This is a genomic window from Aeromonas sp. DSM 116730 (assembly GCF_046581335.1).
In the GTDB taxonomy this organism is placed as follows: domain Bacteria; phylum Pseudomonadota; class Gammaproteobacteria; order Enterobacterales; family Aeromonadaceae; genus Aeromonas; species Aeromonas rivipollensis.
This window is the reverse complement of sequence record NZ_CP144265.1, coordinates 4,106,805-4,160,000: the sequence shown is the minus strand read 5'-3', so window position 1 is coordinate 4,160,000 and position 53,196 is coordinate 4,106,805. Positions and strand designations below refer to the sequence as shown.

The window sequence follows — 53,196 nt, the reverse complement described above, 5'->3', positions numbered from 1 at the left end:
AGTGGGAGCCCTTCGGGGTGACTGCGTACCTTTTGTATAATGGGTCAGCGACTTACATTTTGTAGCGAGGTTAACCGTATAGGGGAGCCGTAGGGAAACCGAGTCTTAACTGGGCGTCTAGTTGCAAGGTGTAGACCCGAAACCGGGTGATCTAGCCATGGGCAGGTTGAAGGTTGAGTAACATCAACTGGAGGACCGAACCCACTAACGTTGCAAAGTTAGGGGATGACCTGTGGCTGGGGGTGAAAGGCCAATCAAACTCGGAGATAGCTGGTTCTCCCCGAAAGCTATTTAGGTAGCGCCTCGGACGAATACTACTGGGGGTAGAGCACTGTTTGGACTAGGGGGTCATCCCGACTTACCAACTCCATGCAAACTCCGAATACCAGTAAGTAATATCCGGGAGACACACGGCGGGTGCTAACGTCCGTCGTGAAGAGGGAAACAACCCAGACCGCCGGCTAAGGTCCCAAAGTTCTGGTTAAGTGGGAAACGATGTGGGAAGGCTCAGACAGCTAGGATGTTGGCTTAGAAGCAGCCATCATTTAAAGAAAGCGTAATAGCTCACTAGTCGAGTCGGCCTGCGCGGAAGATGTAACGGGGCTCAAACCAGGCACCGAAGCCGCGGATTCACACTTATGTGTGAGTGGTAGGGGAGCGTTCTGTAAGTCTGCGAAGGTGTATCGAGAGGTATGCTGGAGATATCAGAAGTGCGAATGCTGACGTAAGTAACGATAAAGGGGGTGAAAAGCCTCCTCGCCGGAAGACCAAGGGTTCCTGTCCAACGTTAATCGGGGCAGGGTGAGTCGACCCCTAAGGTGAGGCCGAAAGGCGTAATCGATGGGAAGCAGGTTAATATTCCTGCACGACTTGTAATTGCGATGGGGGGACGGAGAAGGCTAGGTGGGCCAGGCGACGGTTGTCCTGGTGAAAGTGCGTAGGTGGTGTTTCTAGGCAAATCCGGAGACACAACACTGAGACACGAGACGAAGCCACTACGGTGGTGAAGCCATTGATGCCCTGCTTCCAGGAAAAGCCTCTAAGCTTCAGATTACAAGTCATCGTACCCCAAACCGACACAGGTGGTCGGGTAGAGAATACCAAGGCGCTTGAGAGAACTCGGGTGAAGGAACTAGGCAAAATAGAACCGTAACTTCGGGAGAAGGTTCGCTCTTGACAGTGAAGTCCCTTGCGGATGGAGCAGTTGGGAGTCGCAGTGACCAGATGGCTGGGACTGTTTATCAAAAACACAGCACTCTGCAAACACGAAAGTGGACGTATAGGGTGTGACACCTGCCCGGTGCCGGAAGGTTAATTGATGGGGTTAGCGCAAGCGAAGCTCTTGATCGAAGCCCCGGTAAACGGCGGCCGTAACTATAACGGTCCTAAGGTAGCGAAATTCCTTGTCGGGTAAGTTCCGACCTGCACGAATGGTGTAACCATGGCCATGCTGTCTCCACCCGAGACTCAGTGAAATCGAATTCGCCGTGAAGATGCGGTGTACCCGCGGCTAGACGGAAAGACCCCGTGAACCTTTACTACAGCTTGGCACTGAACATTGAACCTACATGTGTAGGATAGGTGGGAGGCTTTGAAGGCGTGACGCCAGTTGCGCTGGAGCCGTCCTTGAAATACCACCCTTGTATGTTTGATGTTCTAACGCAGGGCCCTGAATCGGGCTCGCGGACAGTGCCTGGTGGGTAGTTTGACTGGGGCGGTCTCCTCCCAAAGAGTAACGGAGGAGCACGAAGGTTGGCTAATCCTGGTCGGACATCAGGAGGTTAGTGCAATGGCATAAGCCAGCTTAACTGCGAGACGGACAGGTCGAGCAGGTACGAAAGTAGGTCATAGTGATCCGGTGGTTCTGAATGGAAGGGCCATCGCTCAACGGATAAAAGGTACTCCGGGGATAACAGGCTGATACCGCCCAAGAGTTCATATCGACGGCGGTGTTTGGCACCTCGATGTCGGCTCATCACATCCTGGGGCTGAAGTCGGTCCCAAGGGTATGGCTGTTCGCCATTTAAAGTGGTACGCGAGCTGGGTTCAGAACGTCGTGAGACAGTTCGGTCCCTATCTGCCGTGGGCGTTGGATGATTGAAGGGAGTTGCTCCTAGTACGAGAGGACCGGAGTGAACGAACCTCTGGTGTTCGGGTTGTCACGCCAGTGGCACTGCCCGGTAGCTAAGTTCGGAATCGATAACCGCTGAAAGCATCTAAGCGGGAAGCGAGCCCTGAGATGAGTCATCCCTGACCCCTTGAGGGTCCTAAAGGGCCGTTGGAGACCACAACGTTGATAGGTGGGGTGTGTAAGCGCGGCGACGTGTTGAGCTAACCCATACTAATTACCCGTGAGGCTTAACCATACAACACCCAAGAAGTGTTCTGGGCCTTGTAGCAAGTGAACGAACTACTACCTAATTCAGTGATAATGACAAAGCAAACTAGCTAAGTCGTTATTCACGTCAGCTTTCCGAGATTGAAGTTTTTTGCCTGGCGGCCATAGCGCCGTGGAACCACCTGATCCCATGCCGAACTCAGAAGTGAAACGCGGTAGCGCCGATGGTAGTGTGGCATTCGCCATGCGAGAGTAGGACACTGCCAGGCACCCAATTAAACAGTTGTGCACATATTGCATGACTGGCCGAGAGGATGACACCTCGTTGAAACGGCAGACAATTTAGCAAAATGCTAACCAGACAGCGGAGCGGTAGTTCAGTCGGTTAGAATACCGGCCTGTCACGCCGGGGGTCGCGGGTTCGAGTCCCGTCCGCTCCGCCACTAATTTGAAAGGCCTTCCCGATTGGGAAGGCCTTTTTGCTTTTGGATTTTCGTGAACGGGATTAAGGAAACAAGGGACCACAGACAGGGCTGCGACTTGCCACTGGCAACTCGGTCCCTGCCTGTGGTTCCTTGTGCTTGAGCCGGACTGTGTCCGCCTCCCCGTCCGCTCCGCCACTAATTTGAAAGGCCTTCCCTCAAGGGAAGGCCTTTTTGCTTTTGGATATTCAGCATCTGAGTCCAAGAAGCCCAATCTGTCGATTGGGCTTCTTTCGTTGTGCTTTGTCATTGTGCCAAGAGACTCCCCTAGTAGTAGATGCATAGCCAGACGGTGGTCTCGGTAGGATGAGTCCACTCCACCCTGTGCTGAAGGTGCGCCGGGATGTTGATGTAGTCCCCGGGTCCAAGGTGAACGCGCTCCTGGAGCCCGGTATCCGGTGTGATGAAGACCAGAATGGCCTCGCCTTGTATCACTGCTACCCACTCGTGTTCATCCTGATCGAACCATTCTCCCGTGGGGGTCTGTTGTCCCTGGGAGAGGATACGCTCGATGCGAAAGTGATTGGTGCTGACCAAGTCGGTGAACAGCTCATTGGGTAGGGGGGAGGGGATCTGGCCAAGCAGGTTGCCTGTGTGCATGAGCTTGTCTCCGGCTGATGGGGGCTAGCTAAGAGTGTAGAAGCTGAAGGGGAGCTTCCCATGTGGAAATTGAGGCCTCCAATGAGGCTTTAAATGGAAAAGTTCGGGAAAATGGTGGCTGATCCGCTGCAATCTCGCCAAATTCTTGCTATTTTGCGCGCCATTACGCAAACGATTTCCTTCACACATTCAGGATGAGTTATGGCAACGCAAGAAATGACGGCCCGCACCGGCAATAGCGGGTTTCTGGACTCCTATTTCTCCATCACCCAGCGTGGCAGCACAGTCCGCCAGGAGTTGCTGGCCGGACTGACCACCTTCCTGGCCATGGTCTACAGCATCATAGTGGTGCCGAACATGCTGGGTGCCGCCGGTTTTGAGCAGGGCCCCGTCTTCGTGGCGACCTGCTTGATCGCCGCCTTCGGCTCCCTGCTGATGGGGCTCTGGGCCAAGCTGCCGATGGCCATAGGTTGCGCCATCTCCCTCACCGCCTTTACCGCCTTCAGTCTGGTACTGGGCCAGGGACTGAGCATTCCGGTCGCGCTGGGCGCCATCTTCCTGATGGGTGTGCTGTTTACCCTGATCAGCGTCACCGGCGTGCGCCAGTGGATCCTGGATAACCTCCCCTCCGGCATCGCCCACGGCACCGGCATAGGTATAGGTCTGTTCCTGCTGCTGATCGCCACCAACGGCGTCGGCATGGTGATCAAGAACGAAGGGGCCGGTCTGCCGGTTCAGCTGGGTGAAGTGACCTCCTTTCCTGTCATCATGACGGTGCTGGGTCTGGCCGCCATCTTCGGTCTGGAGCGTCGCAAGGTGCCGGGCGGCATCCTGATGGTGATCATCGCCATCTCCATTCTCGGCCTTATCTTCGACCCGAAAGTGACCTGGCAGGGCTTCTTCGCCATGCCGAGCCTGACCGGCGAGAAAGGTTCGCTGGTAGGCAGCATGGATCTGCTGGGCGCCCTCAATCCGGTGGTGATCCCGACCGTGCTGGCGCTGGTGATGACAGCCGTGTTTGACGCGACCGGCACCATACGTGCCGTGGCCGGTCAGGCGGGCCTCATCAATGAGCGTGGCCACATCATCAGCGGCGGCAAGGCCCTGACTGCCGACTCCGTCAGCAGCATGGTGGCTGGCGTGGTGGGTGGTGCTCCGGCTGCCGTCTACATCGAATCCGCCGCAGGTACCGCAGCCGGTGGCAAAACCGGTCTGACCGCTGCACTGGTTGGCGTGCTCTTCCTGCTGATGATCTTCCTCTCCCCGCTGAGCTATCTGGTACCGGCTTACGCCACAGCACCGGCCCTGATGTACGTCGGTCTGCTGATGCTGGGCAACGTCACCAAGCTGGACTTCAGCGATTCGGTCGATGCTCTCGCCGGCATGCTGTGCGCCGTCTTCATAGTGCTGACCTGCAACATAGTCACCGGCATCATGCTGGGCTTCGTGGCGCTGGTCGTGGGTCGTCTGTTTGCTGCCGAGTGGAAGAAACTCAACGTCGGCACCGTTATCATCGCCGTGGCGCTGGTGATCTTCTATGCCGGTGGCTGGGCCATCTAAGGCTTCCGGTGATAGCTAAGGGCCCTGCGGGGCCCTTTTTCATGGCTGTGAGGCCGTTAACAGTTTCCCGCCCGTTTGCCTCGTGCCGTTTCAGATTGAAACGCCAATGCCCCTTCTCCTGTTTCAAATCCGAACCGAACAGGCCGTCATTTTTCTCCCGATTTATCCCGTTAGACTGGCTTCATCAACCATCTGCCTACCCGTGCGGTGGCAAGCCAAGGAGTGAGCCATGAAGAAGCTGATCAATGCCGTCGATGCCGTGGTCCGTGAACAACTGATGGGGATGGCTGCTGCCCACCCCGAGCTCAAGGTACGTATCGAACCCCATTACATCACCCGCGCCGACTCCCCCGTGATGGGCAAGGTGGCGCTGGTCTCCGGCGGTGGCAGCGGCCACGAGCCGATGCACGGCGGTCTGGTGGGCAAGGGGATGCTGGATGGCGCCTGCCCCGGCGAGATTTTTACCTCGCCGACCCCGGATCAGATGTACGAGTGCGGTCAGGCCGTCGATGGCGGCGCTGGCGTGCTGTTTCTGGTGAAGAACTACACCGGCGACGTGCTCAACTTCGAGACCGCAGTCGAGCTGCTGCACGGCGACGGGGTCAAGGTCGGTTTCTCGCTGATCGATGACGACGTGGCGGTGAAAGACAGCCTCTACACCGCCGGTCGCCGTGGCGTTGCTACCACAGTGCTGTGCGAGAAACTGGTGGGGGCCGCCGCCGAAGCGGGCTATGACCTGACCCGCTGCGAAGCGCTGGCTCGCCGCATCAACAACCAGAGCCGCACCATAGGTGTCGCCATGCACGCCTGCACCGTCCCTGCCGCGGGCAAGCCCTCCTTCACCCTAGCGGATAATGAGATGGAGTTCGGTGTGGGCATCCACGGCGAGCCGGGCATAGCGCGCCGCCCCTTCACCGACCTCAATACCCTGGTGGATGACATGTTCGAAGAGCTTGCTGACAACACCCCCTATGGCCGCACCCTGCGCCACTGGGACAGAGCCTCCGGCAGCTGGCAGGAAGAGCACACCTTTATCGAGCCGCTGAATGCGGGCGATCGGGTCATCGCGCTGGTCAACAGCCTGGGTGGCACCCCCATCTCCGAGCTCTATGGCGTCTATGGCCGCCTCGCCACCCTGTGCGAAGAGGCGGGCATCCATCTGGTGCGCAACCTGATTGGCCCCTATTGCACCTCCCTCGACATGACAGGCATCTCCATCACCTTGTTCAAGGTGGATGATGAGCTGATGACCCTGTGGGATGCCCCCGTTCACACCCCAGCCTTGCGTCGCGGCTGCTAAGGAGCCTTTATTCTCATGCTAAGCAAACATCAGATCGTCAACTGGCTGCTCGACTGCGAGCACATCTTTGCCGAGCAGCGTGACTACCTCACGGCGCTGGATACCGACATCGGTGACGGCGACCACGGCCTCAACATGCAGCGCGGCTTCACCAAGGTGGCCGAGAAGCTGCCCGCTGTGGCGGACAAGGACATAGGTCAGGTGCTGAAAACCACCGGCATGACCCTACTCTCCTCGGTCGGCGGCGCCAGCGGCCCCCTCTACGGCACCTTCTTTATCCGGGCGGCGGCCAGTACCGACGCCTGTCAGAGCCTCAGCCTCAGCCAGCTTGGCAAGATGCTGAGCGACGGGGTCGAGGGGATCGTCTCTCGCGGCCGCGCCGAGCCGGGGGACAAGACAATGTGCGACGCCTGGTGGCCGGCTCTGGCCGCCCTGCAACAGGCACAGCAGCAAGATCTCTCCCTCAACGATGCGCTGGACAAGGCGGTGGCCGCCGCCGCGGCCGGTACCGAGGCCACCATACAGATGCAGGCCCGCAAGGGGCGCGCCAGCTATCTCGGCGAGCGCAGCATAGGCCATCAGGATGCCGGGGCCACCTCGACCCTGCTGCTGCTGACCGCCCTGCGTGACAGAGCGAGGTTGTGACATGATAGGAATCGTCGTTGTCTCTCACAGCGCCATGCTGGCGGCCGGCTTGAAAGCACTGGCCGACCAGCTCGGCAGCCCGGCCAGATTGCTGCTGGCGGCCGGGGTCGATGACCCCGACCACCCCATAGGCACGGATGCCATCGCGGTGATGAGTGCGATTGAAGAAGCAGATGACGGCAGCGGTGTGCTGGTGCTGATGGACTTGGGCAGTGCCCTGCTCAGCGCCGAGACCGCCCTCGAACTGCTGCCTCCTGAGCTGAGCGCGAGGGTACGACTCTGCCCCGCCCCGCTGGTCGAGGGCACCCTGGCCGCCGTGGTGGCGGCAGGTTCCGGTCTGACGCTGGATGAGGTGGCCGCCGAAGCGCTCGGCGCGCTGGGCCCGAAACAGGCGATGCTACCCGCCCGCCCGGTGCAGGCCGCCACTGAGACAGCCCCCGTTGCCGATGACGGCTGGCTGCGCTGCGAGGTAGTGGTGGATAACCCCCACGGCCTGCATGTGCGCCCCGCCGCCCGACTGGTGGCCGCCCTCAAGCCCTTTGCCGCTGAACTCAAGCTGCAAAAGGGGGATAAAGAGGCCAACCCCCGCAGCCTGACCCGGCTCACCATGCTCAACGTGCGCCAGGGCGACAGACTCACCCTGCTGGCGCGTGGGGAGGATGCCGATGCGGCTTTGAGCTGCTTCCAGCAGCTGGCAGCGGAACGTTTCGGCGACTGAGGCTCATATTGCTTTATCAAGGCCCCGCCAGTGCGGGGCCTTGTCGTTTTTTCTGCAAGGGCGTTTCTGTGCGTGACAGTTATCCGTGATAGTCGGCGGGACCCAGACCGATGAGCTTGAGCCGCCGCCAGAGGGTGGTGCGGCTGATGCCCAGTTGCCGGGCCATCAGGCTGACCTGTCCCTTGCAGGCGTGGGCGCTGCGCAAGATGGCTTGGCGCTCCAACTCCGCCAGGGTGAGCAGCGGCTGCCCCACCACCTCGTCCGCCACTAGCTGATGGCCGTGACGAATGGCGGCGGGCAGCGCCTCCGGCGGGATCTGCCCCTGACTGGCGTGGAGTAGCGCATGCTCGACGGCGCTGCGCAGCTCTCCCAGATTGCCGGGCCAGGGGTAGGCGAGCAGACAGTCGAGGGCCGCCGGGCTGAACTGGCGTACCGGCTCGCGCCCCTGCGCCCCTAGCTGCTGACTGATAAGGCCGGGCAGATCGGCAGTGCGCTCCCGTAGCCCCGGCAGCCAGAGCTCGCAAGCTTGCAAGGCATAGAGCAGCTGGCGGCCGAACTGCCCCTCCTGCACCCGCTGCTCCAGCGGGGCGCTACTGGTCGCTATGATCCGCACCTTGAGCGGCAGCACGCGGGCCGAGTCGAAGCGCTGGATGCGGCCTGTCTTGAGCAATTGCAGCAGCGCCGCCTGCATGGGAGCAGAGAGGCACTCCACCTGCTCCAGCACTAGCGTGCCGCCGTGGGCCAGCTCGAACTTGCCCGCCCGCTCCTGCCCCACCTCGTCGGAGCCCATCAGCTCCAGCGCCATCCGCTCGCTCGGCAGCGCCTGACAGTTGAGGGTAATGAGGGGCCCGCCTGCCCGTTCGCTGCCAAAGTGGATGGCCTCCGCCAGCTGGGCCTTGCCTACCTCCTCTTCGCCGCGCAGCAGGATTGGCCCCTGACTCTGGGCCGCCTGCCGGGCGTAGCGCAGCAGCTTGCGCATGGCGCTCGATTCCCCCACCAGCGCCGACAGCTCGGGTACCGTCTGGCGCAGCTGGTGGATGGCCCGCAGCCGGTCGACCGGGTGCAGCAGGGCGATAAAGCTGACTCCCTCCGGCCCCGGCAGCGGCTTGAGGCTTATCAGGGCATTGATGAACTCCCCGGAATGCACCCCGAGCCGCTCCAGGGTCACCTCCACATGACTCAGTGGCGTCTGCCCCTTGATGGCCAGCTGCAACCGCTGGGGCAGCAGCAGGTGCTGCTCCAGGGGCTGACCGAGACAGATCGCCGGATCGAGCCGCAGTCGGTTGGCCGCCAGCGCGTTGAGGTAGCGCAGCCTGCCTTGCGGATCCCAGGCCAGCACGCCGTCATCCATGCCGTCGAGCAGGGCGTAAAGCTCGCTCAGATGGTGCTGGGACTCCTGCATCAGGGTCTCCATCTGCAGCAGATGGGCCAGCTCGCGACCGGCGCTGACGGTGAGCGCCAGATCCCCGACCGTTGCATCTTCCACCTTGCAGACCAGGGCCATGATGGCGACCTGACGGCCGTTGCTGTTGTAGACCGGGCTGGCGCAGCTGTGCCAGGGATGCAGGGTCTGGTTGAAATGCTGGGGGCCGCTGATGCAGAGCGGCACTCCCTCCAGCGCCGCCAGATTGATGGCATTGGTGCCGATGCGCCCCTCGCTAAAAAAAGCGCCGGGGCCAAACCCCAGCGCTGCCAGCTCGCGCAGGGTGTCAGGGTGGCCGGTGCGGGCCAGTAGGCAGCCGCTCTCGTCGGTGAGCAGCAGGGCGCAGGGACGCCCTTCCATGAATTCGTAGAGATCCTCGAGGGCCATCTCGCCTGTGGTGAGCAAGTCCCGCTTGCGCTGGCGCAGGCTCTGCAAGGTCTGCCCCTTGGCACTGTGGGGCGGGTGCCAGAGGGTGGCGCTGGTCTGATGGGCGCAGCGCAGCCAGGAGGCCTGAAGATAGTCAGGCCAGGGCTGAGGTGGCAGACGGTCAGATGGCATTGTCACTGTCCTATCCGGCAAGCGCGTAGCCAGAAGGCATATAGATGTTCTGGCCAGGGCTGGGGTGGCAGACGGTCAGATGGCATTGTCACTGTCCTATCCGGCAAGCGTGCAGCCAGAGGGCATGCCCATAGTCAGGCAAGGGCTGGGGCGGCTGAAGGTGCAGGGTCACATGCAATATCCGGCATAGAGAGAGGACGACCATTTAACCATGCCCGTTCGCCAGATTCAGTGACCTGCCTCAGAGGGCGACAATGGCATCTCGATCCCCGCCCGTCGTCTCCTCGGCAAACTGTTGGCCGAGCCAGTGGCAGAAGGCGCGGCACTCCGGCATCCCTTCGCTCTCCTGGTGGATAAGCAGGCTCCACTGGGGCCCCTTGACCCTGCAAGCGGAGAGCGGCAGCAACTGCCCCAGCTCCCTGGCCGGTTGGGAGAGCCGTTCGCTCACCAGCGCCACCCCGAGCCCGGCGCTTGCCGCCTCCAGCAGCAGGCCGGGATCGGAGAAGTTGAGCCCCCGGGTCTGCAGTTGCAGATCCTCCCCCCCTTTCAACGTCCAGTGGTGCCAGTCCAGCTCTCGCTCCCCATGGAGGGTAGTGCGCTGTGCCGCCGGTTGAGCCAGCACGGCAGGCGCGGCCACCGGCAGCAACCTGTCCGCCAGCAGTGGCTGATGGCGACACTCGGCCTGCGGCGCGAGATCCCAGCGCAGGGCGAGATCTATGGTCTGTTCGGCCAGATCGGGCTCTTCGTCGCTGGTGAAGAGCCAGAGATCGATGTCGGGGTGCTGGCGATGAAACGCCCCCAGTCGGGGCAGCAGCCAGTGGCGGGCGATGGCGGTGCTGGTGTTGAGCACCAGCTGGTTCGGCTTGCGGTACTGCTCGAGGCGCTGGATCCCCACCGCCAGTTGCAGCAGCACGCTCTGGGTGGTCTCCAGCAGATCCTGTCCCGCATCGGTCAGGGCGACCGAGCGCCCCTGCCGGTGAAACAGCGGCTGGCCGAGCAGCTCCTCCAGGGAGCGGATCTGCTGGCTGATGGCGGACTGGGTGAGGTGCAGCTCCTGCGCCGCCTGATGAAAACTGCCGAGGCGAGCCGCCGCCTCGAAGCCCCGCAGCACGTTGAGCGGGGGCCAGTGTTTGAACATCATTGATTAGCTCCACTTATCACTTGCACTGAAAATCGATCGTTTGTTCGCGATGCCAAGCGGGAATAGTCTATTCCCATCGTCAGCAACCTTAATAGTACCTAATCAGAGAGGGAATATGCGGGAACAGGGAATAGTGGCAAAGGGCTGGTTTATGCCCGCCGAATGGTGCCAGCACGCCGCGACCTGGATGGTCTGGCCCCACAACAAGGCGCTGTGGGAATCCGGCTGGGGCGTCACCCTTGCCGAGGTGCAGCAGGACTTCGCCCGGGTGGTCAACGCCATTGTCCGGTTCGAGCCGGTCAGGCTGGTGGTCGACCCTTCCGCGCTGGCCGAGGCCCGCGCCCTCTGTGACGACAGGGTGACCCTGGTCCCGCTCCCGGTGGATGACAGCTGGTGCCGCGACTCAGGCCCCACCTTCATCTGCCACCCCGAACTGGGCAGCGCCGGGGTGAGCTGGCGCTTCAACGCCTGGGGCGGCAAGTCGGTCCATCAGCTGGACGAAGGGTTGGCTCGCCGCATCCTCAACAGCCTCGAACTCGATACCATCGGCAGCTTTCTGGCCAACGAGGGGGGCGCCATCCATGTGGACGGCGAAGGCACTCTGATCACCACTGAGTCCGTGCTGCTCAACAGCAACCGCAACCCGGGCATCAGCAAGGGCGAGATCGAGCAGATCTTCGGTCGCCTGCTCGGTATCGAGAAGACCATCTGGCTGCCGGGGGATCCCGACCACGTCACCGGCGACATGACGGACGGCCATGTGGACGGGGTCTGCGCCTTCAGTCGCCCCGGCCAGCTGCTGGTGGATGCCACCCGGGATGCCACCTCGACCTACGGCCTTGTGGTGCGGGAGAACCGCCGCGCCCTGACGCTGGCCACGGATGCCAGGGGGCGCGCCTTCGAGCTGCAGGATCTGTACGACGCGAGCGAGGCCATAGACACGGAGGCCGAGGTGTTCTGCGCCTCCTACACCAACTTCTACCTCGCCAACGGCGCCGTCATCATGCCCGCCTACGGGGTGGCGAGCGACCGGGAGGCGGCGGCTGTGCTGCAAGGTGCCTTCCCGCAAAGGGCTGTGGTGCCGGTCTCGATCAACCGGCTGGCACACGGCGGCGGCGGCATCCACTGCATCACCCAGCAGCAGCCCGCCTGGCCGCTGCGGGGCTGAACGTTGCACGGCGGCGGCCAATCACAGGGGAGTAACCACATCATGATCAGGAAGACACTCGGGTGGATGGGCTGTCTGGCCCTGCTGCTGAGCCTTGCGGCCGAGGCCGGGGAGGCCGATGCGGCAACAGGGGAGGAGAAGGTGCTGCGGCTCTACAACTGGGCCGACTACTTCGCCCCCGATACCCTCAGCGCCTTTACCAAAGAGACAGGGATCCGGGTCATCTATGACGTCATGGACAGCAGCGAGACCCTGGAGGCCAAGCTGATGGCCGGTCGCAGCGGTTATGACCTCATCTTTCCCGGCGATACGGTGGCGGAGCGGCTGATGCGGGCGGGCAGCCTGCAACCGCTGGATCAGGGCAAGCTAGAGCACCTGGCGGACATAGAGCCAGGCTTGCGGCGGCTGCAGCAGGCCTATCCCCATTCACGGGATGCGGTGGTGCCCTACACCTGGGGCACCATAGGGCTCACCTATAACGCAGCCATGATCCGGCAGCGGATGGCGGATGCCCCGGTGGGCAGTCTCGACCTGCTGTTCAAGCCCGAACTGGCGGCAAAATTTGCCGACTGCGGCATCTCCATCATCGACTCCCCCGATGAGGTGCTGGCTGTGGTGCTGCACTATCTGGGGCGGGATCCCCACAGCGGCAAGGCCGAGGATCTGGATGCCGCGCTGGCGCTGCTCAAGGGGATCAAGCCCCATATCCGCAAGTTCCAGTCCCAGCCGGTGACCCAGCTGGTCAACGGCGACCTCTGCCTGTCGCTGGGTTACAGCGGCGACATGACGCAAGCCAGGCGCGCCGCCGCCGAGGCGGGCAAGCGCAGCGACTTTGAATACCGGCTGCCGAAGGAGGGGAGCACTATCTGGATGGATACCATGGCGATCCCGGTGGATGCCCCCCATCCTGACTATGCCTACGCCTTCATCAATTTCGTGATGCGCCCGGCCAACATGGCCGCCATCACCAACAGCACCGGCTATCCCACCGCCAGTGCCAAGGCGAGATCCATGGTGGATGCCACCATGACAGCCAACCCGGATATCTATCTGGATGAGGCCAGCTACGGACGCCTCATCCCGGGCCAGGATCTTGCACAATCCCAGATGCGTGCCCGCATGCGAGCCTGGACCCGCTTCAAGAGCAGTTTCTGAATCCAAGGAGTAAAAGAGATGTCATCCCGACGCCAAGTATTGAAACAGCTGGTCGCCATGGGGGCGCTGGCTGGACTGAGCGCCCTGCCGCGGGCTCAGGCCGCCACCCCGGAGGCCAAGGCGAGGGCCGTCGGCCGCTACCATATGCCGGACGAGGCCGGGCCCCAGGCCAGGGTCTGGGTCGCCTTCGGTGCCAGCCGTGACATCTGGGGCCGCAACTACCAGGAGGTGCAGGCCACCATAGGACGGCTGGTGCAGGCCATGGCGCCCCATACCGAGGTGAACGTGCTCTGCCGCGAAGAAGAAGAGGCGCTGGCCCGCCAGCTCTGTGGCAAGGGGAGCACCCGCTTCATCCACGCCGAGCTGGATGACATCTGGCTGCGGGATACCGGCGGCGTCTTCGTTCGCAATGGCGAGGGGGAGCTGGGGCTGGTGGACTTCAACTTCAACGGCTGGGGGGACAAGCAGGAGCACGAACAGGATGGGGGTGTGGCCGAGTGGGTCAGCACCCAGGCAGATGCCCATTATCTGCAGAGCCGGCTGACTGGCGAAGGCGGGGGCATAGAGGTGGATGGCAAGGGCACCGCCATCCTGACCGAGAGCTGCTGGCTCAACGGCAACCGCAATCCGGGCCTCACCAAGGCGCAAGTGGAGGCGGAGCTCAAGGTCAACCTGGGACTGCGCAAAATCATCTGGCTGCCGGGCATCAAGGGTCGTGACATCACCGATGCCCACGTCGACTTCTACGCCCGCTTCGTGCGCCCCGGGGTGGTGGTGATCAACATGGACAACGACCCCGATTCTTATGACTACAAGGTGACCCGCCAGCATCTGGCCATCTTGCAGCAGGCGACGGACGCCGATGGCAACAAGCTGGAACTGCATCAGCTGCCGCCTCCCCTGGGTGGGCGGGACAATAAATTCAGCCGTAGCCCGGACTTTGCCGCCGGTTACATCAACTACCTGCCGATCAACGGGGCCGTCATAGTCCCCGAGTTCGGCGACAAGGCGGCCGACCGCTATTGCCAGGATCTGCTGGCCCGCCTCTACCCGGGGCGCAAGGTGGTGGCGGTCAACATAGACCCGGTGGCGGCGGGGGGCGGCGGCATTCATTGCATCACCCTGCATCAACCGGCCTGATATCCCGCGCTGGCCGCTTCTGCCGGTGTGACCTAAGACAAGGGGCGCCTCGGCGCCCCATGTCCTTGTTGCCGTTCTATGGCGTCTCGCTCAGATCCCCGTCATGCCAATTTCGTCGAGCTGAACGTGGGCGGGTTGGCGCAGGGTGTAGAGCACAGCCTCGGCCAGATCCTCCACCTGCAACCAGCCGGGCTTGCGATCCCCCGGGCAGGACGGGGGCGGCACCTGGACCAGTCCGGGGCAGAGGGTATGAACCCGGATGCCCTGATGCTGCACATCCTCCCGCAGTGCCTTGGCGAACCCCAGGACGGCAAATTTGGCGGCGCAGTAGACGCTGGCCCTGGCATAGCCGTGTCTGGCGGCCTGGGAGGCGATGTTGATGACGGTGCCATGGCGGCTCGCCAGCATGTCCGGCAGGCAGGCCTGGGTCAGCAGGAAGGTGCCCTTGGCGCAGGTGTCCATGACTCTGTCCCACTCCGACTCCGGCAGATCCTGCACCAGGTGGTCGCTGCCGACCCCGCTGTTGTTGATGAGCAGATCGATGGGGCCTAGCCGCTCCCGAGCCTCGGCGTGGCGGGTGCGCACCTGGTCGCCGTCGCACACATCCAGCGCCAGCGCCATCACCCTGACGCCGTATGTCGCCTCCAGTCTGGCCGCTTCCTGCTCCAGCAGCCCCAGGCGGCGGGAAGCCAGGATCAGCTCCACCCCCTGGCTGGCCAGGGCCTCGGCGATGGCCAGCCCTATGCCGCTGGCCCCACCGCTGATCAGGGCCCGTTTTGCTCTCAGTTCGTTCATCTTGTCTCCTCCTCCAATGGAGCAGGCATTGTGGCGGCAGGGGCCCGGGGAGCCTAGGGGAGGGAGGGGGCGGATTCGAACCCTGGTTCGTGTTTTGGCGAGACGATTCGAACTTTGGTTCTATGTGAGCCGCGACCGGGCCCAGGCTGTGCAAAAAAAAGACGCCGCCCAGTGGGCGGCGTCTTGCTTCTCTTGCTGGCGGGTCACTCCGCCGGGGGCGACGCGGGCGCCTCCAGGACGGGCGTTTGCTCCCCCTCTTTTATCCAGGCATCCAGCAGGGTGTAGCCCACCGCCAGCACCACTGGGCCTATAAAGAGCCCTATGATGCCTAGCGCCAGCAGGCCGCCGATGACGCCGACCAAGATCAGGATCAGCGGCAGATCGGCCCCGCGCTTGATGAGGAAGGGGCGCAGGAAGTTGTCCATGGTACCCGCCAGCAGGGACCAGACCAGCAGGAAGGTGCCCCAGGTGGTATCCCCGCTCCAGTAGAGGTAACCCACGCTGGCCAGCAGCACCGGGAAGGGGCCTATCTGGGCGACGATCAGCAGGAACATCAGCACCACCAGGATCATGACGTAGGGAATGCCGGCAATCAGCAGACCTATCCCGGCCACCGAGGATTGTACCAGGGCGGTCACCACCACCCCCATGGCGACGGCGCGGATGGCCTGGGAGGCGAGCACGACGGCGTTGTCACCACGCTGGCCCGCCAGGCGGTGGGCGAAGCGGCGAATGCCGTCGGCGGCCTTCTCCCCCGAGTGATAGAGCAGGCCGCAGATGGCCACCGTCAGCAGGAAGTGGACGAACAGCAGGCCGAGGTTGCCCGCCTGGGAGGCGAGCCAGCGGGCTGTCTGGCCGAAATAGGGGGCCAGCTTGGTGAACAGCACCTGGCCGCCGCTCGCCAGTATCTGCTGCCAGAACTCAAACAGCTTGTCGCCGACCAGAGGCACCTGTTGCAGCCAGAGCAGCGCGGGGGGCGGGGAGTGGCTGATGCGGGTGCCCAGCTCGATCAGCATGGGGGCCTTCTCCGCCACGTTGGCCAGCGCCATGAACAGGGGGATGACGAACATCAGCAGCAGGATGCAGCTCATCAGCAGGGCCGCCAGGGCGCGCTTGCCCCACAGCAGGCGCTGGGCCATCTGCATCAGCGGCCAGGTGGCTATGGTGATCATGGTGGCCCAGACCAGGGCGGGCAGGAAGGGGCGCAGCACCATGAAGCACGAGATGATGAGCAGGCTGAGAAACAGCAGGCCCAGGGTGATCTTGGCCAAATCCACTTTTTTCATATGCATTGCATTCCCTTTAACGAGGGGTGGGGCGTCGGGATCCGGCGCCAGTATTGATAAAAGACAGCAGCCACCAGAGCGCGGCACTCAGCCAGAACCCCAGGCAGCCATAGAGTAACCCTTTTCCCGCCAGGATCAGCAGCGAGCTGTCGGTCAGCAGAGGGAGCACAAACAGCGCCCCTGCGATGAGCAGGCCGCCCGCCAGGGCCAGCAGTGTGGCATGGAGGGCGGGAGCTGGGTGTCGTTCGAGTTGTAGCAGATTACCCGATACCAGCCCCAGGGTGAACATGGCGAGCCCTGCCAGGGCGCTGGATTGGGTCAGCCAGCCCGCCAGGGCGCTGGCCAGCAACAGCAGAACCCAGGGGGCTTGGCGCTGCGCCAGTGCCGCCAGGGGGGAGCGCAGCGCCAGCAGCAGAGCACCGAGACCCAGGCCGGCCGCCACGTCCGAGATAAAGTGCACGCCGAGCCAGACGCGGGCCAGCCCGGCCAGGGCCGCCAGCAGCAGGGCCAGCCCCATGCCCTGCCAGGCTTTGAGGGTGGGCAGGGCGCCGAGCAGCAGGCCCCAGAACAGCAGGGTCGAGGCGGTGTGGCCGCTCGGCATGCCAAAGCCCTGGGCGCTCCGCTGCCCTAGCATGGGGTCGAGGTGGAAGGGCCTGGGCCAGGCTATCCCCTCTTTGAGCAGCTGTACCAAGAGGGTGAGCAGCACCATGGCAAACAGCAGGTTGCGCAGCTTTGGCCAGCCCAGCAGGGGGAGCAAGAAGGGGAGCAGGGCCAGCTGGAAGGCCGCCGAGCCCAGCAGGTTGCCGACCTCGAGCCAGCTTGCGTTTGGCCCAAGCCACTGCTGCAGACGTTGGATCAGCGGCAGTTCGGCCCTGTGCAGGGCGCTGCCTTCGGGACTGAAGTCCGACACCCACTGCACCTCGCTCTCGGGGACCTGGGCCAGCCTGGGAGTGATCCAGTCGAGTTGCGTCGGGAAGCGACGCTGATCATGGGGCAGGCGGGCGGCATCGATCAGCCTGGCATTGAGGATCTCGCCGCCGAGGTTGGGGGCCTGAAGCAGGGAGACAAAACCCGAGCCGCGCTGGGCCCGGATGGGGGTCAGTGCCTGGCAGGCGAATACGGTGGCGCGCTGCCAGCGCCCCAGCTCCCCGGTGATCCGGCCATGGAGCCCAGTTTCCTCGAACAGCTCCCGCAGGGCCGCCTGGGCGGGCGTCTCGCCCCCGTCTATGTAGCCGCCACTCAGGCTGTAGCGATCGGAGATCCTGTCCTGGACCAGCAACAGCTCCTGCTGATGGCGGATCACGCAGGCGGCCGCCCCGGGGGGCGCCTCGGCGGCGAACAGGGAAGATGACAGGGAGCCGAGCAGCAGAAGCAGTAAAAGAGCGGGTCTGAGCATGATGGCGCGACTAAGGGAATAGATGGGGACAAGGGTCACAGAAATCAGATACTTGGGCAATGACTTCCGGTGGATGGCCGGCGCCGGCAGGGGGCGTCTCGGCCCAATCTGGGGCGCAAGGATTGCCGTCGGCGCGGGCAGTCCCTAGTATTGGCGGCTATTGTTCTTCTCATTCAACACATCTTGGGGCCTTTCATGCGACAGTTCGGTTTCTTCCTGGGGATTGCCATCGGCGTCATCCTGATACTGTTTGGCAGCATCGTCATCTTCCAGGCCTTGCCTGCCGCACTGGACGTGCTGGAGATGCCGAGCCGCATTCCGTTCGTGCGCGAGGTCTACACCTGGCTGATGACCAGTGCCAATGGCCTCACCAGCCAGCTGGAGCAGAACTTCCTGGAAGCCTTCCAGACGGTGCTCAAGCTGATCCTGCTCATCACCTTCATGTGGGTCTGCGTCAAGCTGGTCAACATGGGGGTGCTGATCATCCGGGCTGGCGTTGACCTCATTCGCACCGCCATCGAGCACAGCGAAGACAAGGTGGTCAAGCCCACCGAGCAGGACCGCCACCTGTAAGGCTCCCCTGCCCATTCGCAGATAAACGACAGGCCATCCTAGGATGGCCTGTTTGCATGGTGAACGGGTTAGCCCTCTTAGTTGAGCAGCTTCTCCAGCTCGGCTTCGGCATCCGCTCTGGCCTGATCGCTCTGCTTCATCCCCTGGGTTTCCACCTTGTCGGCCTGCGCCTGCACGGTGCCGGTCGCTCCGCTTACCACCTTGCTCACCTGTTGCTGCGTCTTGGCTGCGGCGCTGACGGCCTTGTCCGCCTGTTGCTGCGTACTGGCTGAGGCCTGCTTGGCGGTGTCGCTGACGGCTTTGCCCGCCTGTTGCTGCGCGCTGGCTGCGACCTGCGTGGCGGTGTCGCTGACGGCTTTGCTCGCCTGTTGCTGCGCGCTGGCTGCGGCCTGCTTGGCGGTGTCGCTGACGGCTTTGCCCGCCTGTTGCTGCGCACTGGTTGCCGCCTGCGTGGCGGTATCGCTGACGGCTTGCTGGGCGGAGCGGCTCACGGCCTGGTTGGCTTGTCGCAGAAGATCGGTGGCATCGCTCACCGTCTGGGTGGCTGAGTCACTCACGGCCTTGCTGGCTTGTTGCGGCGCCTTGGCGGTGGCACTGCCGACCACTTGTTTGGCTGAATCGCTGATTGCCTTGCTGGCCTGCTGCTGTGCCGAGGTGGTGGCACTGCCGACCACTTGTTTGGCTGAATCGCTGATTGCCTTGCTGGCCTGTTGCTGTGCCGAGGCAGTGGCGCTGCCGATCACCTGGCTGGTGGAGTCGGCCAGGGCCTGGGTCGCGCTCTGTTGCAGGTTGCCCATCACATTGCCAAGCAGGGAACCGCTGGTTCCCGTCATCACCTTGCCGGCGTCGGTGAGGGCGGTGGCGGTCGGGTTGCCGGCCTGCCACTCCTGCATGGCACTCGGCCAGGCCGGGGTCGCCGCCGTCATATTCTCGCCGAAGACTTGGGTCGCGCCGTCTCCCTTCTGCAACATGACGGAGAGCTGGTTGGTGTCGGCGTTCCACACCATGCCGGCCTGTTTGGCCACATCCGGCACAGGGGCGTAACGGGAGACCACGTAAAACAGCGGCCCCTCCTGCTGCAACTCGTTGGCCGTCTTGAGCAGCTGCATGGTGCTGTCGTAGTTGGGCCCCAGCATGGCGGTCATCCTGTCCTTGATCAGCGGCTGCTCGAACAGGTTGGCCTCGTTCGGATCGAAACCGACCAGGGGTTTGAGCAGGGCCCACATCAGCTGGCTGGTGGGGCTCATCATCAGCAAGGGGGCCACGCAGGCGGACAACATCAGACTCAGGCAGGCGGCCTTGAGCAACGGCATGATACGCATCGACAACATATCCAAGTAATTATTTGATTAATAAGGTTATATGCTGTCTTTTCCCAACAGCATGACCCGAACTGGCCCGGCTCTTCACACATGGGGAGCGGCGGGCGCTGGCAGGCTATCATATTGCTTCCGGAATGCCAGATGAGCCGACACTTATTGGTCAAGTCGGCGACGCTGGTGGTCGCTTTAGGGGATTACTCTCTCGTTGTCACAGGTGTCACTCATGATCCGAACCGCGTTTTGTCTGTTTGCCCTCGGCGGCCTGCTCCCCGTCCAGGCGGCCCCGGCGTCGAACACCCTCAGCCACTCGGTGGGCACGGATCTGGTGTTGCCCCTGGGCTCACTGCCCGAGCGGGTCTGCTGGTATCAGGATCAGAAATATTCCCTCGGATCTCGCATCCAGCAGGGGGATCTCTGGCTGGAGTGCGGCCCGCAAAACGAGCAGGAGAGCAACGGGCCCCTGGCCTGGCGCGAACCCGCCATCTACGAGCCGGTCGATGAAGGGGTGGTCAACAGGGAGACGATCAGGGTGGGTCAGTGAGCCTTTTCTTGATCCAGCTACAGACACGGCCGTGATCCCTGTCGCATAATGCAGCTCCTTTCTTCTCTTGGCTGGAACCTAAGAAATGGCTCGTCGCTCTTCCAATGCACAACGTCGTCGCAGTAGCTGGTGGTACAAACGCTTGTTGGCAAGGGAGCGGGAAGAGCGCGAAGCGCGTTCCGTTCGGGATTGATACTGCATTGAAAAACGGAGCCTCGGGCTCCGTTTCTTATTCATCACCACGGGTGAATAATGGTGCCGCTCTTCCAATGCACAAGGTCGTTGCCCTAGTGAGCTGGTGATACAAACGCTTGTTGGCAAGGGAGCGGGAAGAGCGCGAGGGCGCTGCGTCCGGGATTGATACTGCATTGAAAAACGGAGCCTCGGGCTCCGTTTTGCGTTTATCCGCGTCAGCATCATGACAACGGGGGCCATCAGGCCCCCGTTTTGCTTTTTCAGATCTGCGGCTTAGCGCTGCAAGGCGGCCAGTGCCAGCTCGACCCGCTTGGCGTATTCGGGATCGGCCTGCTCGAAGTGCTTGAGCTGGGCCGCGACTATGGCGTCATCCTCCACATGGATGAGAGAGCGCGCCAGGTTGGCGGCGAGGCGAGCACGCTGCCCCTCGTCCATGATGCGGAACAGATCCCCCGGCTGGCTGTAGTAGTCGCTGTCATGGTCACGGAAGTCGTAGTGCAGGGCGGCCCCTTCCAGACTCAGGGCCGGTTCGTGCTGCTCGCTCGGTTGCTGGGTGCCGAAGCGGTTCGGCTGGTAGTTGGGGCTGGCGCCGCCATTGCTGTCGGAGCGCATGGCACCGTCACGATGGGCGCCGTGGTGGAAGGGGCAGCGCGGGGCGTTGACCGGCAGCAGGCCGTGGTTGACGCCGAGACGATAGCGCTGGGTGTCACCGTAGGAGAAGAGCCGCCCTTGCAGCATGCGGTCCGGCGAGAAGCCAATACCGGGCACCACGTTGGCCGGGGTGAAGGCCGCCTGCTCCACGTGGGCGAAGTAGTTGTCCGGGTTCTGGTTGAGCTCGAGCACCCCGACCGGGATCAGCGGGTAATCCTTGTGCGGCCATACCTTGGTGAGATCGAAGGGGTGGATCTCGTAGCTTTGGGCCTCGGCCTCCGGCATCACCTGCACATAGACCTTCCAGCGCGGGAAGTCGCCCCGCTCGATGGCGTTGAACAGATCCGCCTGACTGCTCTCCCGATCCTGCCCGACGACATTGGCCGCCTCTTCATCTGTGTAGAAGCTGTGGCCCTGCTCGGTCTTGAAGTGGAACTTGACCCAGAAGCGCTCATTCGCGTCGTTGATGAAGCTGAAGGTGTGGCTGCCGTAGCCGTTCATCTCCCGCAGGCTCTTGGGGATGCCGCGATCGCTGAACAGGGTGGTGATCTGGTGCAGGGATTCCGGGTGGCGTGACCAGAAGTCCCAGGCGGCGGTGGCGCTGCGCAGGTTGGTGCGGGGATCCCGCTTCTGGGTGTGGATGAAGTCCGGGAATTTCAGGGGATCGCGAATGAAGAACACCGGGGTGTTGTTGCCCACCAGATCCCAGTTGCCCTGCTCGGTGTAGAACTTCAGGGCGAAGCCGCGCACGTCGCGCTCGGCATCGGCGGCCCCCTTCTCACCAGCCACTGTGGAGAAGCGCAGGAAGACAGGGGTCTGCTTGCCGATTGTGTTGAACAGGTCGGCCTTGCTGAACTGGCTGATGTCGTGGGTCAGGGTAAAGGTGCCGTAGGCGCCCGAGCCCTTGGCGTGCACCACCCGCTCCGGGATCCGTTCCCGATCGAAGTGGGCCAGTTTTTCCATCAACCAGATGTCTTGCATCAGCACGGGGCCACGGGGGCCGGCGGTCAGGCTGTTGTTGTTGTCGACGACGGGGGCACCGTTGGCGCTGTGCAGGGTCTTGTCAGTCATGGGGCATCTCCTTGTGATGATGGGGGCACGATACGGCAAGGGGCGCGAGCGGGGCCAATTGGTCATCTCTAAGTGTTTGATAGGTAGTCCTAATGGAGTTGGCTACGGACACAAAGGGCGCTATTTTGGACGGACGTTCACGCATCAGGGAGGAGAGGGGATGATTGATATCAGGATTCGTCAGGCGGAGGCCGGAGATGCCCAGGGGCTGCGGGATCTCTATGCCATGCCAAAGGCTCAGGCAGGCACCCTGCAGATGCCCTATCCGACCCTGGCCATGTGGCAGCAGCGCCTCGCCGAGTACAGCGGTCATGGTCTGGTGGCGCTCGTGGACGGCCTGCTGGTGGGTAATCTCGGGCTCTCGATCGAGCCGAATCCACGTCGTCGCCATGTGGCTGGCATCGGCATGGGGGTACGGGATGACTGGGCCGGCCGCGGGGTGGGCTCGGCCCTGCTGGGGGCGGCGGTGGATCTGGCGGACAACTGGCTCAACCTGCAGCGGCTCGAGCTGACGGTCTACAGCGACAACGCGGCCGCTATCGCGCTCTACCGCAAGTTCGGCTTCGAGCAGGAAGGTTGCTCACCCGCCTATGCGTTTCGTGAAGGGCGCTTCGTCGATGCCCTGCATATGGGGCGGGTCCGTCTGTCATGATCGACTATCGCGAGCGCCTGACTCCCGTGCTGCGGGCGCTGGAGCAGGAGCCGGATCTCTCCATCGAGGAGCTGGCGAGCCGCGCCTGCCTCTCCCTCTACCACTTCCATCGGGTGTTCACCGCCGTGGTGGGGGAGGCGCCGGGGGAGATGTGCCGGCGGCTGCGGATGCAGCGGGCGGCCTGGCAGCTCTGCTACACAGACGCCAGCGTCACCGCCATCGCCCTGGGGGCGGGGCTCGCCAGCTCCCAGGCCTTTGCCAAGGCGTTTCGCCGTCACTATGGCTGCACCCCGGGGGAGTTTCGCCGTGACAAGGGCAAGAACGGACACCATGAGCGCAAGGATGGACACGCATGGAACGACCCCCTCCCTTATGCTGAAGGCCACTCATCAGCAAGGAGCAACACCATGAAAACCGTCGAGATGGATGCCCGCACCCTGGCCTATATCCGGGTCACAGGCCCCTATGGCGAAGGCTATGACGCCGTCTGCAACCGCCTGCACCAGTGGGCCGCGCCCCGCGCTCTGGAAGGGGGGGAGTGGATCTTCATCTACCATGACAACCCGCAAGTGACGCCGCCGGCCCAGTGTCGCACCGACATAGGTGTCACGGTGCCGGTGGGGACCCAGGGGACGGGGGAGGTGGAAACCCAGCTCATCCCCGCCGGGCGCTACGCCCAGTCCCGCTACCTCATCACGGATCGCAACCAGTACGGGCCGCGCTGGCAGGAGCACATAGGCGACATAGTGTCCGCCGGGCTGGAGTTTGGCAGCGGCCCCTGTTTCGAGCTCTATCACAGCGTGAGCAATGATCCCCTGCAGGACGATGTCAGCTTCTGCTCCAGCGTGCGATAACGCTGCGGCAATAAAACGAGGCGCCCATAGGCGCCTCGTTTTATTGGGGGTGGGTGATGTCGCCATGCCTACATCAGGGCTGGCTGGGCACCTTGTCCCGGCGGGACTTCCACCACCATCTCAGGCGGATCTGGGAGATCAGCATGCCAGCCAGCATCAGGGCGCAGCCCACTATGGCCCGCTCGTCCAGATGCTCCCCCAGCAGCAGCACACCGCCGATGGCGGCGAACACTGTCTCCAGGCTCAAGATGATGGCGGCGTGGGCCGGATGGGCACCGCGCTGACCCACCACCTGCAGGGTGTAGCCGATGCCGACCGAGACCAGCCCCGCGTAGAGCAGGGCCTGCCAGCCCGCCACGGCGCCGCCGAGGGTCGGGGTTTCGATGACAAAGGCAGTGCCAAGACTGAGCAGGCCGCACACCACGAACTGCACCCCCGCCAACCGTATGGGGGCGACCCGGTTCGAGTAGTGATCCAGCACCAGCAGGTGAATGGCCCAGAACAGGGCGCCGATCACCTGCAGCAGATCACCGTAGCCTATGGTGAACTCCTCGGTCACGCTGAGGTAGTAGAGCCCGGCCATGGCGATGAGGGCACCAATCCAGGTGTTGGCCCCTGTCTTGTGGCGCAGGGCCAGGCCGATGACGGGCACCAGTATGATGTAGAGACCCGTGATGAAGCCCGCCTTGGCGGCCGTGGTGTAGAGCAGCCCCACCTGTTGCAGGGAGGCGGCGCTGAACAGCACGCCCCCGGCGATCAGGCCCCCGACCAGCAGCAGGCGGCGATCGCCTGCGGGTGATCCGGCTTGTGGCCTGGGCTGGCGCGACTTGAGCCACCACAGCAGCGGCAGCAGGGAGGCGGCACCGAGCAGGAAGCGCAGGCCGTTGAAGGTGAAGGGCCCCATGTGATCCATCCCCAGGCGCTGGGCGACGAAGCCCAACCCCCAGATGGCGGCGGCCATCAATAACATCATGTTTGAACGCATACGGATTCATCCCTGAGAGAGCAGTGACAGGGGCACTCGGGCCCCTGTCAGTACGATACCCGTCTGCGGGGGGGGTTGTCGCCGGTGATTTGCAATCAGATGGGGGCCAGCCCGGGGACGCTACCAGCCGCTTGCCAGCCTGGCGAGCAGGGGCAGCAGGGCGAGCATCAGCAGGTTGCCCCTGAGGATCCAGATCACCCAGAACTGCTGCTGGATGGAGACTATGGGGGCGCGTCCCTGACGCAGGGAGCGGCGCCAGTGATGGAACAGCCGACTGGGGTAGCCGAAGCTGAGGGCCATGGCGAAGAACAGCAGCAGCTTGGTGCGATAGCCGGGATTGGCCAGCAGGGCCGCCGGTTGCAGCGGGTGGGCGAGCACCATGAGCACGCCTGTGATGAAGATGAGCAGCAGCGCCAGCGCCGCCAGGCTGTCCGCCAGCAGCAGCTTGCGTACCTGTTCGATGGACATGCCGCGCCGGAACAGAAAGTACTCCGAGGTGATGGCGCCGGTCAGGGTGATCACGGCGCAATAATGGAGCGCTGTCAGCAGTTCCGGGTTCAACATCCGAGCCAGTTCCTTCTCGTTGGCCACATGGCAAGCTTCCCTTTGGACGCCATAGAGCGGGGCTGATATTCTGACACTACACGACGTCGGGGGATAGCAGGAGTCAGGGTTGGATAAACGAGCAGTCTCCAAAAAGACCTGGTCCCTGGTTGCCCGGATGCGTCTGGGCCTGTTGCTGTTGTTCATCCCGGTGCTAATGCTGGGGGGTATCTACTACCTGCACATGGAGCGCAGCCTGCAACAAGAGTTGCAACAGCGCCTGCTCGCCACCAACCACCAGTTGCGTCACGTCTTCATCGAACCCTATCTGCACGAAATGGAACGCCAGTTCACCCTCATCTACGACCAGGTGAAGGTGGACGACATCAGCGGCCCCCGACTGAACAATGCCGAGTCCTACCTCAAGGAGTGGCGCCTCTACAAGGGGGTCATGGCAGACCTCATCTACATCTATGTCGGCACCGCCGAGCGCCAGATGTTGATCTACCCCGAATGGCAGGCGGATGCGGGCTTCGATCCCAGGACGCGCCCCTGGTATCAGCTGGCCAGCCAGCATCTGGGCAAGATGGTCTGGACCGAGCCCTATTACGACTACACCAACGGCAACCTGGTCATCGCGCTCGCGCGGGCCATCACCGACAAGGAGGGCAAGGTGCGCGGGGTGTTCGCGGTGGATGCCGTGCTGGCCCCCTTCTCCGCCCAGCTGAACCGGCACCTGGGCGACGGTTACCAGATGATCGTCAATCAGTCCGGCAAGGTGCTGGCCCACCCTGACCCGTCCCAACTGCTCAAGCCCATGGCCCACCCGAGCTGGCTCTCCCGCTTCAGCCAGGAGGATGGCATCTTCCTGGATCAGGATTCCCGGCAGTTTGTGGCCTACAGCCGCCTGCCCGAGCGCAACTGGGTGCTGATCAGCGTGCTGCCGGCGTCGAGCATCCAGGCCGTGGTGGCGCGGGCCTCCCTCAACGTGCTCGGGGTTGTGGTGCTGGCCAGCGTGCTCTATGCGCTGCTGGCCCTGGTCTGGTCCCGTTACTTCAGGCGGATGCTGGACGAGATCTCCACCATGATCCGCGCCAGCAGGATGCCACCCGATGGGGTACCCCAGGGGGGAATGCACGAACTCAGGCACGTCTATGCCGAGCTGGCGGAGGTGAGCAAGGATTACCACGAGGCGCGCCAGCACGCTAACCTGGACAAGTTGACCGGCCTCTACAACCGCCGCTTCTTCGACGAACGCCTGAACCGGCTGCTGCTGGAACAGCACGCCTTCTGTCTGGCCATGATCGATCTGGATGGCTTCAAGCTGGTCAACGACAACTATGGTCACCAGACCGGGGATGTGGTGCTCAAGCGGGTGGCCAAGCTGGGCAACCAGCTGCTGGAGGATCACGGCTGGGTCTGCCGCTACGGGGGCGAGGAGCTGGTGGTGTTGCTGGCCAACCCGGATATCCACTTCTGCCAGATGCTGCTGGAGCAGTACAGGATAGGGGTCGCATCCCTGGACTGGCGTGAACCCGGTCTCGGGATCACCTTCAGCGGCGGTCTGGTGGCGAGCGTCCCTGGTCTGGATGCCAAGGGGTTGCTCGATATCGTCGATGCAGAAGTCTATCGCGCCAAGCGGGATGGCAAGAACCGCATCTATCTGGGGGGAGTCGCCCCCTTGGCGCAGCACGAGGTGCCGCCGGCAGACGATGGGGTGCTGCGCAAAGAAGAGGCCTGAGGGCCTCTTCTTCATTCAGCGGCTCAAGGGAGCAAGTGCCACTCCCACAGGGGCCAGCCCAGCTCCGAGGCGCACTGGCGCAGGGCAGGGGCCGGATTGACCCCGTGGGGATGAGTCACCGCCCTCAGCATGGGCAGATCGTTGTGGGAGTCGCTGTAGCCGAAACTCCCCTGCCAGAGGTTGTCCCGTCCGGCAAACAGCTGGTTGATGCGGGTCACCTTGCCTTCGCGAAAGCTGAGGGTGCCGCGGGTCTGGCCGGTCAGCATCCCCTCTTCCTCGTCGAGCAGTATGGCGACGCAGTGATCCATCCCCAGCATCTTTGCCATGGGAGCCACCAGATGCTCGCCGGAGGCGGAGATCAGCACCAGCTCGTCGCCCCGCTCCCTATGCCACTCGATGCGCGCCAACCCCTCGGGGTAGAGGCGCTCGCGCAGCACCTGCTCGGCAAAGTGGTGGCACTGCTGGTTGAGCCATTGGCGCGACTTGCCCGCCAGGGGCTGCAGGGTGAAGGCCATGTATTGATGCATGTCCATCTTGCCCTGATGGTAGAGGGACATCATCCCCTGCTCCTCGGCCACCATGCCCGCCGGGGCCAGCTGCTCGGCCACCATGTACTCCAGCCAGAGGCTGGCGGAATCCCCGGCAATCAGGGTCTCGTCCAGATCAAACAGTGCCAGTGCCATGAGGGCTCCTTGCGGTAACAACGAAAATGAAACTAGGCGTCATGCTACCTCACACAGCTGATCCCGGGCCACCGCCAGGGTCACGGCGCTCCCCACAGCCAGCAGATCGCCAGCCGAGCGGTTGAGGCAATCCACCGTCAACAGCCCCGCCTCGCACTCCACCTGATAGCGGATGACGTTGCCGAGCAGCTGTTGCTGGCGAACGATGCCGGGCAGGCTGGGCTCGCCGCTGGTCGCCCCGGCGGGCAGCAGGGTGATGGACTCCGGCCGCAGCGCCAGCTTGCCCTGAAAACGGGGGCCGAACAGCGACTTGCCCTGCTCGGCGCCGAGCAGGTTGTAGTTGCCGATAAAGCCCGCCACAAACTCGCTGGCGGGTCTGGTGTAGATCTGCTCTGGCGTGCCGCTCTGCACTATGGCTCCCTTGTTCATCAGGAAGATCCGATCCGACAGGGTGAGCGCCTCCTCCTGATCGTGGGTCACGAAGATGGTAGTGAGTTCGAGGCGCTGCTGGATCTCGCGGATCTGCTGGCGCAGGCTGCGGCGGATACGGGCATCCAGCGCCGAGAGCGGCTCGTCCAGCAGCAGGATCCTTGGCCGTACCACCAGGGCGCGGGCCAGCGCCACCCGCTGGCGCTGGCCGCCGGAGAGCTCCCCCGGATAACGGCGCTCGAAGCCGGTCAGCTCCACCAGCGCCAGCGCCTCCTGCACGCTGGCCGAGAGCTCCCGCCCCGGCTGGGGTTTCATCTTGAGGCCGAAGGCGACGTTGTCCCACACCGTCATGTTGGGGAAGAGCGCATAGCTCTGGAACACCATGCCGATGCCCCGCTTCTGGGGCGCCTGCCAGGTAATGTCTTCACCGGCCACTCGCACCTGACCGCCATCCACCGGAGTGAGTCCGGCCAGCGCCCGCAGCAGGGTGGACTTGCCACAGCCGGAGGGGCCGAGCAGGGTCACCAGCTCCCCCTTGCGGATGCCGAATTCTATCCCCTCGAACACAGGAGTATCGCCGTAGGATTTATGCAACTGATTGACTTCTAAATGAAACATCTTGGATCACCGATGAAATCTGTTGGCCGCCCAGGTGAGCAGCAGGGTCAGCAGGAAGTAGCTCATCACCAGCGCGCTGGTGAAGTGGCCCGAGGTGGCGCGCATGTTGTAGAGATAGACCTGCAGGGTCTCGTAGCGGGTGCCCACCAGCATGTTGGCGAACACGAACTCCCCGAGCAGGAAGGAGAGGGAGAGAAACAACGCCGCCAGCAGCCCCTTGCGCAGGCAGGGGATCACCACCAGCAGGAAGGCGCGGCGACTACTCGCCCCCAGCAGGTGGGCGGCATCCATCAGATCCCTGAGCGGTACCCCTTGCAGGCTGTTGGCCAGCGCCCGGTACATGAAGGGCAACACCACGGTGAACCAGGTGCCGATCAGGATCCAGGGCGTGCCGACTATGGGCAGCGGGCCGTCGGCGTAGATCTGCAACAGCCCCACCGACGAGACCACAGGCGGCACCGCGAAGGGGAGCAGGATCAGCAGGTTCATCCAGGGATCCAGCCTGGGGAAGTAATAGGCCACCACCAGCACGGTTGGCACCAGCACCAGGGTCCCTAGCAGCAGGGTGGCGAAGCAGACCAGGAGGCTGCGGCCAAAGGCCGCCAGAAAGCGCGGGTCACCCCACAGCTTGAGATACCAGTCGAGGGTGAAGCCGTCCGGCAGCAGGGTCGCCCCCCAGCGGGTGGATATGGAGTAGAGAAAGGTAGCCAGCAGCGGCAGCAGCAGGGTGGCGACCAGCCCACCCAACACCCACTTGGGCCAGCGCGGCGTCAAATCATGCATGGGATTGCCCCCTGTTCACATAGCTCTTTTTCAGCAGCCACTGGTTGGCGGCCGTCACCACCCCCAGCAGCACCATCAGGATCACCGCCAGCGCCGCCGCCATATTGGGCTCGAGGAAGATGTCGCCGGAGACCAGACTGGCCACCCGTATGGTCACCAGGTTGAAGTTGCCTGTGGTGAGGGCATAGGCGGAGGCATAGGCCCCCACAGCGTTGGCAAACAGGATGATCAGGGTGCCGAGCAGCGCAGGCGTCAGCACCGGCAGCGCCACATGCCACACATACTGGCCCTTGCTGGCGCCGAGCAGCGCGGCCGCCTGCGGCCACTCATCCTGCAGGGCATCGAAGGCCGGGTAGAGCAGCAGCAGAGCGAGGGGGATCTGGAAATAGGTGTAGATGAGGATCAGGCCCGACCCCGAGTAGAGGTTGAAGCCGTCGATGAGACCCCAGGATTTCAGCAACAGGGTGACGGCACCGTTGATGCCGAGAATGATGATGAAGGCGAACGCCAGCGGCACCCCGCTGAAGTTGCCTGTCATGGTGACAAAGGCCAGCAGCAGCCGTTTGACCCGCTCACCGCTGTGGCGCAGCGCCGCCGCCCCGAGCGTGCCGATGGCGAGCCCCGCCAGACTGGCGACACCGGCGATGCGCAATGAGTTGGCGAAGGATTGCAGGTAGAAGGGGGAGCTCAAAATCTCCCGATAGTAGTCGAAGCCCCAGCCATCGGGGGTCTGGAAACTCCCCACCAGCACCCACACCATGGGGGCGAGCTGGAACAGTATCATCAAGAGGATAAAGGGCAGCAGCACCAGGGCGGGCAGCCAGTGGCGGCGCGCCTTGTGCTTGGTGGCCACGGGTTGATCCAGCAGGATCTCGGTGGTTGCAGGCATCATCAGTGCACCTCTCGCATAAAGGCCGCCTTGAGCAGCGGGGGAGCCACCGGCTTGTCGTGGGGAATGCCCAGCAGGTCGGCCATCAGGGCGCAGAGCTGGGTCTGGGCGATCACCACCCCATCCGGCCAGTGCTCGACGAAGGCATCGCCAAACAGCCAGAGCGGCACGGCGCGCTCCTCGGCCAGGGTGCCACCGTGGCTGAGATCTGCGTTCATGCCGTGATCCGAGGTGATCACCACCTGATACCCCTCTGCCAGCCACAGGGGCAGCAGATCGGCCAGCAGGCTGTCCATGCGGCGCGCCTGGTTACGGTACTGGCGGGAATCGAGGCCAAACTTGTGGCCCGCATCGTCCACCCCCATGGGGTGGATCAGCAGAAAGTCGGGATCATGTTGGGTTCTGAGCCACTCCCCATCCATCAGCAGATGGCTGTCGGGGTAGTTGTCATCCCAGTAGAAGCAGCCGTGCTGGATCGGCAACTGCTCGTCATGGGTATAGCGATCCCGGGCCGCCAGCCAGGGGCTGCGGTTGTAGAGTTCGCTCACCCAGTAATAGGCCGCGGCTGCGGTGCCTTTGCCTGCCGCGCGGGCCAGATGGAAGATGGAGTCGTGTTGGCTGAGGCGCGTCACCCCGTTGTGGGTGATGCCGCTCGCCACCGGCGGCACGCCGGTCAGGATGCACTCGTAGAGGGGCCGGGAGAGGGAGGGCAGGGCGCAGCTCAGGGTCGTATGCAGACCTCGCCCCGCCTCCACCATGCCAAAAAGGTAGCCCATGCAATGGGCTACCTCGGCTGCCAGACCATCCACAAGTACCACTATCACCTTGTGTTGCACTGGATTTCCTTACTGCATGTTGATCATGACGGTTTCTTGCCACTGGCGCGGCAGGGCCTTGGAGCTCTGCTCCCAGGCTGCATGATCCTGCACCGGCTTGGCATTGGCATACTGCTCGGCCGGCAGCAGCTTGGCCTTGACGTCATCCGGCAGGGTCACATTGCTGCGGATGGGGCGGGCGTAGCCACGGGCCAGGTTGATTTGACCGGCATCGGAGAGGATGTATTCCCGCGCCAGCTTGGCGGCGTTGGGGTTCTTGGCCCACTTGTTGATGATGGTGGTGTAACCGGCGATGACGGAGCCGTCGCTCGGGATCACCACCTCAAACTTCTTGGGGTCGATCTGGTCGCGGTAGTTCAGGGCGTTGAAGTCCCACAGGACCCCCACTTCCACTTCGCCCTTCTCGATGTTGGCTATGGTCGGGTCGTTCAGGGAGAGGCGACCCTGCTTGGCCAGCTGGCCGAACAGCTCCAATGCAGGCTTGAGGTTCTTCTCGCTGCCGCCGGTGGCATAGGCCGCCGCCAGCACGCCGTTGTTGGCCTGGGAGGCCACGCCCACGTCGCCCAGGGTCACCTTGTAGTCGCCGCCCAGCAAGGATTGCCAGCTGGTGGGGGCGGCCTTGACCAGATCCTTGTTGATCAGGAAGGCGATGGTGCCGGTATAGGCCAGCATCCAGTGACCGTCCGCATCCTTGGCCCAGTTCGGAATGTCGGCCCAGGTGGAGGGTTTGTAGGGCTGGGTGACCCCCTGTTTGACCGCCACCGGGCCGAAGGCGCCGCCCACGTCACCGATATCGGCGGTGGCATTGGCCTTCTCGGCGGCGAACTTGGCGATCTCCTGGGCCGAGCTCATGTCGGTATCCTGATGCTTGATGCCGTAGATGCTGCCGAGCTGCTGCCAGGTATCCTTCCAGTTGGCCCAGCTGTCGGGCATGCCGATGCTGTGAAGCTGGCCTTCACCGCGGGCGGCCTTTTCGAGATCCGCGATATTTTCGGCGGCAAACAGCGGTTGACTGATGGCCACCAGGGCCAGTGCACTTGCGATCACGCTTTTCATCATCCCATCCCTCTGGACTAGGTCAGTTAAGGTTCGAGAGGGATGCTAGAGGGGAAATATGACGGTGGCGGGGCGCTTTGATGGCGTTTTCGTGACAATCACCCTGTCATGGCGCTGTCATCAGCAGGGGTTACAACTCGGGGCCGACAGCCGCTGGTCTACTCCAGGGGCGCAAACCGGAATGACCGACAGGGACGTGACAGTGACAGAGCGATTGAGGGAACAGGGGCTGGCCGATGGCCGCAGCCCCTCCAAGTGCGAGCAGATTTGCCAGACCCTGCGCCGCTATATCGGCAGCGGCCAATTGGGGGCCGGGCAGCAGCTGCCCGCCGAGCGGGCCCTGAGCGAGCGCTTCGCCACCACCCGCATCACCATCAAGGAGGCGCTCTCCAGCCTCGAAGCAGACGGCCTTATCTACCGGGCCGAGCGGCGCGGCTGGTTCGTGGCGCCGCCCCGCCTCACCTACGATCCCGCCATCCACACCCACTTTCACCAGTGGATAGGCGAGCAGCAGCGCGTGGCCGAAACCCGGGTGCTGGCACACGGCAGTGCGCTTGCCAGCAGCGAACTGTGCCACTGGATGGGGCTGGCGCCCTTCACCCCGCTCTATGAAATCCGTCGCCAGCGCCTTATCGACGGCCGCCCTGTGCTCCACGTCAGCCACCATCTGCTGGCGAGCCGCTTTCCCGATATCGCCAGCGCGCCCCTGGCGAGCTCCCTCACCGAGCTCTATCAACAGCGCTATGGCATAGGCCAGGGCGGGGCCAGCCTCGAGATCACCCCCTCGGCGGCCCGGGGCGCCATCGCCCGTGCCCTCAATCTGGCGGAGGGGAGCGCGGTGCTGCGGCTGGTACGGGTCAACTACGACGAACGGGGCGGGCTGGTGGATTGCGATATAGAGCACTGGCGGCCGGATGCCATTCGCATCTGTCTCGATACCAGAGCGCTGCAACCTGTTGTCGGCAAGCCGCAGCGAGTCCAGCTTGCTGATTAGGTAGCAGACAGCCAGCATGGCGGATCCCGCAGGATCCGCCGGGATCAGTTGTCGATATTGGGGATCAGATCGTCGAAGCTCTGGTAGCCGCAGTCCGCCAGTTGCAGCGACATTGTGTAGGTCTTGCTGCCCTCCCGCTGGCCGATGGCGGGGCGGTTGAGCTTGAGCTCCTGATGCCAGTACTCCTTCATGCGATCGATGAGGGCCATGGCCTCGCTCTCGTCCAGGTGGAGCTGGCAGAGCGCCATGTAGTTGTTGGACTTGTGCATGTTCTCCACCAGATAGTCCCCCAGCACCGACATGGCCTGCCGTGCCTGCTGGCGGGCGAAGCGACTGTGCTGCTCGAAGCTGATCCGCTCGCTGATGAGGAAGTGGTAGCTGTTGTCGATACCGAGCTGCAATATGCCGAGTTTCTCCAGCTTGCGCAGATAGAGGTAGCAGGAGGCGTCGGTCAGGCCGTATTCCCGCTTGAGATCGATCAGTGTCTTGTCGCGCCAGAAGATGTTGGCGAGAAAGGCGTAGAGCCCCGGCTCCTTGTGAAACGCCTCGTCCTGCTCCTGGGTGAAGACGGCACGGCGGCTCTGGGCGTCCTGGGTGCGATCCAGCAATTCCTCGAACGAGAGCCCCACCAGGTGGCAGATCTCCAGCAGGGTATCGAACGGCAGTGAGGGCTTGTTCATCATCCGCTTGATGGTGGCGATGGAGACCCCCATGGCTTCCGCCAGAGTCTGATAGCGGATCCCCTTGTCGGTCAGGGTCTTCTTCAGGGTGTCGAGAATGTGGTTGGCCAGGGTCTGGCTGTAGGTCATGCAACTATTCCTTTATCTGCATTTTTAGTCGTGTCAGAAAGTGAGTGATTTGTCTGTATCGGGCTCAATTTTTGACACCTAGAAAAACCAGAGGAGATACGTCCGGTGATAACGGCTGGAATGGCCTGACCAGTCATGGTGCAAGGTGGCAGATAATGACACTCGATGGTGCATATCCTTCAACCTTTCAACATTTTGCTGGTGATGCATATTACATCGCACATAATCCAACACGAATCGGATTCAATACCTTCCTGGTTGAGAAAACGATTGTTTGCTTCCAATTTAAGGGTTTTTTTAACCGCAAGGTTTTATTCTTTCCTGGCATTGAGCGGAACTCGCAAGAGGTCCGCTTTTTTTCTTTTCTCCGAATCTGAGCCCGCCGTCAAGGAAGGGGCGCATTTTTTGGCACCTCCTGCGCCGCCCTCCCTAGGGGTTAATCCCCCTTGCAGGGGAACAGCTTGGGGATCTCCCGTACCAGCCAGCTCTTGGCCTTGCCCATGGTATCCCTGCGCCACGCCAGCACGACCTGCACCTGATGGCGATACTCGGGGCCTATCACCTTGAGGCGTCCCGCCTTGATGTCTTCTTCTATCCAGCTCAGGGGCATGGTGCCGACGCCAATGCCCGCCAGCAGGGCATCGCGCTTCTCTCCCATGGTGCTGACGGTCAGGCGCGGCTGCTTGTCCAGCAGGCGATAGGTGAGGGCAGGCTTGCGCCGCGCCGTGTCGGCGATGGCGATGGCGCGGTAGCGGCGCAGGGTCTCGTCCGCCAGGGGCTCGGGCTCCAGGTGCAGGGGGTGATCCGGGTGAGCGACATAGAGCATCACCTCCTCCTGCAAGGGCTGATGCTTGATGCCCGTCATCATGATGTCGGGGTTGAGGGAGGAGATGAGCAGATCCGCCCGGCCATCTTCCAGGCACTCCCAACTGCCCGCCAGCACCTCGGCCCGCAGTCGCAGCCGGGTATCCGTCTGTTCGGCCAGCCGTTCCACCAGAGGGTAGAGCGCCTGCAGCGGCACCAGGGCATCCACGGCTATGGTGATGTCTGTCTCCCAGCCCCGAGCCAGGGCCCGGGTCTCCCCCACCAGGTGCTCGGCAGCCTCCAGCAGCAGGCGACCCTGCTCCAGCAGCATGCGCCCGGCCGGGGTGAACTTGGTTCTGTGGCCGCTGCGATCAAACAGCATGGCGTCCAGCTCGTCTTCCAGCTTCTGCACCGTGTAGCTCAGTGCCGAGGGCACCTTGCCCAGCTCGTCGGCGGCCGCCGCGAAGCTGCCACGGCGGTCTATGGCGTCCAGCACCCGGATCGCCTCCAGGGTCAGCGCCCGTTCCTTGTTCGATTCCTTGGCCATATCTAACCTTCAATTATTTTGAACATGTTTGCCAGATTATCTCGCTAACAACTTAGGGCAAGTGACTTTAATATTCAATCAACGCTTAGGCAGGAAGGCCAGGCGGCCAAATAAAAGGTAGTTCCAGGCTGAGACATCACACAGAACGATGTCTGCTGTAGGTGAAAGAACAACACACTATTTGAATAACCTCTTGCATGGATGCATTGATTCGGGCCGAAACGGCCTTGGCAATGACATAAAAACCAAGAGAGTGAATGAACATGAAAAACCTAATCAAGATGCTGGCCGTTGCAGGCCTGATGACCGCAGGTTTCGCCCAGGCTGCCGTACCGGGCGACATCAATGCCGCTCCTGGCGTGCTGTTTGTGAACTGGAACGCGACTGCCGCCATGGCTGGCAAGGCCAACCCCATGCTGGAGGTGCGCGATGAGTCTGGCGATCTGCTGGCATCGGTTCACGCCAGCCTGATGGGCACCCAGCAGGTCAAGATCCCGAGCCGCACCCAGGGCAACCTGACGGTGAGCCTGGGGGATCAAAGCAGCGACTACCGCATCCCGTTCGGTCTGGGTGACGGTCGCCAGCGTTAATCAACCGTTTACAGGTATTGGAGGAGCACACCATGATGAAATTGAGAGCCGCAGCTGAACGGGGTCATGCCAACTTCGGCTGGCTGGATGCACGCCACAGCTTCTCGTTCGGTCACTACTATGACCCGGACTGGATGGGGCACTCCGTCCTGCGGGTCATCAACCAGGATCTGGTGTCGCCGGGTGGCGGCTTCGCTACCCACCCTCATGCCAACATGGAGATCCTCACCTGCGTGCTGAGCGGCACCATAGAGCACAGGGACAGCCTCGGTCATGCCGAGCAGATCCCGGCGGGGGATTTCCAGCTGATGAGCGCAGGGTCCGGCATCCGGCACAGCGAGTACAACCCCTCGCAGACCGAGCCCCTCTCCCTGTTGCAGATCTGGATAGAGCCGAACGAAGTCGGCACTACCCCGGGTTATCAGCAGAAGAAGATAGCCACCCAGCCCGGGCTGACGCTGGTCGCGTCACCGGATGGGGAGGCGGGATCCTTCAGGATCCGCCAGCAGGCCCGCATCTGGCGACTGCAGCTTGCCGAAGGGGAAACCCTCGAATGGGCATTGCAAGGGCGTCATGGTTACCTGCATATGATTTCAGGGGAGCTGACTGGCAACGGTCTGGCTGCCCGACCCGGCGACGGCCTGCTCAGTCGCGATGAGGCGTCCTGGACGCTCACCGCCTCAGAGGGGAGTGAAGCCCTGCTGTTTGATCTGCCCTGATAGATAAATCTCGGCGAAATGAATGAGTTAACAATTAGCACTTACACTGTTATTACCAAGATGGGTAATCAAAGGAATCTGACGATGGACAAGATGAAAGATGTGGCACTGCTGGTGGGTCGTATTTTGCTGGCGCTGATGTTCGTGATGGCAGGCTGGGGCAAGATCGGCGGCTATGCCGGTACCCAGGGTTACATGGAAGCTATGGGCGTGCCCGGGTTCATGCTGCCCCTGGTGATCCTGCTGGAGCTGGGTGGCGGTCTCGCCATAGTGCTGGGTCTCTTTACCCGCAGCCTCTCTGTGCTGCTGGCCGGTTTCACCCTGATGGCCGCCTTCATCTTCCACTACCAGCCTGCCGAACAGATGCAGATGCTGATGTTCATGAAGAACCTCTCGGTGGCCGGTGGTTTCCTGGCCCTGGCGGCAGCCGGTCCTGGTGCCTTCAGCCTGGATGCCCGCCTCGGCAAGTGCTGGTAACAGCCTGATAGTTCAAGTTTTCCAACGCCTTTCGGCCGGTGCAGTTGCACCGGCTTTTTTATGCCCGCCAGGGGGCGAATGCCGGTACTGTGACGAGGCCCGCCTGGCGGTGGCAAGCGCCTTTTGCATCTTACCCCCCGATCCCCGACAATCCCATTTCGTGTGAAGTGACGGAAATGGCTCGCCTTTTCCGGCGCGCACCCCTCTTCATGAAATTGGCGGGAGTCGTCCATGTTTACCCTCTACCACTCCAATCAGCTGGATCTGCTCAAGGAGCTGCTGGTGAGCCGCATCCGGCAGGCGCCCCTCTCTCACCCCTTCGAGCACGAGCAGATCCTGGTGCAGAGTCCCGGCATGGCCCAGTGGCTCAAGCTGGAGCTGGCCAAGGCCTTCGGCATCGCCGCCAATATCGACTTCCCGCTGCCAGCCAGCTTCATCTGGGAGATGTTCACCCAGGTGTTGGCAGACGTGCCCCGCCAGAGCCCCTACAACAAGGGATCCATGAGCTGGCAGCTGATGACCATTCTGCCCGCCCTGCTGGACAGGCCCGCCTTTGCGCCCCTGGCCGCCTATCTGGGTGGGGATGAGCAAGATCCTGCCAAGGATCCCGAGCAAGTGCGGTTGTGGCAGCTCTGCCAGAAGGTGGCGGATCTGTTCGACCAGTATCTGGTCTATCGGCCGGACTGGATAGCCCGCTGGGAAGAGGGAGAGGGCCTTGTCGGAACAGGTAGTCAGGAACTGGCCGGGGTGAGCGGTCAGGATTGGCAGCCGGAGCTGTGGCGCGAGCTGGTGGCCCGCACCCTGGCCCTCGCGCCCAGCGGCTACCACAGAGCCAACCTCTACGAAGAGTTTATCCACGAGCTGGCGCGCACCCGGGATCTGCCGGGCAAGCTGCCGCAACGGGTCTTCGTGTTCGGTATCTCGGCGCTGCCACCCCGCTATGTGGAGGCGCTGCTGGCCCTCGGCAGCCGACCCGAGGTGGAGGTGCATCTGTTCGTCACCAACCCCTGCCGCTACTACTGGGGGGATCTGCTGGACAGAAAAACCCTGGCGCGCCTCGAAACCAGGCTCAAGCCCGGCACCGACATCGAGACCCTGCAAGGGCCCGCCAACCCGCTGCTCGCCTCCATGGGCAAGCTGGGGCGCGACTACCTGCATCAGCTGATGGAGCTGGAGGTGCCGCAAATCGAGGCCTTCGTCGATATCGACGAGGTGGATGAGCAGGGCAATGTCAGCCTGCTGCGCGCCATCCAGAAAGATGTGCTGGAGTTGGCAGAACGGGGCGCCGGTCAGTTCGACCTCGACAGCAGCCATCACAAGAGCCCCATCAGCCCGGCGGATGGATCCCTGCAGATCCACGCCTGCCACGGCCCGATGCGGGAACTCGAAGTGCTGCACGACCGGCTGCTGGCGCTGTTCGAGCAGGATCCCTCTCTCACTCCGAAAGATGTGGTGGTGATGATGCCGGACGTGAACAGCTACGGCCCCTACATTCAGGCGGTGTTTGGCGCCCGTGGCCAGATCCCGTTCGCTGTATCGGACAGAGCCGCGAGCCAGGAGAGCCCGCTGCTGCAAAGCTTCCTCGCCCTGCTCAAGCTGCCCAACGCCCGCCTCGGTGCCGGCGAGCTGCTCGCCATTCTCGAGGTGCCCGCCGTGCTGCGCCGCTTCGAGCTGGATGACGACGAGTTCAACCAGCTGCGGGTCTGGGTGCAGGAGACCGGCATCCGCTGGGGGCTGGATGACGGTTACCCAGTCCGCTTCGATCTGCCGCCCATGTCTGGCAACAGCTGGCTGTTCGGCCTGCGCCGCATGCTGCTCGGCTTTGCCATGGGGGATGGGGAGCCGGTGGCTGGCATCTTGCCCTGTGCCGACAACACAGGGGGTCAGCAGGGCCCCTTGGCCAGCATATTGCCCTGTGCCGACAACATGGGGGGTCAGCAGGGCCCCTTGGCCAGCATCTTGCCCTGTGCCGACAACATGGGGGGTCAGCAGGGCCCCTTGGCCAGCATCTTGCCCTACGCCGAGATCGAGGGTCAGCAGGGGCTGGCGCTCGGCAAGCTCGCCTGGTTTGTCGACTCGCTGGCCGAATTCTTGCCCCGGCTGCAACAGGCGCAGCCGCTGGCAGAGTGGAACGTCTGCCTGCTGGCGCTGCTGGAGCGCTTCTATCTGGCCGACGAAGATGAAGAGCGTCAGCTGCAGCTCATTCGCAGCCAGCTGGCCGACTGGCAGACCCAGCTCGGGGAGGCTCGCTTCGATCAGCCCATCACCGCCGACCTGTTGCAGGATTATCTCGGCAGCGTGCTGGGGGAGTCCCGCTCCAGCCAGCGCTTCCTCGCCGGTCAGGTCAACTTCTGCACCCTGATGCCGATGCGCTCCATCCCCTTCAGGCAGGTCTGCCTGCTCGGGATGAACGACGGCGTCTACCCGCGCACTCTGGCCCCCATGGGCTTCGATCTGATGGCGGTGGCGGGGAGACGCGGTGATCGCTCCCGTCGCGATGATGACCGCTACCTCTTCCTCGAGGCGCTGTTGAGCGCCCAGCAGGGGCTCTATATCAGCTATCAGGGCTTCAGTGCCCAGGACAACAGCGACAAGGTGCCCTCGGTGCTGCTGGCGGAGCTGATCGACTATGTGCGACAGGGCTTCGTGCTGGCGGGGGATGAGAGCCTAGATGATGAAACTTCCGGCAAGCGGCTGCTCGAACATCTGATAGTGCCGCACCCGCTCACCCCCTACAGCCGCAACTACTTCTACCCACAGGCGGGGTCCGGCCTCTTTACCTATGCCGCCGACTGGCTGCCCGCCCTCAATCCGGTGCGCGGCGCGGCCAACTTCCAGAGCGGCGAGCTGCCTTTACCCCCCGAATGGGGCAAGGAGCAGGGGTTGGAGCTGGCGGAGCTGCTGCGTTTCTATCGTCAACCCACCAAGTATTTCCTCAACCGCCGCCTCAAGGTGTGGTTCGAGCGCAGCGAAGCCAACATCGAAGACAGCGAGCCGTTCGAGCTGGACGGCCTGCAGCACTATCAGCTCAAGGCCTTGCTGCTCGATGCCCATCTGGCACAGGGGGATAGCTCAGTGCGTCGCGAGCGGTTGCAGCTCACCGGCCTGCTGCCCCAAGGCTGGTTCGGCAGCCTGCTGCTGGAGGATCTGGACGCCGAGATGGGCAAGCTGGCGGATCGGCTGCGCCCCTGGGTTGCGGCCAATGAGGCAGAAAAACGGGCGGTGGAGATCGATATCTCCCTGACCCAGGGCCAGCTGCAGGGGTGGATAGACACCCAGAAGGGGCGCTTGCTGGTGGTGAAGCCCGGCAGCTTCAACGGCAAGGATCTGCTGCTGGGCTGGGTTCAGCACCTCTGTCTCTCATTGAGCTGCGCCCCCGGCGACACCCTGTTGTTCGATGCCAAGCAGAGTCTGCGGCTGCCAGCTCTTCCGGCCGAGGAGGCGCGCCCCAGGCTGGCTGCCCTGGTCTCCCTCTGGGCTCAGGGAATGAAGCGGCCGCTGCCGTTTTTCCCCAACACCGCCTGGGAGTGGTTCAGGGCGATCGAGAAGGATCCGGACAAGCCGGAGGCGGCCGACAAGGCGGCCCTCACCCGCTTCAACGGCGGCTACATGGTGACGGGGGAGGGGCAAGACGTTTACGTCGCCCGCTGCTTCCCCGAACTGGATGACGCCGTGCTGGGCCAGTTGCAGGCCCTGGCCCGCGAACATCTGACCCCGCTGCTGACCACCCTGGAGATGATGTGATCATGGCCAACCCGCTCAATACATTGCGTTTTCCCCTCCACGGTGAACGACTGATCGAGGCCTCTGCCGGCACCGGCAAGACCTACACCATTGCCGGTCTCTACCTGCGCCTGCTGCTGGGGCACGGCCCACTGATCGAAGAAGGCGCCGATGCCGGTCAATCCAGCGCCCACGAGCGGCCGCTCTCGGTGACCGAGATCCTGGTGGTGACCTTTACCGAGGCCGCCACCGCCGAGCTGCGGGGGCGGATCCGCGGTCGCATCCACGAGGCGCGGCTCGCCTTTATGCGGGGTGAGAGCAAGGATGACTTGCTGGCCCAGTTGCTGATCGAGGTGGAGGATCACGAGCTTGCGGCCCGCCGCCTGCTGGCCGCCGAGCGGCAGATGGACGAGGCGGCTGTCTTTACCATCCACGGCTTCTGCCAGCGGATGCTCAAACAGAATGCCTTCGAGTCGGGCGCCCTCTTTGAAACCGAATTTCTCACCGACGACAGCCAGCTCAGGCTGCAGGCGGTGAGCGACTACTGGCGAGCCGAGTTCTATCCGGTGGATAAAACCCTGGCGAGCTCGGTGCGCGCGCTCTGGCCTAGCCCTGCCGCCCTGCTGCGGGAGATGAACGGCTGGCTCGACAACAGCGAGCTGGAGATACACCCGGCCTTGGGGGATGAGACCCTCGCCGCCCGTCATCAGGCAGCCATGGCCCGTATCGAGGCGGTGAAAAATGGCTGGCTGGTGCAAGGGGACGAGATCCGCCGCCAGACAGAGGGGCAAATCAAGCTCTATACCGGCAAGAACTACGAAGGCTGGCTCGCCAAGATCGGGGACTGGGCACAGGATCCGACCAGCGGTTATACCCTGCCCAAGGATCTCGAGCGCTTCGGCCAGGAAACATTGGAGGCCAAGCTGAGCAAGGGGAAGGCGTTACCAACCCTGCCGCTGTTCAGCGAGATCGACGAACTGCTGGCGAGCCGCCCCGGTATTCGTGACCTTATCCTGCAACGGGCGGCCAAGGTGGTGCGCAGCCGGATGCAGGCGAGCAAGCGCCAGGCTCATCAGCTCTCCTTCGATGACCTGCTCAAGGATCTCGACGGGGCGCTCGGCTCCAACCTTGGCGAGCGGCTCTGCGATCGCATTCGCGCCACCTACCGGGTGGCGATGATAGATGAATTTCAGGATACCGACCCCCAGCAGTACCGCATCTTCCACCGTCTTTACGGCGGCCATCAGGATACGGCGCTCTTGATGATCGGTGACCCCAAGCAGGCCATCTACGGCTTTCGCGGCGCCGACATCTTTACCTACATCCAGGCGCGGCGAAATGTGAGTGCCCACTACACCCTGGGGCGCAACTGGCGCTCCAGCAGTGCGCTGGTGGGGGCGGTCAACGGCCTGTTCGAGCGGGCCAGGGATCCCTTTATCTACGAGGCGGATATCCCCTTCCTGCCGGTGGAGGCGCAGGGCAAGAGCAAGGCGCTGCTGCTGGGTGGCGCCACCGCTCCTGTGCTCCACTGCTGGCAGCTGACCGGCCAGCCCACCTTCAATCGGGGGGATTACCAGAGCAAGATGGCCCGCGCCACCGCCGCCGAGATCCACCGCCTGCTGACCCTGGCCCGCGAGGGCAAGGCGCAGATAGGTGACAAGGCGGTGAAGGCGGGGGACATCGCCGTGCTGGTGCGCACCGGCGCCGAGGGCAAGCTGGTGCAGCAGGAGCTGGCGCGGCTCGCCATCGCCTCCGTCTATCTGTCGAACCGCGAGAGCGTGCTGGAGCAGGTGGAGGCGCGGGAGATTTTGCTTATTCTGCACGCCTGCCAGAACCCGAGCGAAGAGCGCAGCCTGCGGGCGGCGCTGGCCACCGGGCTCTTTGATCTGGATGCCAAGGCGCTGGACGCGCTGGCCTCGGACGAGCGGGCCTGGGAGAGCGCGGTGCAGGAGTTTATGGAGTACCGCCAGATCTGGCATCGCCGCGGCGTGCTGGCCATGTTGCGGGCCCTGCTGCACAGGCGCAACCTTGCCTCCTCCCTGCTGGCGAGCCCCTACGGCGAGCGGCGGCTGACCAACTTCCTCCATCTCGGCGAGTTGCTGCAACAGGTGAGCAGCGAGCTGGATGGGGAATATGCCCTGCTGCGCTGGCTGGGGGAGGCGGTGAGCCGCCCGGGCGGCCAGGATGCGGAGCAGGTACTGCGCCTCGAATCCGAGCGCAAGCTGGTGCAGATAGTCACCATCCACAAATCCAAGGGGCTGGAGTACCCGCTGGTGTTCCTGCCCTTTATCTGCAGCCACAGAACCGCTGAGACCCCGCTCTATCACGAGGCGGATGAGGGGGGCAATCGCACCATCCTCGATCTGACCGGTGCCGACTCATCGCTCGCCGAAGCGGACAAGGAGCGCCTCGCCGAAGACTTGCGACTGCTCTACGTGGCGCTGACCCGGGGCGTCTATGCCACCTGGCTGGGGCTGGCCCCGGTGCGCTCGGGCAACGGCAAGTCGGAGAAGACAGAGCTGCACCACACCGCCATCGGCTACCTGCTGCAAAAGGGGGAAGAGGGGGACGCCGAAACCTTGGCGACCGCCCTCACCGAGCTTGCCCAGGCGCTGCCCGGTGTGGTGGTCTGTGAGCCCTCGCTCACCCGTCCGGCCCCGCTGCCGCCAGAGGAGGAGCAGCTGGGCGAGCCGCTGGTGCGCCACTTTACCGGTCGGCTGGAGCGGGACTGGTGGATCAGCTCCTACTCCGGGCTGGCGGCCCAGGGGAACGGCCACGGCAAGGGAGTCTTGGCGAACCCCGGCTTCGATGACGAGGTAGTGACCGAGGCGGCGGCAGCGCTGGCTGCCGAACAACAGGAGGAGGCGCCCCAGCCCTCCATCTTCACCTTCCCGAAAGGGGCCCGCCCCGGCACCCTGCTGCACAGCCTGTTCGAGACCATAGATTTTCAAAGCGCCGCTGGCGAGCCGCTGGCACAGCATATCGCCACCCTGCTGGCGCAGGATGGCTTCGACGAGAACTGGGCACCCGTGTTGCAACAGCAGGTGGAGGCGGTACTCGACACCCCCCTTGATACCGGCTTTGGGGAGCCGGTGCGGCTGCGGGAGCTGGCCCCCGAGCGCAAGCAGGTGGAGCTGGAGTTCTTCCTGCCCATGGGGCGGGTGACGGCACCGGCGCTCACCGCCCTCTGCCAGCAGCACGACCCCCTGTCGCGGGGCAACAAGCCGCTCGGCTTCGCCACTGTGCAGGGGATGCTCAAGGGCTTTATCGATCTGGTGTTCGAGTGGCAGGGGCGCTGGTATCTGCTCGACTACAAATCGAACCACCTCGGCATGAGCCCGGCCGATTACAGCCGTCCGGCGCTGGAGCGGGCCATGGCTGATCATCGCTACGACCTGCAATACCAGCTCTATTCCCTGGCGCTACACCGGCTGCTCATCCTGCGGTTGCCGGGCTACGACTTTGACCAGCACTTTGGCGGGATCTTCTATCTGTTCCTGCGCGGTATGCCGCAAGGGGGGGTATTCCATACCCGTCCGAGCCGTGAACTGGTGCTGGGGCTCGACAAGTTGTTTAGTAAAGGTGTGATGCCTGACGATCATCGTTTAGAAAAACCAAACAAGGCAGAGGCATGAGGGGCGAGATGAAGAGCGACGGTATGATCGAACGGCTGAAAGCCCTGGCGCTGGCGGGGCGTATCCGCCAGCTGGATCTGCAATTTGCCAAGCTGGTGGCCGATCTGGGCGGCGGCCCCGAGCTGGTGCTGGGGGCCGCGCTCGCCTGCTTCGAGCTTGGGCGCGGCCATGTCTGCCTGCCGCTTGACATGCTCGCTGCCGGATCCTTGCGCCCCTTCGGGCTGGATCCGGATCAGAGCCGGGATCTGCTGGGGGATCTCGCGGATCCTGAGAGCTGGCCCGCCCTGTTTGCGGCAAGTCCGCTGGTTGGCTCTGAACAGCATGAGGGGGAGGTCCCCCGCTGGCCGCTGCGGCTCTGGCACGGGCGCCTCTACCTCACCCGCTACCACGATTTTGAGCTGGGGGTGGCTCGCCACCTGCGTGCCTTAAGTGAACGTGCCGAATGGCCCGAGATAGCCCCGGCCCTGTCGCGCCTCTTTGCCCGCGACCATGGGTTGGTGTTCGGGGCGCTGCTCAAGGCCCGCCTCGCCCCCGACTTCTCGGCCCGCCACTTCGTCGAGAAGTATCTGGATCTGGTGTTCCCGAACGAGGTGGATTGGCCCGCCATAGAGGCGCTGCTGGCCAGCGCCCAGGCTGCGAGCGACTTGAGCAAGCTGGATGCGCTGGTGCCCGAGGCGCTCTGCTGTAACGGCCAGAAGCTGGCGGCGGCCACCGCGGCGGCGCGCCCCTTCGCGGTGATCTCCGGCGGCCCCGGCACCGGCAAGACCACCACTGTGGCCAAGCTCCTGGCCATTCTGGTGGAGACAGGCCTGCAAGCAGGCAAGGCCCCGGCGATCCGGCTGGTGGCCCCCACCGGCAAGGCGGCGGCGCGCCTGACCGAGAGTATCGGCTCCGCCCTGCAGGCGCTGGACTTGCCCCCGGAGTGGGCCCAGGCCATCCCCACAGAGGCGGGCACCTTGCACCGGCTGCTCGGGGTGATCCCGGGGCGCAGCCAGTTCCGCCACCACGCGGGCAACCCGCTGCACCTCGACTTGCTGGTGGTGGACGAGGCCTCCATGGTCGACTTGCCCATGATGGCGCGCCTGCTCGATGCGCTGCCGAGCCACGCCCGCCTGATCCTGCTCGGCGACAAGGATCAGCTCGCCTCTGTGGAGGCGGGTGCCGTGCTCGGGGATATCTGCAGCTTTATCGAACAAGGCATCAGCCCCGCGCAGGCGGATTGGCTCTCCCGCCAGACCGGCTACCGCCTGCAGGGTTCGCCTGCCGGTGCACCTGTGCGCGACAGCCTCTGTTTGCTTTCCAAGAGCTGGCGCTTCGATCAGCACTCCGGCATAGGCCAGCTGGCGCGGGCCTGCAACGACGGTGATGCCGCCGCGGTGGAATCGGTCTGGAGTGCGGGATTCAAGGACATCAGCCTGCACCCCTGGGCGGGAGAGGCCTACGAGGCCCTGATTGCCCAGGGAGTAGCCGGCTACGGCAGCTATCTGAAGGCGGCCCGCGCCGGAGAAGAGGCGTCCGCCGTGTTCAAGGCGTTCAACGGCTTCCAGATCCTCTGTGCCCTGCGGGACGGCCCCTTCGGGGTGCTGGGGCTTAACGAGCGCCTCGAACTGGCTCTGTCACGGGCCGGGCTGATCCAGCGCGACGGCGACTGGTATGCGGGCCGCCCCGTGATGGTGGTGCGCAACGACCACGGCATCGGCCTCTACAACGGCGACATGGGGCTCTGCCTGCCCGATGAAACCGGCCGCCTCAAGGTGTGGTTCGAGCAGCCGGACGGCAGCCTGCGCGCGCTCTTGCCAAGCCGATTGCCGCCCCACGAGACTGTCTACGCCATGACCATCCACAAATCCCAGGGCTCGGAGTTTGCCCATACCGTGCTGGTGCTGCCGGACAGCCCCAGCCCATTGCTGACCCGCGAGCTGGTTTATACCGGCATCACCCGCGCCAAGGCCCGCCTCGATCTCTACGGCGATCGCGCCCTGCTGGCACAGGCCGTGCGGAAAAAGACCGAGCGTTATTCCGGATTGGCGGAGAGGTTGGGATACTAACTTCAAATTTATAAGACAATAATCAATATCTGATGGAAACTGGGGGGAGTAATGGCATTAGACTTAAGTAAGACCTTGGTTGTTGGAATATCGGCAACTGCTTTATTTGACATGAGTGAATCAGATCAGATATTTCGAGAGATTTTCGACACTGATCGTGATACAGCTATTGACCGTTATCGAGAGTACATGTTGACTCATGAAAATGAGCCATTAACTCCAGGGACAGGACTTCCCTTAGTCAAGGCTTTACTTGCACTGAATACTCATCTTGAAATTGGTGAGAAAAACCCACTGGTTGAGGTGGTTGTCATGTCTAGAAATAGCCCTGACACTGGTCTCAGGGTGTTAAATACGATCCGGCATATGAAGTTGGATATTACTCGTTCTGCATTCACAGCTGGTGAGTCAGTAGCTGACTATTTGGATGCATTTGATGTCGATTTATTCTTAACAACAAATGTCAGCGATGCACAGCAAGTCATCGATTCACGGCAATGTGCTGCGGCCATTGTAAAACTTCCACCTAAAGAGGCTGCTCAGTTGCCTGAAGGCCAAGTAAGAATTGCGTTCGATGGTGATGCGGTACTGTTCTCGGATGAGAGTGAATTAGTATATAAAACTGAAGGTATGGCCGCTTTTCATGCAAGAGAGGATGCATTACAAGATGTGCCTATGGCGGATGGCCCTTATGCCAATTTGCTAAGAAAGCTAGCGGTTTTACGTAATCGCCTTCCTATGAAGGCAGAATATTCACCTCTTCGCATAGCTATAGTTACCGCTCGTAATAGCCCATCGGAGATGCGAGTAATTAAAACTTTGAGAAGTTGGGGGATTTATGTCGATGAAGCTTTTTTCCTAGGCGGAGTAGGAAAAGCAAAAGTGCTTAAAGCATTTAAGCCACATATTTTCTTCGATGATCAAGATGTACATCTTGAAGCCGCAGCGAATATCGTCCCATCAGGGAAAGTTCCATATTTAAGCAGTTCGCCATTGGGTGTTAAGTCTGTTGTCCCTGATCCTCTAGTGGGTTCGACTAGCGAAGCGTAATAGAACGCTCGCGAAATTAAACCTGCGTGGCTGATGGTTATATTCTCAGTGCCGCGTCATCCCCTCTCCCTTTGGGAGAGGGCTGGGTGAGGGAATTGGTAGGCATAATGTAGGAATAGTGTAGGGTGCAATAAGCGAAGCGCATTGCACCGCTTATTTTATTCTCATCTGCTACGGCAATAATATTGCCGCCCCTCATCCCCGACTCTTCTCCCGCAAGGGGAGAAGGGAGCAAACACGTCGTCCGATTACGCTTCGCTAATCGAACCTACGTGACTGACAATTTTTCCGTCAATCGAATCGGCATGGGGGCGATCATATCCCCGGTGCCGCTTTATCCCCTCTCCCGTTGGGAGAGGGCCAGGGTGAGGGGATCATTCATCTCGTATGTTGGGCTTCGCAGGCTCAGCACCAAACTACCGATTGCGTAGGTTGTGGCTGAGCGAAGCCCAACGTTTACCGCGAGCTCTTTTTTCCTTCCCCTCATCCCCAACCCTTCTCCTCCTTTTTAATAAACGGGAGAAGGGAGTCATGCCGTTACCGCTGTCCGATTACGCTTCGCTAATCGAACCTACGTGGCTGACTATTTTTCCGTCAATCGAATCGGCGTGGGTGGCGAGCATATCCCCGGTGCTGTTTTATCCCCTCTCCCGCTGGGAGAGGGCAGGGTGAGGGGATCATTCAGGCATTAGAGGGTCAACTCCAGCCGGTTGCCTTCGGGATCCAGAAAGGTGCTCTCGTAATAGCCGTCGCCGGTCCAGCGGGGGCCGTCCAGGTGTTTGACCTGGGCGCCCTTGAGCAGCTTGAGGCGTGCCGTCATCTGATCTACCGCCTCCACGCTGCCGAGGGAGAAGGCAAGATGGGCCAGCCCTTGCAGCGGATGCGACAGGCCGAGATCTGCCGGAAACAGGGTGGGGCTGTGCATCAGCTCCAGGCTGGCGCCCCCCTCGAAGTGCACGAAGTAGGACGAGAACTGCTTGGTCGGGTTGTGGTAGCGCTCATTGGCCTGCCCGCCAAACAGGGTGCAGTAGAATGCCTTGAGTGCCTCCAGATCCTGCGCCCAGATGGCGACGTGATGTATGTGCATGGCTTGTCTCCTGTGACTTCATGCCCTTGATGTTATGCTCTGGCCTAATCCTTCGACATGGCTGAGTCCGTCCTGATGATGTCTGAAACTGCCAACCCCGATCTCATCGATGTCTCCCCCGACTGCCGCGAGCAGATCTGCTGCGACAGCCTGCTGCCCGCCCTCGGCCAGGAGCGGGTCTGGCTGGCGGGCTATTCCTGCCTGCGCACCCGCTATCGCATCGAGCGCCGCCTGGGGGAGGTACACTGCTTCCTGCTCACCCTGGGGGGCGAGGGAGAGGTGCGGCTGGGGGATGGCTTCGTGCGGCTGCCAGTGGGGGAGTGGGCCCTGATCCCGGCGGGGGAGCCGCTCTGCTATCGGTTGCCAGAAACGCAGTTGCCAGCGCAGCAACAACCGACGGCAAAGGGTGGCTGGGATCTGGTGTGGCTGCTGCTGCACAAGGACTCCCCCTGGGATGCCTTCGCCAGCCGCCCTCGTCTGGGGTGCACCTCCCAGCAGGGGACCCTGCTGCGCACCCTGGAGAACCTCTATGCGGAGCAGGAGCGCCATCAGGACCCGCTGCTCAGCGCCCTCCTGGTGGAGCAGCTCGGTTTCTACCTGCGCCGGCTGCTGCAAAAGGGGGAGGGGCAGAGTCGCGGCGAGCGGCTGGCTCTGCGCCTCGAATTGATGCTGAAAGATTCCCTGGCCGAGTGCTGGGACATCGCCCGCATGGCCGCCGCCCTGCACCTCTCGGAGCGCCAGCTCCATCGGCTCTGTCAGCAGCACTTCGCGCTGGCCCCCATGGCGCTGCTGCAACGGCTGCGCCTGCAGCGGGCGGCGCTCCTGCTGGCGAGCCGGGGAGACTCGGTGAAGCTGCTGGCCGCCCAGTGCGGTTTCAAGAACGAATACCACTTCTCCACCGCCTTCAAGCGCCAGCACGGGCTGGCCCCGAGCCACTATCGCCAACTGCATCACCCCGCCTTCAAGGGGCGCTGAGGGCACCCCAAAAAAGAGCGGGGCCCGAGGTGTCCCCCGGGCCCCGCAAGCAGCAGTCTGTGTCAGCTGCTGGATTTGATGCTGACGAACTCGGGATAGGCATCGACGCCGCACTCGTGGACATCCACCCCCAGCATCTCTTCCTCTTCGCTGACCCTCAGGCCCATGGTGGCCTTGAGCAGGCTCCAGACGATGAGGGAGACGGCAAAGACCCAGCCGAAGATAGTGGCGGCCCCCAGCAACTGGGCGCCGAAGGTGGCGCTCGCGTTGGAGAAGGGCACCACCATCAGGCCGAACAGGCCGCAGACCCCGTGTACCGAGATGGCGCCGACCGGGTCATCTATTTTCAGGCGATCGAAGGCGACTATGGCGTAGACCACCAGGGCTCCGGCCAGGGCGCCGATCAGGCTGGCGAACAGCGGGCTGGGGGAGGCCGGATCGGCTGTGATGGCGACCAGACCGCCGAGGGCACCGTTGAGGATCATGGTGAGATCCGCCTTGCCCCAGGTGAGCTTGCTGACCAGCAGGGCGCCGACCACACCGGCGGCCGCGGCGGCATTGGTGTTGACGAAGACGGTGCCGATGGCGGTGGCGTCAGCGGCGCTGGAGAGCGCCAGCTGGGAGCCGCCATTGAAGCCGAACCAGCCCATCCAGAGGATCAGGGTGCCCAGGGTCGCGAGCGGCAGGTTGGAGCCGGGGATGGGATGGATCTCCCCTTGCTTGCCATATTTGCCACGACGGGGGCCGAGCAGCAGTACGGCGGCCAGGGCCGCGGCGGCGCCCGCCATGTGGACTATGCCGGAGCCCGCGAAGTCGGAGAAGCCCGCCTCTTTCAGGAAGCCACCGCCCCAGCTCCAGTAGCCCTCTATGGGGTAGATGAAGCCGGTCATCACCACGCAGAACAGCAGGAAGGACCAGAGCTTCATCCGCTCGGCCACCGCCCCCGAGATGATGGAGGTGGCGGTCGCCACGAACACCACCTGGAAGAAGAAGTCGGCGTGCAGTGAGTGGCCCGCATCCTCGGCCTGGCTGCCCATCAGGCTGCCAAAGCTCGGCAGCCAGCCGCCGGCGCCGTTGTCCACGTACATGATGTTGTAGCCGACCAGCAGGTACATGACGCAGGCAATGGCGTAGAGCAGGATGTTCTTGGTCAGGATCTCTGTGGTGTTCTTGGCGCGGACCAGGCCCGCCTCCAGCATGGCGAACCCGGCGGCCATCCACATGACCAGCACGCCGGAGATCAGCAGGTAGAAGGTATCGAGCGCATAGCGCAGCTCGCTGACGGATGTGATCAACTCTTCCATGTCGTGTTCCTCGGTTCCAGTCGTATCAAAGGGCGTCTGCGTCTGTCTCGCCGGTGCGGATGCGCACGGCGGCCAGCAGGTCGCAGACGAAGATCTTGCCGTCACCTATCTTGCCGGTGTGGGCGGCCTGGCTGATGGCTTCGATGATGGGCTCGACGCTGTCGGCCTGGGTGGCGATCTCCAGCTTCACCTTGGGCAGGAAATCCACCTGGTATTCGGCGCCCCGATAGAGCTCGGTGTGCCCCTTCTGGCGGCCAAACCCCTTGACCTCGGAGACCGTCAGCCCCTCTACGCCGAGGGTGGCGAGGGCTTCGCGAACGTCATCGAGTTTGAACGGCTTGATGATGGCAGTGATTAACTTCATGCAATGTCCCCAATCCTTGGTGGTTCATTCAGACAAAGGCAAATATTACGCCAAGAATTTTTCTCTATTTATTCAATGATTTATTTCATCGCTGCCCGAGGGAGTGACGAGAGGTGCCCCATTTGGGCAGAGCTGCGCCAAGGGGGTGCACCACCCTGGTGCAAGGGGAGGCGAAGACAAAAGAGGGAAGCCGTGACGGCGCTCAAAACCGGCGGCAGGCCCTGCTGCTACTGTTATTCAGGGGAGCCTGGGGGCGGCCGATAACCTTGTCATGACAGGGATTGCAGGCAGGCAGTCGTCATCGGGTAGCCCGGCAGGCGGCCGCATTTTTCAATGATGTTCAACCGCCGGACTCGAGTCACCCGCAGTGGCGCGGGGGAGCAGAACAAGGATGGTTTCCATGCTGCAGGACAATGACACTATCAGGATCCAGGATCTCAATGAGGCCGCGGTACACGGCATTCTGGAGGTCATCAGCGACGGGATCTGGGACTGGAATGCCAACACCGGCTTCGTCTATCGCAATCCGGGCTGGTATCAGATGCTGGGCTATGAGCCGCACACCCTCGACAACACGGTATTCACCTGGGAAAACCTGATCCACCCGGACGATCTGGCGCGGGTGATGGCCCGCTTCGATGCCTATCTGAGCGGCCAGTCTACAGACTACAGGGCCGAGTACCGCTGTCGCTGCCGCAACGGGGACTTCATCTGGATAGAGGATTGTGGCCGCATCATAGCGCGCAACCCGGATGGCTCCGTGGCCAGAATGATAGGGGCGCACCGGGACATTCATGCCCAGCGGGAGCTCTACGCCCGGCTGGAGCTGCACAATCGCTCCCTGGAGCAGCAGGTGGCGGAGCGCACCGCCGAGCTGGAGCGGCTCAACCTGGCGCTCCAGCATCAGGTGGAGGAGAACCGCCGCCTGGCGGAGACGGACTCCCTGACCGGGGCCGCCAGTCGCTATCGGCTGGAGCAGGCCGTCCGGCTGGAGTATGAGCGCGCCCGGCGCTTCAAGGAGCCCTTCGCCGTGATCGCCATGGACGTGGACGACTTCAAGCAGATCAACGATCGCCACGGCCACGGGGTGGGGGATCAGACCCTGATCGACATAGTGCGCCTGACCCGCGGCTCCATCCGCGAGATCGATCTGCTGGCCCGCTGGGGGGGCGACGAATTCATGCTGGTGCTGCCCAACACCCGCTTGGCGGAGGCCCATGTGGTGGCCGAAAAGCTGCGACAGCGACTGGGCTATGCCAGGGTCAAGGGGGTGGAGCCCATCACCCTGAGTTTCGGTCTGGTGGAGTCCATGCCGGATGAACCCCTGAACCAGTTGATGGCGAGGGTGGACAGGGCGCTCTACCGGGCCAAGCTGGCGGGCAAGGATCAGCTCTCTGGTTAGGGGGTAGCTATCCGTCCCCGGCCGCCCTGTCCAGCCGATAGTCCCTCTTCCCCCCCGAATGCGGCTTGACCTTGGGATCATCTTGACTCCAATCGAGCTCACTGGTCTGATGCGCGCTCTTTCATTCCTGTGAGATGTATCTTAATGAAAAAGTGCCTTCTGATTGCCCTGACCGCCCTGCCCCTGGTTGCCCACGCCGGCCTGATGGACTCCCTGACCGACTCCGTGACCAGCAGCGTCACCAGCACCGCCAAAGAGATGGCCGGTACTGCCGTGGACAGCGCCTCCAACGAAGCGATCAAAACGGCCCTGGATATCAAGGAAGGCGGCTCCAACAAGCAGGCCATCAAGGACAAGCTGGGCGCCCCGGCCAGCACCAAGACCGAAGCCGGTCTGGAAGTGTGGACCTATGACCTGAGCGCTTTGAACAAGGTATCTCCCATGCTGGCAGAGACCTCCAAGACCCTGTTCAAGGATACCGAAGCCGCTCAGAAGAGCGTCGTCATCAAGTTTGAAGGCGAAACCGTCAAGACCCTGAACC

General features: G+C 62.9%; 44 protein-coding genes, 1 tRNA gene and 2 rRNA genes (2 of these 47 running past the window's edge). 26 read left to right on the top strand and 21 right to left on the bottom strand.

From position 1 onward, the window contains the following. From Aeroheme_RS19140 to Aeroheme_RS19130, 3 genes are all read left to right on the top strand, one after another. Nucleotides 1-2,366 (top strand): 23S ribosomal RNA (locus Aeroheme_RS19140) (it extends 524 nt beyond the left edge of the window). Nucleotides 2,367-2,492: 126 nt separating this feature from the next. After that, a 5S ribosomal RNA gene (gene rrf / locus Aeroheme_RS19135) occupies nt 2,493-2,607 on the top strand. Nucleotides 2,608-2,704: 97 nt separating this feature from the next. Then, nucleotides 2,705-2,781 (top strand) — tRNA-Asp (locus Aeroheme_RS19130). Between the two features lie 306 nt (nt 2,782-3,087). On the opposite strand, the gene Aeroheme_RS19125 is transcribed toward Aeroheme_RS19130, so the two are convergent. Continuing rightward, nucleotides 3,088-3,420 (bottom strand): cupin domain-containing protein, encoded by a 333-nt coding sequence (locus Aeroheme_RS19125; RefSeq protein WP_411166388.1) that lies wholly within the window; start codon nt 3,418-3,420, stop codon nt 3,088-3,090. Nucleotides 3,421-3,621: 201 nt separating this feature from the next. Here Aeroheme_RS19125 and Aeroheme_RS19120 point away from each other — a divergent pair, with 201 nt between their 5' ends. The 4 genes from Aeroheme_RS19120 to dhaM all read left to right on the top strand — a co-directional run bounded on the left by Aeroheme_RS19120 (nt 3,622) and on the right by dhaM (nt 7,643). Then, a complete protein-coding gene (locus tag Aeroheme_RS19120; protein ID WP_025328604.1) occupies nt 3,622-4,980 on the top strand; it encodes an NCS2 family permease in 1,359 nt (452 codons plus the stop codon). A gap of 229 nt (nt 4,981-5,209) precedes the next feature. Further along, the gene (gene dhaK / locus Aeroheme_RS19115) at nt 5,210-6,280 is read left to right on the top strand and encodes a dihydroxyacetone kinase subunit DhaK (RefSeq protein WP_163149379.1); all 1,071 of its coding nucleotides are present in this window, start codon (nt 5,210-5,212) and stop codon (nt 6,278-6,280) included. 15 nt (nt 6,281-6,295) lie between these two features. Then, the gene (gene dhaL, locus Aeroheme_RS19110; protein ID WP_106885576.1) at nt 6,296-6,925 is read left to right on the top strand and encodes a dihydroxyacetone kinase subunit DhaL; all 630 of its coding nucleotides are present in this window, start codon (nt 6,296-6,298) and stop codon (nt 6,923-6,925) included. Nucleotide 6,926: 1 nt separating this feature from the next. Beyond that, a complete protein-coding gene (gene dhaM / locus Aeroheme_RS19105; protein WP_411166387.1) occupies nt 6,927-7,643 on the top strand; it encodes a dihydroxyacetone kinase phosphoryl donor subunit DhaM in 717 nt (238 codons plus the stop codon). A gap of 79 nt (nt 7,644-7,722) precedes the next feature. On the opposite strand, the gene dhaR is transcribed toward dhaM, so the two are convergent. Both dhaR and Aeroheme_RS19095 read right to left on the bottom strand, forming a co-directional pair. Further along, complete coding sequence (dhaR, locus tag Aeroheme_RS19100; protein ID WP_411166386.1) at nt 7,723-9,624, bottom strand: dihydroxyacetone kinase operon transcriptional regulator DhaR; 1,902 nt, start codon at nt 9,622-9,624, stop codon at nt 7,723-7,725. Nucleotides 9,625-9,865: 241 nt separating this feature from the next. Further along, on the bottom strand, nt 9,866-10,765 hold the full coding sequence (locus Aeroheme_RS19095; RefSeq protein WP_411166385.1) for a LysR family transcriptional regulator: 900 nt from the start codon (nt 10,763-10,765) through the stop codon (nt 9,866-9,868). A gap of 115 nt (nt 10,766-10,880) precedes the next feature. On the opposite strand from Aeroheme_RS19095, the gene Aeroheme_RS19090 reads away from it, so the two are divergent. The 3 genes from Aeroheme_RS19090 to Aeroheme_RS19080 are packed head-to-tail and all read left to right on the top strand — an operon-like array spanning nt 10,881 to nt 14,228. Next, nucleotides 10,881-11,933 (top strand): agmatine/peptidylarginine deiminase, encoded by a 1,053-nt coding sequence (locus Aeroheme_RS19090; protein ID WP_171275275.1) that lies wholly within the window; start codon nt 10,881-10,883, stop codon nt 11,931-11,933. 42 nt (nt 11,934-11,975) lie between these two features. Then, nucleotides 11,976-13,088 (top strand): extracellular solute-binding protein, encoded by a 1,113-nt coding sequence (locus tag Aeroheme_RS19085; RefSeq protein ID WP_262112390.1) that lies wholly within the window; start codon nt 11,976-11,978, stop codon nt 13,086-13,088. Nucleotides 13,089-13,106: 18 nt separating this feature from the next. Beyond that, nucleotides 13,107-14,228 (top strand): agmatine/peptidylarginine deiminase, encoded by a 1,122-nt coding sequence (locus Aeroheme_RS19080; protein ID WP_411166384.1) that lies wholly within the window; start codon nt 13,107-13,109, stop codon nt 14,226-14,228. A gap of 90 nt (nt 14,229-14,318) precedes the next feature. On the opposite strand, the gene Aeroheme_RS19075 is transcribed toward Aeroheme_RS19080, so the two are convergent. From Aeroheme_RS19075 to Aeroheme_RS19065, 3 genes are all read right to left on the bottom strand, one after another. After that, nucleotides 14,319-15,023, bottom strand: a complete 705-nt coding sequence (locus tag Aeroheme_RS19075) for an SDR family oxidoreductase (protein ID WP_411166383.1) — start codon at nt 15,021-15,023, stop codon at nt 14,319-14,321. Nucleotides 15,024-15,226: 203 nt separating this feature from the next. Further along, nucleotides 15,227-16,315: an AI-2E family transporter YdiK gene (ydiK, locus tag Aeroheme_RS19070; protein WP_163149396.1), complete on the bottom strand. Its 1,089-nt coding sequence runs from the start codon at nt 16,313-16,315 to the stop codon at nt 15,227-15,229. 10 nt (nt 16,316-16,325) lie between these two features. Then, nucleotides 16,326-17,705, bottom strand: coding sequence for a bifunctional NUDIX hydrolase/phosphatase PAP2 family protein (locus Aeroheme_RS19065; RefSeq protein WP_411167266.1), 1,380 nt, complete (start codon nt 17,703-17,705; stop codon nt 16,326-16,328). A gap of 195 nt (nt 17,706-17,900) precedes the next feature. On the opposite strand from Aeroheme_RS19065, the gene Aeroheme_RS19060 reads away from it, so the two are divergent. Continuing rightward, nucleotides 17,901-18,278 carry a hypothetical protein gene (locus Aeroheme_RS19060; protein WP_139746057.1) on the top strand — a complete coding sequence of 126 codons (378 nt, stop codon included), beginning with the start codon at nt 17,901-17,903 and terminating at the stop codon, nt 18,276-18,278. A 77-nt stretch (nt 18,279-18,355) separates the two neighbouring features. Here Aeroheme_RS19060 and Aeroheme_RS19055 read toward each other — a convergent pair whose 3' ends face one another. After that, nucleotides 18,356-19,600, bottom strand: a complete 1,245-nt coding sequence (locus Aeroheme_RS19055; RefSeq protein ID WP_411166382.1) for a hypothetical protein — start codon at nt 19,598-19,600, stop codon at nt 18,356-18,358. A 223-nt stretch (nt 19,601-19,823) separates the two neighbouring features. Here Aeroheme_RS19055 and Aeroheme_RS19050 point away from each other — a divergent pair, with 223 nt between their 5' ends. Continuing rightward, on the top strand, nt 19,824-20,141 hold the full coding sequence (locus Aeroheme_RS19050; protein ID WP_411166381.1) for a YnjH family protein: 318 nt from the start codon (nt 19,824-19,826) through the stop codon (nt 20,139-20,141). A gap of 468 nt (nt 20,142-20,609) precedes the next feature. Here the strand turns inward: Aeroheme_RS19050 and Aeroheme_RS19045 are convergent, their stop codons facing one another. Continuing rightward, on the bottom strand, nt 20,610-22,058 hold the full coding sequence (locus Aeroheme_RS19045; protein ID WP_411166380.1) for a catalase: 1,449 nt from the start codon (nt 22,056-22,058) through the stop codon (nt 20,610-20,612). A gap of 163 nt (nt 22,059-22,221) precedes the next feature. On the opposite strand from Aeroheme_RS19045, the gene Aeroheme_RS19040 reads away from it, so the two are divergent. Continuing rightward, nucleotides 22,222-22,710: a GNAT family N-acetyltransferase gene (locus tag Aeroheme_RS19040; RefSeq protein ID WP_411167265.1), complete on the top strand. Its 489-nt coding sequence runs from the start codon at nt 22,222-22,224 to the stop codon at nt 22,708-22,710. Next, complete coding sequence (locus Aeroheme_RS19035) at nt 22,707-23,564, top strand: GyrI-like domain-containing protein (protein WP_259270039.1); 858 nt, start codon at nt 22,707-22,709, stop codon at nt 23,562-23,564. The genes Aeroheme_RS19040 and Aeroheme_RS19035 overlap by 4 nt, the downstream gene beginning before the upstream one ends. A gap of 73 nt (nt 23,565-23,637) precedes the next feature. Here Aeroheme_RS19035 and Aeroheme_RS19030 read toward each other — a convergent pair whose 3' ends face one another. Both Aeroheme_RS19030 and Aeroheme_RS19025 read right to left on the bottom strand, forming a co-directional pair. Continuing rightward, nucleotides 23,638-24,549, bottom strand: coding sequence for a DMT family transporter (locus Aeroheme_RS19030; RefSeq protein ID WP_025328590.1), 912 nt, complete (start codon nt 24,547-24,549; stop codon nt 23,638-23,640). Between the two features lie 120 nt (nt 24,550-24,669). Beyond that, on the bottom strand, nt 24,670-25,113 hold the full coding sequence (locus tag Aeroheme_RS19025; RefSeq protein ID WP_163149405.1) for a DUF2214 family protein: 444 nt from the start codon (nt 25,111-25,113) through the stop codon (nt 24,670-24,672). 109 nt (nt 25,114-25,222) lie between these two features. Here Aeroheme_RS19025 and Aeroheme_RS19020 point away from each other — a divergent pair, with 109 nt between their 5' ends. Beyond that, entirely contained in the window at nt 25,223-26,833 is a 1,611-nt protein-coding gene (locus Aeroheme_RS19020) for a diguanylate cyclase domain-containing protein (protein WP_411166379.1), read from the top strand. Between the two features lie 23 nt (nt 26,834-26,856). Here Aeroheme_RS19020 and Aeroheme_RS19015 read toward each other — a convergent pair whose 3' ends face one another. Genes Aeroheme_RS19015 through Aeroheme_RS18990 form a run of 6 tightly spaced genes read right to left on the bottom strand, consistent with a single transcriptional unit; the run spans nt 26,857 to nt 32,127 of the window. Next, nucleotides 26,857-27,516, bottom strand: coding sequence for an HAD family hydrolase (locus Aeroheme_RS19015; RefSeq protein WP_411166378.1), 660 nt, complete (start codon nt 27,514-27,516; stop codon nt 26,857-26,859). A 39-nt stretch (nt 27,517-27,555) separates the two neighbouring features. After that, nucleotides 27,556-28,563 carry an ABC transporter ATP-binding protein gene (locus tag Aeroheme_RS19010; protein ID WP_411166377.1) on the bottom strand — a complete coding sequence of 336 codons (1,008 nt, stop codon included), beginning with the start codon at nt 28,561-28,563 and terminating at the stop codon, nt 27,556-27,558. A 6-nt stretch (nt 28,564-28,569) separates the two neighbouring features. Continuing rightward, a complete protein-coding gene (locus tag Aeroheme_RS19005) occupies nt 28,570-29,346 on the bottom strand; it encodes an ABC transporter permease (protein WP_411166376.1) in 777 nt (258 codons plus the stop codon). Further along, a complete protein-coding gene (locus Aeroheme_RS19000) occupies nt 29,339-30,238 on the bottom strand; it encodes an ABC transporter permease (protein WP_262112359.1) in 900 nt (299 codons plus the stop codon). Before Aeroheme_RS19000 ends, Aeroheme_RS19005 begins: the two co-directional genes overlap by 8 nt. Beyond that, the gene (locus Aeroheme_RS18995) at nt 30,238-31,071 is read right to left on the bottom strand and encodes an alkaline phosphatase family protein (protein ID WP_395949101.1); all 834 of its coding nucleotides are present in this window, start codon (nt 31,069-31,071) and stop codon (nt 30,238-30,240) included. Before Aeroheme_RS18995 ends, Aeroheme_RS19000 begins: the two co-directional genes overlap by 1 nt. A 9-nt stretch (nt 31,072-31,080) precedes the next feature. Then, nucleotides 31,081-32,127: an ABC transporter substrate-binding protein gene (locus Aeroheme_RS18990; protein ID WP_411166375.1), complete on the bottom strand. Its 1,047-nt coding sequence runs from the start codon at nt 32,125-32,127 to the stop codon at nt 31,081-31,083. A gap of 181 nt (nt 32,128-32,308) precedes the next feature. Between Aeroheme_RS18990 and Aeroheme_RS18985 the strand changes: the two genes are divergently transcribed. Continuing rightward, entirely contained in the window at nt 32,309-33,121 is an 813-nt protein-coding gene (locus tag Aeroheme_RS18985; protein ID WP_411166374.1) for a UTRA domain-containing protein, read from the top strand. Nucleotides 33,122-33,165: 44 nt separating this feature from the next. Here the strand turns inward: Aeroheme_RS18985 and Aeroheme_RS18980 are convergent, their stop codons facing one another. Continuing rightward, nucleotides 33,166-33,930 carry a helix-turn-helix domain-containing protein gene (locus Aeroheme_RS18980; protein WP_025328580.1) on the bottom strand — a complete coding sequence of 255 codons (765 nt, stop codon included), beginning with the start codon at nt 33,928-33,930 and terminating at the stop codon, nt 33,166-33,168. A 436-nt stretch (nt 33,931-34,366) separates the two neighbouring features. Next, a complete protein-coding gene (locus tag Aeroheme_RS18975; protein WP_111911758.1) occupies nt 34,367-35,281 on the bottom strand; it encodes a LysR family transcriptional regulator in 915 nt (304 codons plus the stop codon). Between the two features lie 257 nt (nt 35,282-35,538). On the opposite strand from Aeroheme_RS18975, the gene Aeroheme_RS18970 reads away from it, so the two are divergent. The 7 genes from Aeroheme_RS18970 (at nt 35,539) to Aeroheme_RS18940 (ending at nt 47,523) form a co-directional block, all read left to right on the top strand. Continuing rightward, nucleotides 35,539-35,871, top strand: coding sequence for a hypothetical protein (locus Aeroheme_RS18970; protein ID WP_163137926.1), 333 nt, complete (start codon nt 35,539-35,541; stop codon nt 35,869-35,871). 32 nt (nt 35,872-35,903) lie between these two features. Further along, nucleotides 35,904-36,590, top strand: coding sequence for a pirin family protein (locus Aeroheme_RS18965; protein ID WP_025328577.1), 687 nt, complete (start codon nt 35,904-35,906; stop codon nt 36,588-36,590). A gap of 18 nt (nt 36,591-36,608) precedes the next feature. Further along, nucleotides 36,609-37,067 carry a DoxX family protein gene (locus Aeroheme_RS18960; RefSeq protein ID WP_411166373.1) on the top strand — a complete coding sequence of 153 codons (459 nt, stop codon included), beginning with the start codon at nt 36,609-36,611 and terminating at the stop codon, nt 37,065-37,067. A gap of 231 nt (nt 37,068-37,298) precedes the next feature. Next, nucleotides 37,299-40,811 carry an exodeoxyribonuclease V subunit gamma gene (gene recC / locus Aeroheme_RS18955; RefSeq protein WP_411166372.1) on the top strand — a complete coding sequence of 1,171 codons (3,513 nt, stop codon included), beginning with the start codon at nt 37,299-37,301 and terminating at the stop codon, nt 40,809-40,811. A 2-nt stretch (nt 40,812-40,813) separates the two neighbouring features. Next, complete coding sequence (gene recB / locus Aeroheme_RS18950; RefSeq protein WP_411167264.1) at nt 40,814-44,425, top strand: exodeoxyribonuclease V subunit beta; 3,612 nt, start codon at nt 40,814-40,816, stop codon at nt 44,423-44,425. Between the two features lie 8 nt (nt 44,426-44,433). After that, nucleotides 44,434-46,473 carry an exodeoxyribonuclease V subunit alpha gene (gene recD, locus Aeroheme_RS18945; protein WP_411166371.1) on the top strand — a complete coding sequence of 680 codons (2,040 nt, stop codon included), beginning with the start codon at nt 44,434-44,436 and terminating at the stop codon, nt 46,471-46,473. A gap of 51 nt (nt 46,474-46,524) precedes the next feature. Next, on the top strand, nt 46,525-47,523 hold the full coding sequence (locus Aeroheme_RS18940) for a 5'-nucleotidase (RefSeq protein WP_408866373.1): 999 nt from the start codon (nt 46,525-46,527) through the stop codon (nt 47,521-47,523). Between the two features lie 688 nt (nt 47,524-48,211). Here Aeroheme_RS18940 and Aeroheme_RS18935 read toward each other — a convergent pair. After that, the gene (locus Aeroheme_RS18935) at nt 48,212-48,610 is read right to left on the bottom strand and encodes a VOC family protein (RefSeq protein WP_411166370.1); all 399 of its coding nucleotides are present in this window, start codon (nt 48,608-48,610) and stop codon (nt 48,212-48,214) included. A gap of 75 nt (nt 48,611-48,685) precedes the next feature. Between Aeroheme_RS18935 and Aeroheme_RS18930 the strand changes: the two genes are divergently transcribed. Beyond that, nucleotides 48,686-49,585 (top strand): helix-turn-helix transcriptional regulator, encoded by a 900-nt coding sequence (locus Aeroheme_RS18930; RefSeq protein WP_411166369.1) that lies wholly within the window; start codon nt 48,686-48,688, stop codon nt 49,583-49,585. Between the two features lie 62 nt (nt 49,586-49,647). Here the strand turns inward: Aeroheme_RS18930 and Aeroheme_RS18925 are convergent, their stop codons facing one another. Together Aeroheme_RS18925 and glnK are read right to left on the bottom strand one after the other, a co-directional pair. Beyond that, on the bottom strand, nt 49,648-50,889 hold the full coding sequence (locus Aeroheme_RS18925; protein WP_234691500.1) for an ammonium transporter: 1,242 nt from the start codon (nt 50,887-50,889) through the stop codon (nt 49,648-49,650). A 25-nt stretch (nt 50,890-50,914) separates the two neighbouring features. Beyond that, nucleotides 50,915-51,253: a P-II family nitrogen regulator gene (gene glnK / locus Aeroheme_RS18920; RefSeq protein ID WP_411166368.1), complete on the bottom strand. Its 339-nt coding sequence runs from the start codon at nt 51,251-51,253 to the stop codon at nt 50,915-50,917. A gap of 400 nt (nt 51,254-51,653) precedes the next feature. Between glnK and Aeroheme_RS18915 the strand changes: the two genes are divergently transcribed. Continuing rightward, nucleotides 51,654-52,655 (top strand): sensor domain-containing diguanylate cyclase, encoded by a 1,002-nt coding sequence (locus tag Aeroheme_RS18915; protein ID WP_163135519.1) that lies wholly within the window; start codon nt 51,654-51,656, stop codon nt 52,653-52,655. 144 nt (nt 52,656-52,799) lie between these two features. Continuing rightward, nucleotides 52,800-53,196 carry the 5' portion of a hypothetical protein gene (locus tag Aeroheme_RS18910; RefSeq protein WP_106885607.1) on the top strand. 23 nt of this gene lie beyond the right edge of the window, so only the first 397 of its 420 coding nucleotides appear in the window; it begins with the start codon at nt 52,800-52,802; the stop codon falls past the right edge of the window.

Bases quoted from the DNA above. Each gene is read 5' to 3' on its own strand.
- Aeroheme_RS19080 (WP_411166384.1), top strand. From the start codon at position 13,107: ATGTCATCCCGACGCCAAGTATTGAAACAGCTGGTCGCCATGGGGGCG.
- Aeroheme_RS18925 (WP_234691500.1), bottom strand. From the start codon at position 50,889: ATGGAAGAGTTGATCACATCCGTCAGCGAGCTGCGCTATGCGCTCGAT.
- recB (WP_411167264.1), top strand. From the start codon at position 40,814: ATGGCCAACCCGCTCAATACATTGCGTTTTCCCCTCCACGGTGAACGA.
- Aeroheme_RS19095 (WP_411166385.1), bottom strand. From the start codon at position 10,765: ATGATGTTCAAACACTGGCCCCCGCTCAACGTGCTGCGGGGCTTCGAG.
- Aeroheme_RS19120 (WP_025328604.1), top strand. From the start codon at position 3,622: ATGGCAACGCAAGAAATGACGGCCCGCACCGGCAATAGCGGGTTTCTG.
- recD (WP_411166371.1), top strand. From the start codon at position 44,434: ATGAAGAGCGACGGTATGATCGAACGGCTGAAAGCCCTGGCGCTGGCG.
- Aeroheme_RS18990 (WP_411166375.1), bottom strand. From the start codon at position 32,127: ATGAAAAGCGTGATCGCAAGTGCACTGGCCCTGGTGGCCATCAGTCAA.
- dhaR (WP_411166386.1), bottom strand. From the start codon at position 9,624: ATGCCATCTGACCGTCTGCCACCTCAGCCCTGGCCTGACTATCTTCAG.
- Aeroheme_RS19000 (WP_262112359.1), bottom strand. From the start codon at position 30,238: ATGATGCCTGCAACCACCGAGATCCTGCTGGATCAACCCGTGGCCACC.
- Aeroheme_RS19030 (WP_025328590.1), bottom strand. From the start codon at position 24,549: ATGCGTTCAAACATGATGTTATTGATGGCCGCCGCCATCTGGGGGTTG.
- Aeroheme_RS19010 (WP_411166377.1), bottom strand. From the start codon at position 28,563: ATGTTTCATTTAGAAGTCAATCAGTTGCATAAATCCTACGGCGATACT.
- dhaL (WP_106885576.1), top strand. From the start codon at position 6,296: ATGCTAAGCAAACATCAGATCGTCAACTGGCTGCTCGACTGCGAGCAC.
- Aeroheme_RS18985 (WP_411166374.1), top strand. From the start codon at position 32,309: ATGACCGACAGGGACGTGACAGTGACAGAGCGATTGAGGGAACAGGGG.
- Aeroheme_RS18940 (WP_408866373.1), top strand. From the start codon at position 46,525: ATGGCATTAGACTTAAGTAAGACCTTGGTTGTTGGAATATCGGCAACT.
- dhaK (WP_163149379.1), top strand. From the start codon at position 5,210: ATGAAGAAGCTGATCAATGCCGTCGATGCCGTGGTCCGTGAACAACTG.
- Aeroheme_RS19090 (WP_171275275.1), top strand. From the start codon at position 10,881: ATGCGGGAACAGGGAATAGTGGCAAAGGGCTGGTTTATGCCCGCCGAA.
- Aeroheme_RS19050 (WP_411166381.1), top strand. From the start codon at position 19,824: ATGATCCGAACCGCGTTTTGTCTGTTTGCCCTCGGCGGCCTGCTCCCC.
- Aeroheme_RS18935 (WP_411166370.1), bottom strand. From the start codon at position 48,610: ATGCACATACATCACGTCGCCATCTGGGCGCAGGATCTGGAGGCACTC.
- Aeroheme_RS18960 (WP_411166373.1), top strand. From the start codon at position 36,609: ATGAATGAGTTAACAATTAGCACTTACACTGTTATTACCAAGATGGGT.
- Aeroheme_RS19005 (WP_411166376.1), bottom strand. From the start codon at position 29,346: ATGCATGATTTGACGCCGCGCTGGCCCAAGTGGGTGTTGGGTGGGCTG.
- Aeroheme_RS19055 (WP_411166382.1), bottom strand. From the start codon at position 19,600: ATGCGTATCATGCCGTTGCTCAAGGCCGCCTGCCTGAGTCTGATGTTG.
- Aeroheme_RS19035 (WP_259270039.1), top strand. From the start codon at position 22,707: ATGATCGACTATCGCGAGCGCCTGACTCCCGTGCTGCGGGCGCTGGAG.
- Aeroheme_RS18965 (WP_025328577.1), top strand. From the start codon at position 35,904: ATGATGAAATTGAGAGCCGCAGCTGAACGGGGTCATGCCAACTTCGGC.
- Aeroheme_RS18915 (WP_163135519.1), top strand. From the start codon at position 51,654: ATGCTGCAGGACAATGACACTATCAGGATCCAGGATCTCAATGAGGCC.
- Aeroheme_RS19065 (WP_411167266.1), bottom strand. From the start codon at position 17,705: ATGCTCAGACCCGCTCTTTTACTGCTTCTGCTGCTCGGCTCCCTGTCA.
- Aeroheme_RS19045 (WP_411166380.1), bottom strand. From the start codon at position 22,058: ATGACTGACAAGACCCTGCACAGCGCCAACGGTGCCCCCGTCGTCGAC.
- glnK (WP_411166368.1), bottom strand. From the start codon at position 51,253: ATGAAGTTAATCACTGCCATCATCAAGCCGTTCAAACTCGATGACGTT.
- Aeroheme_RS18975 (WP_111911758.1), bottom strand. From the start codon at position 35,281: ATGGCCAAGGAATCGAACAAGGAACGGGCGCTGACCCTGGAGGCGATC.
- recC (WP_411166372.1), top strand. From the start codon at position 37,299: ATGTTTACCCTCTACCACTCCAATCAGCTGGATCTGCTCAAGGAGCTG.
- Aeroheme_RS19085 (WP_262112390.1), top strand. From the start codon at position 11,976: ATGATCAGGAAGACACTCGGGTGGATGGGCTGTCTGGCCCTGCTGCTG.
- Aeroheme_RS19075 (WP_411166383.1), bottom strand. From the start codon at position 15,023: ATGAACGAACTGAGAGCAAAACGGGCCCTGATCAGCGGTGGGGCCAGC.
- Aeroheme_RS19025 (WP_163149405.1), bottom strand. From the start codon at position 25,113: ATGTTGAACCCGGAACTGCTGACAGCGCTCCATTATTGCGCCGTGATC.
- Aeroheme_RS18970 (WP_163137926.1), top strand. From the start codon at position 35,539: ATGAACATGAAAAACCTAATCAAGATGCTGGCCGTTGCAGGCCTGATG.
- Aeroheme_RS19060 (WP_139746057.1), top strand. From the start codon at position 17,901: ATGCGACAGTTCGGTTTCTTCCTGGGGATTGCCATCGGCGTCATCCTG.
- dhaM (WP_411166387.1), top strand. From the start codon at position 6,927: ATGATAGGAATCGTCGTTGTCTCTCACAGCGCCATGCTGGCGGCCGGC.
- Aeroheme_RS18930 (WP_411166369.1), top strand. From the start codon at position 48,686: ATGATGTCTGAAACTGCCAACCCCGATCTCATCGATGTCTCCCCCGAC.
- Aeroheme_RS18980 (WP_025328580.1), bottom strand. From the start codon at position 33,930: ATGACCTACAGCCAGACCCTGGCCAACCACATTCTCGACACCCTGAAG.
- ydiK (WP_163149396.1), bottom strand. From the start codon at position 16,315: ATGCATATGAAAAAAGTGGATTTGGCCAAGATCACCCTGGGCCTGCTG.
- Aeroheme_RS19015 (WP_411166378.1), bottom strand. From the start codon at position 27,516: ATGGCACTGGCACTGTTTGATCTGGACGAGACCCTGATTGCCGGGGAT.
- Aeroheme_RS19125 (WP_411166388.1), bottom strand. From the start codon at position 3,420: ATGCACACAGGCAACCTGCTTGGCCAGATCCCCTCCCCCCTACCCAAT.